The 57671-nt window shown below is 68.0% G+C and carries 39 protein-coding genes (1 of these 39 running past the window's edge); 25 read left to right on the top strand and 14 right to left on the bottom strand.

Annotated elements, in window-relative coordinates; all coding sequences use genetic code 11:
- Both VF584_14100 and VF584_14095 read left to right on the top strand, forming a co-directional pair.
- Positions 1–646: the end of a hypothetical protein gene (locus VF584_14100; GenBank protein HEX8211302.1), read on the top strand. It extends 2015 nt beyond the left edge of the window; the window shows 646 of its 2661 coding nt (coding positions 2016–2661); the start codon falls outside the window, past its left edge; it ends in the stop codon at positions 644–646.
- Positions 643–2355, top strand: a complete 1713-nt coding sequence (locus VF584_14095; GenBank protein ID HEX8211301.1) for a hypothetical protein — start codon at positions 643–645, stop codon at positions 2353–2355. Before VF584_14100 ends, VF584_14095 begins: the two co-directional genes overlap by 4 nt.
- A gap of 100 nt (positions 2356–2455) precedes the next feature.
- Here VF584_14095 and VF584_14090 read toward each other — a convergent pair whose 3' ends face one another.
- Positions 2456–4858 carry a hypothetical protein gene (locus VF584_14090; GenBank protein ID HEX8211300.1) on the bottom strand — a complete coding sequence of 801 codons (2403 nt, stop codon included), beginning with the start codon at positions 4856–4858 and terminating at the stop codon, positions 2456–2458.
- Positions 4859–6011: 1153 nt separating this feature from the next.
- Between VF584_14090 and VF584_14085 the strand changes: the two genes are divergently transcribed.
- The 4 genes from VF584_14085 to VF584_14070 all read left to right on the top strand — a co-directional run bounded on the left by VF584_14085 (position 6012) and on the right by VF584_14070 (position 17374).
- Positions 6012–9671, top strand: a complete 3660-nt coding sequence (locus VF584_14085; protein HEX8211299.1) for a Druantia anti-phage system protein DruA — start codon at positions 6012–6014, stop codon at positions 9669–9671.
- Positions 9668–11158: a hypothetical protein gene (locus VF584_14080; protein ID HEX8211298.1), complete on the top strand. Its 1491-nt coding sequence runs from the start codon at positions 9668–9670 to the stop codon at positions 11156–11158. The genes VF584_14085 and VF584_14080 overlap by 4 nt, the downstream gene beginning before the upstream one ends.
- Positions 11155–15795, top strand: coding sequence for a type IV secretion system DNA-binding domain-containing protein (locus VF584_14075; GenBank protein HEX8211297.1), 4641 nt, complete (start codon positions 11155–11157; stop codon positions 15793–15795). Before VF584_14080 ends, VF584_14075 begins: the two co-directional genes overlap by 4 nt.
- 391 nt (positions 15796–16186) lie before the next feature.
- Positions 16187–17374, top strand: a complete 1188-nt coding sequence (locus VF584_14070; protein ID HEX8211296.1) for a hypothetical protein — start codon at positions 16187–16189, stop codon at positions 17372–17374.
- A 118-nt stretch (positions 17375–17492) separates the two neighbouring features.
- Here VF584_14070 and VF584_14065 read toward each other — a convergent pair whose 3' ends face one another.
- A complete protein-coding gene (locus VF584_14065) occupies positions 17493–17864 on the bottom strand; it encodes a hypothetical protein (protein ID HEX8211295.1) in 372 nt (123 codons plus the stop codon).
- Positions 17865–19431: 1567 nt separating this feature from the next.
- Between VF584_14065 and VF584_14060 the strand changes: the two genes are divergently transcribed.
- A complete protein-coding gene (locus tag VF584_14060) occupies positions 19432–20052 on the top strand; it encodes a hypothetical protein (protein HEX8211294.1) in 621 nt (206 codons plus the stop codon).
- 450 nt (positions 20053–20502) lie between these two features.
- Here VF584_14060 and VF584_14055 read toward each other — a convergent pair whose 3' ends face one another.
- The 3 genes from VF584_14055 to VF584_14045 all read right to left on the bottom strand — a co-directional run bounded on the left by VF584_14055 (position 20503) and on the right by VF584_14045 (position 24819).
- Entirely contained in the window at positions 20503–21633 is a 1131-nt protein-coding gene (locus VF584_14055; GenBank protein HEX8211293.1) for a type II secretion system F family protein, read from the bottom strand.
- Positions 21634–21954: 321 nt separating this feature from the next.
- Positions 21955–23757 (bottom strand): ATPase, T2SS/T4P/T4SS family, encoded by a 1803-nt coding sequence (locus VF584_14050; protein HEX8211292.1) that lies wholly within the window; start codon positions 23755–23757, stop codon positions 21955–21957.
- A gap of 24 nt (positions 23758–23781) precedes the next feature.
- Positions 23782–24819, bottom strand: a complete 1038-nt coding sequence (locus VF584_14045; protein ID HEX8211291.1) for a lytic transglycosylase domain-containing protein — start codon at positions 24817–24819, stop codon at positions 23782–23784.
- A gap of 443 nt (positions 24820–25262) precedes the next feature.
- On the opposite strand from VF584_14045, the gene VF584_14040 reads away from it, so the two are divergent.
- Positions 25263–26831, top strand: a complete 1569-nt coding sequence (locus VF584_14040; protein ID HEX8211290.1) for an Ig-like domain-containing protein — start codon at positions 25263–25265, stop codon at positions 26829–26831.
- 1 nt (position 26832) lies between these two features.
- A complete protein-coding gene (locus VF584_14035; protein ID HEX8211289.1) occupies positions 26833–27255 on the top strand; it encodes a PQQ-binding-like beta-propeller repeat protein in 423 nt (140 codons plus the stop codon).
- 163 nt (positions 27256–27418) lie between these two features.
- On the opposite strand, the gene VF584_14030 is transcribed toward VF584_14035, so the two are convergent.
- The 3 genes from VF584_14030 to VF584_14020 form a co-directional block, all read right to left on the bottom strand.
- Positions 27419–30091, bottom strand: coding sequence for an ABC transporter permease (locus VF584_14030; protein ID HEX8211288.1), 2673 nt, complete (start codon positions 30089–30091; stop codon positions 27419–27421).
- Between the two features lie 15 nt (positions 30092–30106).
- Entirely contained in the window at positions 30107–30442 is a 336-nt protein-coding gene (locus tag VF584_14025; protein ID HEX8211287.1) for a PadR family transcriptional regulator, read from the bottom strand.
- Positions 30443–30638: 196 nt separating this feature from the next.
- Complete coding sequence (locus VF584_14020; protein ID HEX8211286.1) at positions 30639–31349, bottom strand: HD domain-containing phosphohydrolase; 711 nt, start codon at positions 31347–31349, stop codon at positions 30639–30641.
- Positions 31350–31446: 97 nt separating this feature from the next.
- Between VF584_14020 and VF584_14015 the strand changes: the two genes are divergently transcribed.
- The 11 genes from VF584_14015 to VF584_13965 all read left to right on the top strand — a co-directional run bounded on the left by VF584_14015 (position 31447) and on the right by VF584_13965 (position 42215).
- Positions 31447–33216, top strand: coding sequence for a DUF4388 domain-containing protein (locus VF584_14015; protein HEX8211285.1), 1770 nt, complete (start codon positions 31447–31449; stop codon positions 33214–33216).
- A gap of 273 nt (positions 33217–33489) precedes the next feature.
- Positions 33490–34635 carry a hypothetical protein gene (locus tag VF584_14010; protein ID HEX8211284.1) on the top strand — a complete coding sequence of 382 codons (1146 nt, stop codon included), beginning with the start codon at positions 33490–33492 and terminating at the stop codon, positions 34633–34635.
- 4 nt (positions 34636–34639) lie between these two features.
- The gene (locus tag VF584_14005; protein ID HEX8211283.1) at positions 34640–35344 is read left to right on the top strand and encodes a hypothetical protein; all 705 of its coding nucleotides are present in this window, start codon (positions 34640–34642) and stop codon (positions 35342–35344) included.
- Positions 35341–36051: a prepilin peptidase gene (locus VF584_14000; protein ID HEX8211282.1), complete on the top strand. Its 711-nt coding sequence runs from the start codon at positions 35341–35343 to the stop codon at positions 36049–36051. Before VF584_14005 ends, VF584_14000 begins: the two co-directional genes overlap by 4 nt.
- Positions 36048–37301, top strand: coding sequence for a hypothetical protein (locus VF584_13995; protein HEX8211281.1), 1254 nt, complete (start codon positions 36048–36050; stop codon positions 37299–37301). Before VF584_14000 ends, VF584_13995 begins: the two co-directional genes overlap by 4 nt.
- 89 nt (positions 37302–37390) lie before the next feature.
- On the top strand, positions 37391–38941 hold the full coding sequence (locus VF584_13990; GenBank protein ID HEX8211280.1) for a hypothetical protein: 1551 nt from the start codon (positions 37391–37393) through the stop codon (positions 38939–38941).
- Position 38942: 1 nt separating this feature from the next.
- Positions 38943–39863 carry a hypothetical protein gene (locus VF584_13985; protein ID HEX8211279.1) on the top strand — a complete coding sequence of 307 codons (921 nt, stop codon included), beginning with the start codon at positions 38943–38945 and terminating at the stop codon, positions 39861–39863.
- A 97-nt stretch (positions 39864–39960) separates the two neighbouring features.
- A complete protein-coding gene (locus VF584_13980) occupies positions 39961–40182 on the top strand; it encodes a DUF4160 domain-containing protein (GenBank protein HEX8211278.1) in 222 nt (73 codons plus the stop codon).
- Positions 40175–40600, top strand: coding sequence for a DUF2442 domain-containing protein (locus VF584_13975; GenBank protein ID HEX8211277.1), 426 nt, complete (start codon positions 40175–40177; stop codon positions 40598–40600). Before VF584_13980 ends, VF584_13975 begins: the two co-directional genes overlap by 8 nt.
- 161 nt (positions 40601–40761) lie before the next feature.
- Positions 40762–41625 (top strand): hypothetical protein, encoded by an 864-nt coding sequence (locus tag VF584_13970; GenBank protein ID HEX8211276.1) that lies wholly within the window; start codon positions 40762–40764, stop codon positions 41623–41625.
- The gene (locus tag VF584_13965) at positions 41604–42215 is read left to right on the top strand and encodes a Fic family protein (GenBank protein HEX8211275.1); all 612 of its coding nucleotides are present in this window, start codon (positions 41604–41606) and stop codon (positions 42213–42215) included. The genes VF584_13970 and VF584_13965 overlap by 22 nt, the downstream gene beginning before the upstream one ends.
- A gap of 83 nt (positions 42216–42298) precedes the next feature.
- On the opposite strand, the gene ppk1 is transcribed toward VF584_13965, so the two are convergent.
- The 5 genes from ppk1 to VF584_13940 all read right to left on the bottom strand — a co-directional run bounded on the left by ppk1 (position 42299) and on the right by VF584_13940 (position 49176).
- Positions 42299–44542: a polyphosphate kinase 1 gene (gene ppk1, locus VF584_13960; GenBank protein HEX8211274.1), complete on the bottom strand. Its 2244-nt coding sequence runs from the start codon at positions 44540–44542 to the stop codon at positions 42299–42301.
- Between the two features lie 365 nt (positions 44543–44907).
- On the bottom strand, positions 44908–45531 hold the full coding sequence (locus tag VF584_13955) for a hypothetical protein (protein HEX8211273.1): 624 nt from the start codon (positions 45529–45531) through the stop codon (positions 44908–44910).
- A 177-nt stretch (positions 45532–45708) separates the two neighbouring features.
- Entirely contained in the window at positions 45709–46191 is a 483-nt protein-coding gene (locus VF584_13950) for a DoxX family protein (GenBank protein ID HEX8211272.1), read from the bottom strand.
- A gap of 82 nt (positions 46192–46273) precedes the next feature.
- The gene (locus tag VF584_13945) at positions 46274–46747 is read right to left on the bottom strand and encodes a MarR family transcriptional regulator (GenBank protein HEX8211271.1); all 474 of its coding nucleotides are present in this window, start codon (positions 46745–46747) and stop codon (positions 46274–46276) included.
- Positions 46748–46890: 143 nt separating this feature from the next.
- Positions 46891–49176, bottom strand: a complete 2286-nt coding sequence (locus tag VF584_13940) for a VIT domain-containing protein (protein HEX8211270.1) — start codon at positions 49174–49176, stop codon at positions 46891–46893.
- A 589-nt stretch (positions 49177–49765) separates the two neighbouring features.
- Here VF584_13940 and VF584_13935 point away from each other — a divergent pair.
- A complete protein-coding gene (locus VF584_13935) occupies positions 49766–51382 on the top strand; it encodes a DUF1800 domain-containing protein (protein HEX8211269.1) in 1617 nt (538 codons plus the stop codon).
- Between the two features lie 492 nt (positions 51383–51874).
- On the top strand, positions 51875–52708 hold the full coding sequence (locus VF584_13930) for a DUF1501 domain-containing protein (protein ID HEX8211268.1): 834 nt from the start codon (positions 51875–51877) through the stop codon (positions 52706–52708).
- A 62-nt stretch (positions 52709–52770) separates the two neighbouring features.
- Here VF584_13930 and VF584_13925 read toward each other — a convergent pair whose 3' ends face one another.
- Positions 52771–53565, bottom strand: coding sequence for a zinc ribbon domain-containing protein (locus VF584_13925; protein ID HEX8211267.1), 795 nt, complete (start codon positions 53563–53565; stop codon positions 52771–52773).
- 176 nt (positions 53566–53741) lie between these two features.
- Here VF584_13925 and VF584_13920 point away from each other — a divergent pair, with 176 nt between their 5' ends.
- The 3 genes from VF584_13920 to VF584_13910 all read left to right on the top strand — a co-directional run.
- Complete coding sequence (locus VF584_13920; protein ID HEX8211266.1) at positions 53742–55241, top strand: CoA-acylating methylmalonate-semialdehyde dehydrogenase; 1500 nt, start codon at positions 53742–53744, stop codon at positions 55239–55241.
- 138 nt (positions 55242–55379) lie between these two features.
- The gene (locus VF584_13915; protein ID HEX8211265.1) at positions 55380–56741 is read left to right on the top strand and encodes an aspartate aminotransferase family protein; all 1362 of its coding nucleotides are present in this window, start codon (positions 55380–55382) and stop codon (positions 56739–56741) included.
- 280 nt (positions 56742–57021) lie between these two features.
- Positions 57022–57671: P1 family peptidase (locus VF584_13910; GenBank protein ID HEX8211264.1), on the top strand; the 650-nt coding region annotated here is incomplete at its 3' end.

Below are 57671 nucleotides of genomic sequence, written 5' to 3'. Positions count from 1 at the left end.
GGAGATGGTGCGGGTCTGGTCGTCGCGTGCGACCTCGGTGCCCATGGCGGCGCTGTTAGGCGCCACCCTGGCGCTTCCGTGTAGTGATCCGGAGTGGACCGCTGGGGCGGAGGCATCCCTGCTCGCAGGCTTTCAGTTCGTTTCCGGAGTTCGGACCGAGCAGCACACCGAAGGATGGATGGGCGCGCTCCGCGAGTACGCACGGGCAATCGCGACGTCGCCGGGCGCTCCGCACGCGGACGCCATCCTAGAGGAACTACTCACCCCGGCTCATGGTCCCGCTGCGCTGCTCCGGCTGGCCGCAGCCTGGGCCCCGTTGATTGCCCGCCAGGAGGGGAAGCTCCACTACACGGTCACTGGTGATATCACCCCGCCTCCCCAGCCCGTCCAGCGGACCTTCGAGCGACTGCTCGCCCGGCGGCCACCGGCGGTCGCCCCCCTTTTCATCGGCGCGAGCGGACAGCTGTGTTGCGGTGGCTGCAGCATGGCGCTCCCTACTGCGGACGCGGAAACCGCGCTGCGCACGGCGGAGGTGCAGCAGTGCCAGCAGTGCAGCCGCTTTCTGCTTCCATTCGACTTTCGGAGTCCCCTCGTCGGCGCCGTGATCGACATGCTTCTCGCCACCACGGAGGTGGACCGCGCATGAGCTTCCCCTGCTGGACCCAGCGCGGCAGTGGCCTGGAGGAGCACCGCGGGCTCGCGCCGCTCGGTCTCGAGCCCGTGGGCCGGCGCTTCATCGATGAGCTGATGCCAGGGCTCACCGGCGCCACGGTCAACGTACGGTACTACTCCTTCTTCGCCTGGGCGCTGTGGACCTTCCACCAGCAGACAGAAGCGGGGGCCTTTCCGCGCACCGAGGAGCGTCAGGCCTGGTGGCTGGGTCGGATGGAGAACCTGTTCCGGTTCGCCACTCTGTACGCCGAACCTGGGAAGAACGGGATCGTTGGCGTGGACGAGGCCCGCACCATCCCGCTCCGCTCGGACAATCCCTCCGCCCCCGTTCCCGTGGGCCGTGCGCTCCGCGCCAGCGCCTTCGTGCCGGCTTACTACCGCGCGAGCTTCCTGGCGCTGGGCTGTGCCGAGCCGGACGGCCGCGCGTTCAGCCTGACCCTTTCCACGGGTGTGCCGCTGGGGGAGGCGTTCCACCGGGTAGTCGAGTCGGTCCCCGGCGCGGACGAGGAGCGCCGGCTGCTCCTGGCACCGACCGACACGGTCCCCATGCGAGTGATTCAGGTGTTCGCGGACGTGCTCTGTCTGCGCCCCGTTCCGGTGGATGATCCGGAGAATGCACTGCTCGCGGACCTGCTCCTGCGCGTGCGCAGCCGGCGAGAGCGCCCGGACCTGTTTGCCTCCGACCGCGCCCGAGCGCGTTCGCTCACCCTCCTCTTGGAATTGCTTCGGCAGGCTGGAGCACCTCTGGAGCCCGAGGATTTCCACGCACTCTTTACCTCCGGACGCTTCGCGGACGGGCGCGTACCTGAAGTCTCCCCCCACTTGGTGGAGACGTGGACCCGCTGGCAGCGCTACCAGGAGCGGGAGCATGAGCGTGTCGCGCTCTATGCGCTGCTCCATGCGGCGGTTCCGGTCATCCAGGGATTGCACGCCGAAGGAAGGGCTGCGGCGACGCGCACCATCACGCAGCGCCTGTGGGAGAACGCGCGAGATTCCGGGATCGTCTTGGACTGGCTGGGGGAATCGCTCTCCGGTGTGTCCGTGAGCGACGCCCAGCGCCGGCTTCTCGATCGGTATGACCCGACTGGAGTCGATGAGGAGCGGGGCCTCGAATCGCTCTCCCACGCGGTACAACACGCTGGTGAGGGCGGTGAGGTCGTGGGGGGCGCCATCCTGCTTCTCCTGCTCATCACCGCCCACTGGCGGACGGTCCGGCCTGGCGTACCAGAATGGGCCCGCCAGACGCATCTTCGTGGCGGGGCAGGCCGGATCTCCCTGGAGGTACTCTCCGGCGCGTTTGACGCACAGGCGGATCGCCCCGTCGAGGAGGCGTTCGGCTGGGTGATGGAGAGCTGCGTTCTGGGGCAGGCGATCCGCGTCGCGGTGGAGAAACTCGCGAGCCGCGCCTACCGCTTCTTTCTCGCCATGGGCGATGACGGCTTTGAGATTGTGCGAAGGCCGCCCGACAGCCGGTTCTACTACCCACCTCGAATCCGACCCGCGTTCAGCCTGATGACGGAGCTCGGATTGCTGGAGTCTGTGGAAGGGCGTGCCGTTCAGCTTACTCCCCACGGAGAGCGCTGGCTCGGGGACGCTCAGCGGGTGTTGGATGAGGAACATCGGACGCGGAAGGCGTCCACGTTGTTCCCGGAAGGCTTCAAGGCGCCGCTACGAGGCGCGTGAGTTCTCCGGACAGTTTGCTCGATCCTATCTGAAGCGTCTGACACAGGGCATGAGGGGGAGATCGACCGATCACCCCCTAACCTAGTGGAGACCACAATCCTCAATCATCAGAAGCTGAATCTGCGTCACCGCGTTGTTCGAAGAGGTCCAGGCATTCAGGACTCTTGTAGACCGGCGGTGTAGCGCTCTTGTTCGATCGTCGCGAACGCCGCCGCGGGACGCGCTCCATGCGAGCCAAGTACCGCCGGGCGTCGCTTAGACGCCGCTCGCTCCAAGCTACTGCGAACTGGTACGCGGCTTCGGATTTTTGCCATTCCGAGTGATTCACTGTCTCATCCTCCCAGCAGGAGAGGTTAGTGTGCGCGAGCGCGCGAGCGATGAGGTCACTCCCACCAATGTCGTGCGCACTGAGTTCGTGTGTGAGGAGTACAAGAGCCTCCTCCCAAGCAGACCAGTATCCCCTTCTGAGCAGGACACCGACCGCTTTGTAGACGAGCGGCCCGAGCTTCGGGAAGTAGTTCTTGGATGCTGATGCGATCTGTCGCGCGGCACCGAGGATCAGCGCCTCATCCCACCCCAACGGCGCCTGCTCGGCCTCGTCCAAAACGAACGCTGCATTGATAGCGCGGCGCAAATCTTCCAAGCCATTCCAACTGGCGCTCTCTGTAGACGTCTCACGTATGATATGCGCGAGCGTCGACACATCTGGCGAGGCATCGAGCAGTCGCCGTACGAGCGGTTCTGGATCCTTACTAGAAGCGAGTAGGTACGGGAAGATGCCGACGTCAATACTTAGTGCGTCGCCCACAGGGTTCAAGCTGAGCCCTATGTGCCGGGCAGCATAGAATTCCTGATAGGAACGATGGGCGAAGGATAGCACGCCGGCTTCAAGACGGAGCAACCCTATCGATGCTGCCACTCGAAGGGCATCCTCCGCCTCAACACGGTCACGTGTGGAGGCATGGTCGCCGGCCGCGAGTGCGGCCCAGGCGGGGAGCGCGAGTTGGGCCGGCGAGATCTTCATAAGTTCGTACGCTCCCGCCTCGAGGACGGCTGTTGTACGACTCGCCGAAGGAGTTCTTCCATTCCGCTCTTCCCAGTCGAGGAGTCCGGCGAACGTCTGGTCGTAGAGGTCGAAGAGGTTACGCGATGCCGCGCGCTGCTTTGTAAGCCCGTAGAGCACGAGCGCCAAGGTGAGCGGTCGGGTGCAGACCGAAAGAAACTGGGGCCGAATCTGTTGTCGAACTTCAAAATCGCCGCGCTTGGGATTGGCCGGGCTGCCCATAGTCATCTGAATCGTCGCTGCAGCGCGTGCGACATCATCCCATACCAGCGGACCGATCGTGACCTCCGCGAAGCCGGGTGGTGGACGGGGTATGAATCGGCTGGTCAGGACTAGCCGCATGTTTGGGTGAGTCGCCACGAGTTGGTCGATCTCTGCGAGGCACGCGCGGCGGCGCTCCGGCTGGGTGATCTCGTCAACTCCGTCAAGGAGGACGATGAAGTAGCCGAGTTCGAGTGCCGTGCGTGCCTCCGCCGGGGTAATCCCGGATTCCGCCAGCCCATGGGCGTGGGTGATCAACTGTACGAGCCCGACCTCATCAGAAAACCTCCAAAGTTCGGCGATCACAGGTGTATGACGCCGGCCGTGTCCGGGGCCGATCTGACGAAGCCTGCGAGCTTGTGCCGCCGCGAAGCGGTGGAGCAGCGTGGACTTCCCACTCCCAGAGTCACCGGTCACGAGTGTGCGCCTGCTGGTACGAAAGAAGTGGTACAGCCGAAGGTGGGAGTCGGTTAGTCGGCCGGGCGGCGCCCCTGGCCCTGGTACCTCCCAGATCTCGCCCACCGCGACCTTTTTGTACAGTGCTTCAGATGATAGATTGCCCCACCGGTCGAGTTCGGGGGGGGATGCAAGCCGGAGCGGAAGGTCCGCACGCTGGAGCAGGACAAGGTGAGGTGCTGTCGGCGGTTCCTCGGCCTGTACTTCTAGCCAGACCCAGTAGCGCTCGAGTGCGTCCTGCGCCGGACGCGGACCGCGTGTATCAGCTCTGGTGGACGAAAGCAGAAGGAGTTCCTCGTAGCCGCAGTGTCCGACCTTCACCGCTGGATGCTGTAACTGCAGGAACTCTAGTTTCTCCACGGCGAATGAGGGCAGACCATTCGCGTTAAACACGAATGTCCAGCGGCGCATCCGCGCTCCCCAATGGGCGAGGGCGCCGATGAAATCGGCTTCAATCTTGGCCAAGAGGCGCGCCCGGTTGCGAAGGTTCTCGGGTGCGTAGACCTGGAATACCTCCTGTTTGGATCGCAGGTACCCATCGCACTTCCAGTCCCCCTCTCTGCCGTGTGGTTGAACAGGGACGAAGTCGTTGGGAAACGCCTGGCTCATCACTTCGCTGAAGAAGTCTTGGAACCCTTCGCGACGGCTTTCGAGGAAGCGTAGGCGGAAGTCGCGTTCGGCTTCATCCCGAGGGGGTTGGGAAAGAACATTCGAGCGTGCCATCAGATCACCAGCGGCGTTTCGGACCGGTGTGAAGCCTGCACACCGTGCGCGCAAGCGCCATTCAGTTCGCGTGTTGCAGCTTCGTGGATGGGACAAGCATCGCAGCGAGGTCTTCCGTTCGAGACGAATTCGCTACTTGCTGCGAGTAAACCCATAGAGTTCATCTCGGCCGGATTTGGGTTGTACTGCACAGCGCTACCTGCGGCCGTAGGTCTCCCCGCCCCTGCGATCATCATATGCTAGCCATCATCATAGGCGCAGTCGGCACGAATGATCAACACGTACTCACCACCCCTGCGCCACGTTCACCATGATACGGGACTGAATACGTGAGTTCCGGTGGAGGCTAGCAATCGGTTGCGTCTGCTCGACCCCGGTGCGTACGGGAAAGGTGACGCTCATATAAGGTAATCTGCGGGTCCACCTGCAACTCACAGCGCTTCGCACTGGCGGAGCCGGGTTCCACTCGCGCATGCACTGCTTCGAGGCAACCCGGACCTACGGCACTCCCTCTGGCGGTTTGCCGACGCAAACATCCGCGCCGCGGACCTCATGCTGCTCCGTCGGATAGTGACGAATCGAAAATTGTGCTCGCCGGCGCAGCATTCGGAAGTTAAGCGCGCCCTCAACGCCACTGAACGGGGGCCTATCCTGCTCCGTCTCAAAGCCGGCAGTTCGTTAAATCCACGCTGGGCTCAGGACCAACCCGAGGCGCACCCCCGGTGAGGACTCAGTGGCGAGTCAGGCTGTTCGCGTACAGGTGTAGCCATCTGATCACGCGCCAGCATTGGGCGAACACCGAGTAGGTGCGGCTGGTATTCACATCGCCCTGGCTGTGCGCCGGGTATGCTCCCGTGGAGTGCACGGTGCGACTACGAAAGATTACCGCCGATGGGTCCGTGATTCGGGTATCGGCCAGGCGGAGCACCATGCGTAATTCATGCACAATCGTCTTGAAGCAGCCCGTTCGGACCAGCACTGCGTATCCTTGTGGATCGCTTCCTACGGCGGCAGAACGGGAGGCGGGTCACGGCCTCACCGCCTCACTCAATCACCCGTTCTCGCCTAATCTGGGTTCACGAGTTATCCTGTCATCTTCTCGGCGCACACAGGTTTCGGTCTGCGCACGAACAGTTCTCCTGATCAATCGCGAATGCCCACGGCTCCCGACCGGCTGAGCGTCGAAGTTCGGCGCTTCCGTCCTTCCTTGAATGTTGGTCACCAACAAAGCATCATCGAAGTCGTCTCAGCGCTCTCCGGCGTGGCTGCGGGCGATCCGCTAGAGCCGATCGAACGTGCAATCGAGGACGCGAACCGGCGCCAGAAACTGCTGTATGGAGAAGGAATTCCATCGGAGGCCTTGCTTCCCACAGTCGCCTATGGGACCGCCCTCCGCCTGCTCCGTGACCTGATCCTGCAGGGATGGCACGCCGACGTGGACGAGGAAGGCGTGTACTTGCTTCCCCCTGAAGTTGCTGTGCCTGGGATCGATCCCTCCCGGGCAAAGACAGCGGTTCGCCACTCTTTCAACTTCGCCAGGCAGGCACAACTTGCAGACCCTGCCACGGCACGTTTCATCCGCGATATGGAGCGGCGTGGGATCAGCACCCTGTTCGAAACGGGAGCGGACCTCGCTGAGCGGCTAGAACTCGCACATCAAACGGGCAACCTCGACGACACGATCAACCCCCTCCTTCAGGAGGTGACGCCGACTGCGGTCGACGAGAACACTGGGATCCGTCTCCAAGACGTCTGGCGCTACGCGCGACACCTCTGGTCAATCCCGTATCAGAGTACGCCCGGGCGTAACATGTACTATCTGGTGCGCGACGCCGCGTCCGAAAACCAGCCTATCATCGGGATAGCGGCGCTCGGAAACGCCGTGCTCGGTCTCGCTCAGCGCGACGAGGCTCTCGGGTGGAGTGTGGCGTCTCTCCGGCGGCGGTTGGCCAAGGCGGATGCGCGTGAACGTACGGTCCTCGCACACCGGATCGTGGATACCCTTCACAGCGCCATCAATGACGTCTACCACGCGGATCTGGTGCCGGAACTCCGTCACACCGCGGAAGTGGTAGAACGGCTGCGGGAGATCGAACAGGAAGCCGCTGCTCGGCAACAACGCGCTCAGGAACGTGCGCGTGATGAACGGACTGCGGAGTACCACTTCATCCGGGACGCGCACACTGCCCTTGAAGCGGGGAAGATTGACGCAGTGGATTGGGTAGCCCTTGCCAAGACCGACCTTTACACGAAGAAGCGCGCTGGGATTCTGGCGACGCTCATCCGTGCGCTGATCGTCCTGCAGAAGTATGACGTCACTCGCAACAGTGACGCTCTGCTCCAGCTTTTGGCCCGCGACGAGGGGAAACAGGCTGCCGATGTGGCGATCCGGCAGATCAAGGTCAGGGCGATCGCAGAGAACGTGATGGAGGTGATCACCTGCGGGGCAGTAGCGCCTTACGGGGTTGTGCTTGGGGGCAAACTCGTCGCCATGTTGCTCGCCAGCCCGAAGGTTGTCTCAGATTTTCGAGCTCGGTACTCCGGGCGGGCGAGCCTTATCGCGTCCGCGATGAAAGCCGCACCCGTGTACCGGGACCCGGATCTGGTGCTGCTCACGACCTCGAGCCTGTACTCGGTTGGGAGTAGTCAATACAACCGGATCAAGATCCCAACGGACGATCCCCGAGGCGGCTGGGTTGAATACGAACAGATCGGGATGACGGACAGCTTCGGCACTGTCCATATCGCACCCGATACCGCTGAGAGCCTCCGCCAAGTGGCGACTTTGAGCACGGCGCGCCGATCGGTGAACCACCTGTTCGGTGAGGGGATCAGCCCGAAGCTGCGCACGATCCGTAACGGGATGGAGGTTTTGGGGCTCCCGTCTGACGTGTTCCTCCGGCACCATTCTCCGCGACTGCTGTTCGCCGTCAAGCTCGCTCGCAATACGGATGACGTGCTACTCGGCCTCGATGACTCGCCGGAGTATTTTCTCGAAGACGATCCATCCCGCGTAGCACCGAAAGTCGCACGTGCATGGCGCGACCGTTGGTTCAGGCCGCGTGCAACGCGCCCTGAAACCATGCAGCGGCTGCGAGAACTCGGACGTGATCCAATCCGCATCAGCCATGACGTTGAGGCGGCTGAGAACGAGGCACGGCGCAACGCCCACGTTCCTCTCCTTCTAGGGCCTCTCGCGGCCACAGGCCAGTTCGTCAACCGTGATACGCCGCTCGTCTTCATCGAAAAACTATACCGAAGTGCAAACAGCTACGCAGATCGCCTCACGCCAGAAGAACTCGACTGGATCAACGTAGACCTCGGCCTTGAGGACTACTTGGTGCACCAGGTCGGACGTGGGAAGCAGGTCATCGTCACGGGAAATCCGGGGGATGGGAAGACCCACCTGATCGAACGAGTTCGCACACGCCTTGAGCAACTCGGGGCCGTCGTGCTCACGGATGCCAACGCGCTCTCCGATTCGGAGGTTCTTCACGCTTGGCGTACATGCGCGAATGAGGGGCGGCCCTTCGTGCTCGCGATCAATGAATGGCCCCTGTTCGTACTTCGCCGGCAGGCACTCGAGATCGGCTTCCTGGCCGTGGATGAAGCGGTACGCCAAGTTCAGGAGGCGGTGCGTTACACCGGGCCTGAACCGCGCGGACCGGAGCAGGATGTGGTCGTGGTAGACCTAAATCTTCGTAATCTGCTCTCCCCTGCCGTCATCCGGCAGGCGTTGGAAAGACTCACGCAGGAGCGGTTCTACTCCGATCTTCCGGCTGACGACCCAGCACTCCGAAACCGCGCCGCGCTGCGGGAGCCGCGGGTCCAGGAGCGTCTGATCCATATGCTCGATCTCGTTGCGAAACGGACGCCGCACGTCTCGATGCGGCACCTGATGGGCTTTCTGGCCTATCTGATTACCGGAGGGCAGTCGGTGGTGGAACGTCTTGCCAGCCAGGGGTCGGGGCGATTCCACTACACAAGTCTTGCGTTTGAGGGGGGCGAGGGGCGGCTGTTCGAGCAGATCAAGGCAACCTTCGACCCTGCCCGTCTCACGCACCCCGAACATGATTTCGACCTCTGGCGTGGGACGTCAGATCCGTCAGGATGGCTTGATCCATCGAGTCCACCGGCAGCGCCGCAGCAGTTCCATCCAGATGAGCGTGAGGCAGCATACACCGCGCTGAAGCGCCGCTTCTTCTTCGAGCACGAGCGTGGGATAGACCTCCTCCTCCTGGTCCCCGCCGATGAGGTTGAGTTCGACCAGCTGGTGGAAAAGGGGGAGAGCAACAACCAGGCGATCGTCCGTGACCTGATCCTCGGACTCAACCATTTCTTTGATCCAGAGGGTGCAGAAACGGACCGCGACGATCTGGTGCTTTGGCAAAGCCACCGATTCGATGTGCGGCCACCGGATACTTTCGTCGCGCTCCATCGGATTGGGCACCGATACTTCAGGATTGAGTCAGTTCGTTACGCTGAGTGGGTTGGGGAGTGGTTGCCCGCGGACCAGCGGATGGTTCGTTCCTTTGCGCTCGTCGCGGTCGCCGACGACCCAGTGAACCGGCGCGAAGTCGCGCACCTCGTCGTCGACCGTACTCTGTACCTCACGCTCCGAGATGCGGAGCGCGGACTCAGTCGAGCGTCCTGGTCAGGGAGCGCCACGCGGAAGGTTACGCGCTTCATCGACCGCCTACACCAACTCGCGACTGATGCTTCTGCAGTTGAGGATCTCCGCGTACGGAATGTCGCCGCGGGTCTTGAACGCCGATTCGAAATCCAGCACGAGCCTCCCCGGTATCGCCTGTGACCGTCCTCTCTCCCAAGGATCTGGTCGTCCAGATCTACAATGCCGACGTTGGTTGCCAGCCGACGAATAAATCGGTGAAGCCGGTGCACATCGCGAATGGATTCGCGCGCACCCTGACCGAGCGATCGTACGAGACATCTGCACTCGCCCGGATGCTGCGGCGATGGGTCAAAAACCAGCGACTGAATGTGCTGGAAGAACGCAATCCGCACTCGGACATCATCGCTGCGTACGGTGAGGCGTTCGAGACAGCCACCGGGGCGGCGCCTGATCTCGCGGCACTGGCTGACCTCCGAACGCTGGCCCTTGGATCTTACGGTGCGGATGACGCAGCGTTCGAAGATCCTGATAAATCGTCGTATACGCTCTCGAATGAGCGATTCGTCAGCAAAGACCCCTCCGACGCGCGGGCAGGCCTGTTTCTCACCCGTCTGCTGAAGGCTGGAAATCCGGGCCAAGCAGCGACTCAGATCGTATCACTTCTACAGTCTTCGACGGATCCGTGGACCGTGCTTGCGGAGCCAATGCTCGCACTCGCGCGTCCGCGGCAGGAGCAACCGTCCCCGGAGGTCGCCCGGGCAGTGTCGCTGTCCGATTCTTTGTTCTCGACTGATGCCGGCGGTGAGCTGGAGTCTGCGGTTCGTCTGCGTCTGCGACGTGCGTTCGACCGATTGGCACACTTCGAAGAGGCCGAGCACTCGAAGCTGAGTTCTCTGCGCCGCCTCGTCCTCTTCGGCTGTTTCACCATTCATGTCCACCTGCTCTCCCGATGGTCGGAGGTGAGTCCCGGGGCACCACGCCCACCCATTCTACTCGACCTGTTCAATGGTACCCACCCGGCGATTCGGGATGCCTCCCGCGCGACGGTGCGTGCTGCTGGCGATGCAGTCGAAGGTCTGCTTCATCACCGCATCTCCGAGTACGTGCGGGAAGTATCAAAGAGACCCCAGGGTCCCCAAGCCCTCCTTGCGGACGACGTAGTACGGACACGATACGAAGCGTACCGTAGCGGCCGACCCTTCGATCTGGAGGCTATGGTCGAGACTTACCTCGACCTTGGGCTAGAAGCCGTCAAATGCCATCCCATCGAGTATCTGACCGAGTTGGGACGCCGCGCCGGCTTCATGACGCCCTGGGCCGTACAGGGGCGAGGCGGGAAGCTTCAGAAGCGCTACGGACTGAATCTAGAGTTCCTTGAGGTGCTCGTTGCCGCAACCGTGGTCCCAGATCAGCCGCTCGAGTTCAATGAGTTTCTGGACCGGCTACGCGATGACTTCGGGATTGTGGCTGGACGCCCCTCTGATGATGAGCTGATCCGCCGGAACAACCTGAATGAGGCACAGTTCGGCACCCCTATTTCGATCCGAGAAGAAGAACTCCGAATGAACGTCGCAGCATTCAGACGCGCAGTGGAAGAGATCGGCTACGCGAAGACATACGCGGATGGCCGCACCCTCGTGACGACCCGGTTGGAGGTTGCGGCGTGAGCACAGAGCGCGAGCAACTTGTCGCTGAACTGCTGACGGAGGCAATACGCGGCCATCGTGGAGGGATTGGCGTTCTGGTTCGTGACATCCCACACCTCGCCCCTGCCCCCATCGCGACAACCCTCCGTGAACTTGCGGAGGAGGGGATCTCACTCCGCCTCGCGTACCTCCTCCCCGAGGCGGAAGGAGTACTCCACGCGGCGGGGTTTGAGCGAGCCCATGTGAGCACCGAGGTCGAGCAGGCGGAGCGTTGGAGAAACGAACGCGCGCTCGATGCCCTGATCGTTGTTGTCGCGACAGGAACCGAAGACAAGATCAGTTCGCTTGAGGATTTCCGAGCCGTCGTCTCCAGTGACTTGAAGTCGCTCCTCGCACGGCGCGCGCAGGGTGGCTTCGCATCGGAAAACGAGGTCCAGGGGCGATGGTGGGCGCTGCTCGAAGAGGATCCCAGCATCTCATTTGGTCAACTCGCCGACTACTACCTCGCCTTGGTTGGATTAGACCGCTCTGAGGCCGTTACCCAGGCAAGCCGCCAGATCCACAGACTCGGACTGCTCCCCGATCCCGCATTGTTCGATTCTCCGTCGGAATCGGCGCTCAGGAAGCGGCTTCAGTTAAACAGAGAGCTAGTTCAGCGCCTGCAGTCGTTCACCGATAAGGATCGCAAGACCGCTACGAGGAATCTCACCTCTGTTCAAGACCCCACCGAGCGCGAACACCTGCATCAAGCGCTGCACCAGCTGAAGCAACTTCGCCGAGGAGGAGCGGACCTTGCCGCCCTCTCTGTCCGTGGCGCACAGTCGCTGATCGACGTGCGTAAGCCCGCGAAAAAGAAGGAGTCGAAGGACGGAGGTCCGGGCGGGGGTGAAGAGAAGGAACGTGAGGATCTGAGTACGTTTGTCGCCTCCGCCCTGCTCGACGAACCGGAAGCGCGAGAGGGGCTCGACGAAGTGGTTCAGGGTGTTACGGACCGGCTGAACCAGATCCCAGACGCTCATCTCCGCCCGGAGCCGGTGAGTGTTTCGTCGACTGCCGGAAGTGATGTCACCGCGGAAGCGCGTGGAGATGTGATCAACCTCATGGCGAAGTTGATTGGCCCTGACGCGTATGGTGCGCTGCTGGAAGGTGGCGAGGGTGACATCGATGCGATGATTCGGCAGTTCCATGCTAAGCCGCGGTTCCTCAAGCATTGGACTCGGACCGAGATCGAACCGCTACTCGCCGCCGTCGAGGAGATCGGTGAGGCGTTGGTGGTGGAACTCTTCCGGGAGTACGACAGGAAGCGAACCGAAGCACTATCGCTGAGCCGACTCCTGTGCGTCGACCCGCTCGCCGCGGCGATTGCGCCGAGCACGCGATTGAAGCTCGAGGGAGTGGTCGACAGCTACCAGGCGCTCCTGAAGGGACTGAGCAGTGCGTACCCGAAGCTCTCGGAGGAACTCGGCCCAGACGCACAGGATCTTATCTCACAGATCCTCCTGTTGGACACGGTGGTATTCCGCCGGCCGAATGACGAGTTGACGGCTGTCGTGGCTCCAACGCACCCGCTCTATCTTTGGCATTACGCTGAATACGCACGCGTGGTGGAGGAACAGAGGAACCAGCTTTCCGCTCGTGACCGGGAACTAGTGGTCGACGCAGCAAAGCGGCTCCCCTACTTCCTTACTTCGCTCTGCGTGCCGCCGATCGCGACCGGCGTCACACGTTCGCTCACGTACGTTGGACGCCTAGGCCCCTTACCGGTTTACGGACAAACGGTCCGAGATTCAACCGGCATGGACGGCGAGCAGTTGATCCGGCGGGTCCTGAGAAACTTCGTGGATGTGCACCCGACCTCACGTCAGGGCTTGCGCCTCGCGGTAATCAACGCGCCCGATCCTGGCGCGGTGCTATCCCTCTGCTGTGACCTGCAAGCGGAAGGGGTGCTCAAAGGGGCCCACATTGTGTCCGTACACCAGGCGCGCGATGGAGCACGTGCGAAGCAGGTGCACCTGAGGAGCGACGAGGAGGATCGAGTTGCGCAGCTCTTTCGCGCTGCGGCACCCTGGCGGCCGTTTACCTACCAGACCGTGTCCATCTCGCCGGACACGCTCCAACTACCAGCACACGTACAGCCGCACGTGGTGGTTGCCTTCGATCAGAGCGAGGGCACGCCAAGTCGCGTCACGCCAGCGACCCATCCGATCCAACCGCTCGCGGTGACCCACAGGCTGAACTATCGGCATCGGGTGAAGATGCTGGAGTTGACACCCGCCCCGGGAGGAATCTTCGCCGCATACAACCACGTCGTTGGGATCGTGGATACGGGGGCACAGGTTTCCTACTTCTCGATGCATCAAGAGGCGAAGCTACGCGAGAGGCTGGAAGGTGCCGCAGCGCAGGCCACCTGGTACGTGGTGGCAGACCGCAACGTAGACCGCGACCTGTCCATCGGATCGCTCCGTGTCTTCACCGGGCGTGAAGGGGGAAGGGACATCGCAGTCTTCTCGCAACGCACGGACGCATTCCGTCGAGTCCTCCGCGAGGTGGCGCGCCAGTACAATACCGTAATCTCCGACGCGGAACTGGACGATCTCCTGCACGAGTTGGCCGACCTCCTAGACGAAGGAATACTGGCGCTTCGTCCAGATGCGAGCGGACGGGTCAATCTTCAGCGCGTGAAGGGGCTGATCGGGATGCTGATCGCGGTACGTGCGTACCGGGCTCAGACCCCGGAAGGGCACGACCGCCTCGTCGTCAGCTTGGACGGAACGGAAGCACGGCGCTGGCTCCACCTCAGCGATGATCCCCATCGTGCAGATCTCGTAGGGTTCGATTTCTCCGACGACCGGTTCGCGATCAGCATCATCGAAGCCAAGGCGGTACAGGATCCAAAAGCTGAATACAAGATCCACGACAAGATCATCTCTGGACCCGCCGTAGATCAGGTGCTCAGCACACGTAGACTCCTCGCGGAAGTCTTCTCCGGGGACAGGGCGGCGGAACTGATCACGACCCCAGCTCGGCGAGAGATCCTGCGGGAGCACGCATTCCGGGAACTCACCAAGGCGATCTATACGCCTGAGCAACGGAAGACGTGGGCGGAGCGTCTCGAGCGGCTCTTCGAAGGACTTGCCGCGGCACACCTCCACTGTGAGATCATGGAGGTGTATCTCGGGCGGGATGCCGCATCACTCGGTCAGCGGAGTCTACATGCGGAGGAGGACGGTCTCGAGTTCCCTGTCCCGGTCCTGCTCACCCAACTGAATGAGAGTGGGGTTGACGCTCTCCGGCAGAGAGCCGCCCCCGTCAAACTTGAAGATGTCATTGAAGGGGAACCGCTGACATCTGCGGGGAATCCAACGGAGACAGGGCCACTCCATTCAGACGAGGAGGACCGCGCAGTCGTTTCGGTGTCGCCTGAAAACGTGACGTCCACTCCGACAGCCGCTCACCCGCCGCAGGTGGGCGCCGTGTCCCCTGCTGTGCCGTTGGCTGATCCGGTGATGTCCGCCGCTTCCACCTCACCTGAGGCTTTCCGAGCACGCGCATACCTCGGCGACACACCGGGCACATACGGGAAGCCACGCGAGGTGTGGTTCGATCCCCAGTTACCGGGTCGGAACCTGCCCAACCCTCACCTGCTGATCACCGGTGAAACGGGGAGCGGGAAGACACAGGCGACGAAAGCCATACTGCGGGACCTGATGACACAGGGACTCCCCGCGCTGATACTCGACTTCAAGGATGATTATTCGCAACCAGGGTATGCGGCCGCCGAGGGGCTGACGGTCTACGACGCAACACTCGGCGGGCTCGCCTTCGACCCAATGGTCCCACAGGTGGACCAGCAGAGCGGCCGAGTGATGCTCCTCAATCACGTGCACCAGTTCGGCGAAATCATCAAGCGCATCTACAAACTCGGTGACCAGCAAACCCACCGGTTCAGAGACGCGCTGAAGGAGCTGTACACCGGCGCCGGCCTGAGTATTCAACCTTTTGTGCCGAGCAAGGACGTAGAGTACCCAGCGTTCGACGAGTTGAAGGTCATCCTTGAACGGAGAAAAGACAATGAGCCGCTCCTCGGTAGGCTCTCACCGATCTTCGATCTGGGCCTGTTCGCGTCCAATACGGGAGGCGGCGGGTTTGCGGAGATCGCGACGCAATCAGCCGCGATCCGGTTGAGCCAGCTCCCAGGGGACGAGACGAAGAACGCGGTTGCGGAGTTCTTCCTGATGGCGTTGTACAACTACCTCGTCCGGCAACCACACCCTCATGCACTTCGGCGCGTGTTGGTGCTCGATGAAGCGTGGCGTCTGGTTCAGTCGCCGTTCCTCGAGCCGTTGATGCGTGAGGGGCGCGCGTTTGGACTAGGTGTGGTCATCGCTACGCAGTTTCCCACTGACTTGCCCAACCACGTGTCGGGCTCTACGGCGACCAAACTGTACTTTTCGCAAACGAAATCTGAGAACATCAGGGAAGTTCAGCGGTCGATTGTAGGCAAGACATCTGGGGCGGAGGCAGATCACATTTCTGCGGGAATTCGTGAACTCCCACCGCTCACCTGTTTTGTCCAGAACGGCCAGTACCAGCCGTACGCGCGCACATCGGTGAAGCCGTACTTTGAACGCGTTGCGGCGGAGGGCGCGCAGCACTGACCTGCGGCTCGCGGGCATCCGCGGGTCAGAGGCAGTTGTGATCTCGTTCAGCCCTCAGGAGTGGCACTCCAGCCATTTCTGAGGGCGACGATGCTTCTGCGACGGAGCGAAATGAAAAGGCTCTGGATACTGCTTTCGAGCATGCTGGGGCCGTTCTCTGGTTTCCGCGAGATCACCCCATAAGCAAGGGTGCTTACCAGGCAGTCTGAGAGCACCTGCAGCAGCATCCGGAGCACGGCTGCGACATCAGTAGTGCCCTTGCGAGGGTACGGAACTATCAGAACTCCACCAACTGAGCAGCGCACGTACACCGATACGCTCCACCTCGTCCTCTTGGTCCACTTCGTGCGCATCACGTACGCCCTCTGATCGCCCTGAACACGACGAGACGATGAGCGACGCACAACCAGAGCCGCTCCCTCCACCTGCCGAGCAGACGGAGGGAGTTCCCGCTCAAGAAGACGAGCCTCTCTACCGCCTTGCCTTTCTGTGTGAAGAAGATGGCAACGGAGATGGGGCGGAAGCCCTCATTCGGCAGGAGTTCGGGAAGGTCGCCAACCGTGTGGAACTGACGTTCCAGCCTCGGTACGAACGTGTACTGTTGCTGGAGATCGTGGGTACTCGGAAGCTCGTTGATTCCTGTCAACAGAAGATTGGAAAGCTGTCGGATGGACCTCGCCTTACACGCGTCGAGGACGAACTGGGTGAGACGCTTCGCGCTGAAGCGTACCCGATCCTCGGCAGGATCGAGCAGCAGTTCCGACGGTTCATCAACGAGGCGATGGTCCAAGTTCTCGGGTTTGATTGGTGGGATCGTATCGGACTGGGTAATGTCCAGGCACGGGTGAACGAGATTGCGCAGAAGAATAAAGCAAGTGTGGTGCGCCACCACCCGATCGAGTACACGGATTTTGAGCACCTCCTGCTGATCGTTACCGGGCATCTTGCGCACTGGCAAGAAGATCGTCCGGTCACAGCCGGCGAACTGCTCGATCTGCTCACCGGGAGCGCCAACCTGGACGAGGTCAAACGAACCCTCCAGGACCGGACTGAGAAGAGAAGCTTATGGGACTCCGTTTTCGCGTACTACTTCGCAGATCAAGAGCACTGGACCAATGTCAAGAAGGAACTTCTCGGTCCGGTGATCAAGTTGCGGAATGCCGTGATGCACCACCGCCCGGTTCTCTGCCATGAAGTCGAGCAGTTAGCCCGTTTCGAGGACGAGATTCTGGAGGTGCTCGCTACCAGGAAGCGCGAGGTTGCGCTGGCCGAACGCGAGGAAGTTCAGGCCGCGGCCGAATCCGTCGTTGGGTCCGTTCGCGACCGGCTCAGCAAGTGGGACGATTGGTTCGCGGCGAGCCAAGCGCAGATGAACCCAATCGACTGGGCGATCGCACGGAAGGAGATGTACCCTTCGATGATCGAGGGAGTGCGGAGGGCAGAGCACGCGGCTGCGGAGGCCGAAAAAGTATTCCCTAGCACAGGGCACGAGGCTCGCATGCAACGCTTGGATTTCGTGATTTCCAAGCTCGAACACCGGAGTTCGCCTCCGGGCGTACCAGATGACGAGGCGGAGTAGGCCGGAAGAGATCACCGTAGGATCAGCGCGTACGAATTAGGGGGGCTGTGCCACGTGGCACAGCCCCCCTGGTTCGCTGTCACATTGTCCGATTGGATATCTCAGTTGCTCAACTTCCTCACACGTCCTCGTCACTGTAGCCGGTAGCACCGTCTTCAGTCCATCCGTGCTCGATCACCACGTAGAACATCGGTTCGTCTCCGGATTCAGCGAGTTCTTTCGCCTCTTCCGGCAAATGAGTGATTAAATATTCCAACTCCCAACCTCTCCATGGGGCGGTGGCGAATACCTGTCGTATCTGTTCAAGATCCTCCTCGGTGACTCGGTCGAACGTATACGCCGGCAGGTACTCGATGGCCGCGTCGAAGGCCGCTTTCGCATTCGGTCCTGAGGCAACGACCACACCGTGGAAGTCCCCGGTCAGCACCTCCTCTGCGCCCATGCCGTAATCTGGGCCAGCAATCCAGGGTTCCACATCAAAAATGAACATTCTTCCATCCTCCAAGCGGGAGCGAGTGGAGCGATTCTGCGGGCTCCGATGGAGGCGCTAATGGGGGGCGCCAATGGGGGCGCCTGTTGCAGGAACCCGGCGCCCCATTTCCCATTTGATACGGAATCCGAGTGAATCGACCAGTTCTGTCAGTCTGGGCAGAGCGCTTCGCCGGTACTCCGCCGTAGGCCGATGTCGGGCGCGGAGCGAAGGATCTACTCTCCATGCCGAGGGGCTCGCGGCGCGCCACGGAGCCCGGCCCGGCATCGGCTCGATTCTTCAGTCGCCGCCCGGCGCGGGGGTAGGGCAGGGGGCGGTGCGGCGGCTCCTTCAGAATGACAGCGGGTGGCGATTCACCCGGATTCCGTATGAGTCTTCCACCGGCTACGCCGACCCTGGCGCATGAAACAAGTACCCCTCTGCTTCGCTCCAGCGGCTTTGTTTCTTATCAGAAGTGTGGTTGGTTTCTAACACAGACGATGGAACAAGAATCATCTTACGATCCGCCTCGGAGTAGCAGGCCAGCGCCGGAACTCGTCCGGGGTGATCGATGGATCAGGTCGAGTTCTATTGTGAGAGGATTGGAAGAGCGAGCCGCTCGGCCCACGTTCTAGCGTGCTGCTCCGATCCAGAGAACCGCTGCAGTGTTCGGCAACCTCGATCTAACAACTCCTAGCCCAACGGTTTCAGTACGAATAGCACGAGGTGTTCCCCCTCGTCGATCAACACATCGACATGGGTGCAACGCGTGGATGTGGAAACGACGAACAACCCTGCCCAATGAGCGCTACGCAAGCCGGTGCCGTAGCGCAGGGGCGGCTTCGGCAGCGGGCGGGACCTACGCTTCGTCGAGCGGATCCTCACCATCAGCTAGACGTGCCGCCAGCAGAAGGTCGGCACGCTCGACTATCTCACGCGAGCCGTCGAGACTCACCGCGCGGCTCCCCTGCGCCCCCTCTCCTGCCACCCTTCTGAGCGTTTACATGCCGGACAAAATTTTGCGCCAGTCCTCTACGAGACGCTGTTCACTCCTCAGTACCTCGTTGCACAAACGGCCGCAGCCATTCCGGGCAGTGGCTTCCTTGCACCGCATGGATCTCAACTAACTTACTCGCGAGTTCTCGTACCGCGTTATCCAAGCGAGCAGGGGGAACGGAATAGAGCAGAATGTCGATCGCTGCGCGGACTGTGTTGGGGTCTGGGAGGTCCTTAGCAGCGGCGATCTCACGCACATACCACGCGGTCAGCTTCTGGCGCGTGGAATCCCGCGGTTCAGCGCCATCAATGAAGCTGACTACCGACGAGGGGTGCAGGCCAATCGCCCTAGCGACCGGGCGTAGTCCCTCACTTCCCACTCGCCGCGACACCAGTGCGCGGAGTTGCGCGACAGGAATAGCTTCAGCAGCGGGTGACATCGCCCCCGCTGCTCCACGGGAGCGATGTCCCGTCCTGTCGGTTTCGTCGGTTTTGCTCTAGTTTACACTTGGAAGCTTAGGCGTCGCACGCGACTCCGGCAAGACGAAGGAATTAGCCTAGCACCTCCAACTACCCGCACAGAGCTTCGATTGTGAGCCTTTCCGAGGCGTTGGCCAAGACTGTGACGGACCGGGTACGTCGTGCCGATCTCTCCGCTTGGCAGAAGGCGGTCGATGTGGCTGAGTTCCAGCACTACTTGCGGACGAGCAATCAGCCGCACAGTACGCGCGATCTCGCTCGACTCCTGCAGATCCCGCAGTCTCGGGTGGCGGAGCAGCTCACGATCGCGTCCGAGCTCGGCGCGCCCGCACTCGCTCGCTACGGAGTGTCGGTAGAGGCCGTAGGCAATGCGGATCACCGAGCACTGTTACGAATCGCGAAGCTACCCCATTACCTTCGTGAGAAGCCGATCCGCGACTGCGCGAGGGGTGCAGATGCAGGTAAGGCGCGCGAGCTGACCGGCGCGGGGGCAGTCACGCGTGAGCGGCGGCGGGCAAGTGTTTTTGAGAAGCTGCGAGATGAGGGGCAGTTGCTCATCGACATCCCACGCCCGATCGTTACTCTGACCCCCTCCGAGGCGCGCTCCTATCTGGACGAGTTCCTTCCTGCTCTCGCCCACCTAGCCGAGATGGTCAAAGGATCGACGAAGTCTCACTACATAGGGTTGGCAGGGAACGGAGGAATCGTGATCTACCTCAGTCCAAGTTCGTAAGAGCCGACGGAGGTCACCTATCCCGCCGCGCTGGCACCCTGGAGACGCACTGATCACGAACAAAACAAAAACCGCCTCTTGTACTCGCAGCGGACAAAATTCCGCCGTGCCCGAAAACGTGAGCCTTACGGACAAAGCTCAATGTCGCGTGGGGTTCGCTGTTGGCAATACACCAGATATCTCCAGCACAATGCTACATCTGGATCGCACGCGACGGTAAACTCTGTCCGGCCTTGGCAACCCCCCTCTAGAGCGTAGCGCCACACTGGCGCCACTAGGTAGGAGCGGAAGACACGCCTCCGACACGACCCGAATCTCACAAGCCATTGCGAGGAGGGAATTTAAGCGAATAGTCCTGAGAACCTCGCCGGGTCGGACAGAATTCATTGTCGCCGGACAGAATTCCCGATGGCAATTTGGACAAAATCGATGTCGCACAACACAACTTCGTCACCCCCCCAGCCGCGCCACTTTGAACAGCGGCAGGTAGATCCCGAACACCAGCGTCGCGACGAGGCCGAAGACGAGGAGGATCAGGACGGGCTCGACGAGCTTGGCGGCGGTGTCTACTTCTTCGAGGACGAACTCCTCGTAGTACTGGGCGAGGAGGTCCATCTGCTCGGGGAGGGTGCCGCCCGTCTCGCCGACGTTGGTGCTGGAGAGGACCTCGGCGGGGATGGTGCGGGTGCGCTCGAGGGCCTCCTCCACGCGCATGCCGGCGCCGACGTGCGTGGCGGCGGCGCGGATGGCATCGGCCAGGTAGTGGTTGCCCAGGGTGTCCGCGGACATGCGCATGGCGGAGGAGACGCCCACGCCGCTGAAGAGCATGGTGCTGAACATCCGGCAGTACTGCGCCATCGCGCCGCCCTCGGCGAGGGGGCCGATGACGGGGAGCTTTACCAGGAAACGGTCGGTGGCGCGCTTGATCCCCTCCTGCGCGTAGAGCTGCCGCAGCCCCATCGCCACGCCCGCGAGCACCAGCAGGATGCCGGGGCCGAGCCGCGTGGCGCTGGCCGAGGCCCACAGCAGGGAGCGCGTGACGGCCGGGAGCTCGACCCCCGCGTCGTCAAAGATCTCGGCGAACTGCGGCATGATCCTGGTGAGCATGTACCACCCCACGATCCCCAGCGCGCCCAGCACGAAGAGCGGGTAGATGGCCGCCGACTTGATCTTGGCCCGCACCTGCTGCGTGCGGTGCAGCGCCGTCGCCATGCGCTTCAGCACGATGTCCAGCGATCCGGTGCGCTCGCCCACCGACACGCTCGCGATGTACGTCGGCGGGAAGACCCTGGGATGCTCCTCCATTGCATCGGCCAGGGTGCTGCCGGATTGCACACGCACGGTCACCTGGTCGACCACCCGCCGCAGCGCCTTCTGCGCGAGCCGCCGGCGCAGCACGGTGAGCGCATGCGACGGCGTCAGCCCGCTGTGCAGGAGCGAGGAGAGGCGCCGGGTGAAGAGCATCATCTGCTTCTTCGGTACCCGCGAGCTGCCGAGCTCCAGCGCGAGGAACTTTTGGAGCGCGTTCGGCGGGGCGGCGGGGGTGGCGAGGCGCGGCGAGGTCGTCGTGGGGTGGGGCATGAACCGGGACCGGTTGTAGTGAAGGACAGGGGCGGTAGTGCGGCAATGCGGTCTGACCTCGCGCCACCCGCCGATTATGTCATCCTGAGCGACGCGCCTATCCGTCCTCGCCCGTGCTCCAGACTATGGCGCGGAGCGAAGGATCTACTGCGCGTTCCGAGGGACTTGCGTGACGTGCGGACCTCTTGCCTCGCCGGCTAGATCCTTCGGTCGCCGCAGGATGCTGGGCGGGTGCCGCGAGGCCCGGGTGGGCGGCTCTCTCAGGATGACAAAGCGCACTCACGCACTAACGCACTTACGCACTTACGCACTTTTTTCCCCTCACCCCATCGTCTCCCGCGTAACCTCTTCCAGCGTCGTCTCGCCGGCGCGCATGCGGTCGATGCCGGCCTGGCGGAGCGTCGTCATGCCTTCGGCGACGGCGAGGGCGCGGAGCTCGGCGCCGGGGCGGCGCGCGACGATCGCCTCGCGCAGGGCGGGGGTCAGCGGCATCATCTCAAAGAGGCCCTGCCGCCCGAAGTAGCCGCTGCGGTTGCAGTACGAGCACCCCGTTCCCTTGCAGAACGGGATGGTGGCGACCTCGTCCGGAGTGAGGCCGGCGCGGGCGGTCTCGCGCTCGGTGGGGTGGTGCGCGTCGCGGCAGCGGGGGCAGATCTGGCGCACCAGGCGCTGCGCAACGATCAGTGAGAGCGCGTCCACCAGGTTGTACGGCTCGATGCCGATGTCCAGCAGGCGCGCCACCGTGGAGGGCGCGTCGTTGGTGTGCAGGGTCGAGAGCAGGAGGTGGCCCGTCATCGACGCCTTGACCGCCGTGCCCGCCGTCTCCGCGTCGCGGATCTCGCCGACCATGATGACGTTGGGGTCCTGGCGAAGGATCGAGCGCAGCGCCGTGGCGAAGGTCATCCCCGTGTTCGCGCCCACCGAGGTCTGGCGCACGCCGCGGATCTTCCGCTCCACCGGGTCCTCGATGGTGATGATGCTGCGCGATGGGTCGTTGAGGTGGTCCAGCGCGGCGTAGAGCGTGGTGGACTTGCCGGAGCCGGTGGGGCCGGTCACCAGGATCATCCCCTGCGGGCGGTCGATGGCCTCGGTGAAGGCGGCGTACTCGCGCGGCGGCATCCCCACGCGCGTCAGGTCCACCGGCGTCTCGGCGCGCGCCAGCACGCGGAGGACGGCGTGCTCGCACCCCCAGTCGGTCGGGAGGGTGCTGACGCGGAACTCCACGTCGGCGCCGTCCATGGTGTGCTTCATCCGGCCGTCCTCGGGGGTGCGGTCCTGCGCGGAGTTGAGGCCGGCGAGCACCTTGATGCGGTTGACGATCTCGCGCCCCCAGGTGGGGTCCAGCTCCTTCACAACCACGAGCTGCCCGTCGATGCGGTAGCGGATGCGTCCGGAGTCGTCAAAGAACTCGAAGTGCACGTCGGACGCGCGCTTCTTGACGGCGTCTTCGATGAACGCCTCCACCATCTGCGGCACCTGCGCGTCCTTGACCGCGTTCTCGATCTCTTCGCTGATGGAGGCGCGGGCGCGCACCCGTGCGCCGCTCCGCTGCGCCTCGCCCATCACGCGGTGAAGCTTGTCCGCCACGGCGTAGGCGGTGCGCACCAGCGTGTCGAGCGAGTGGTCGTCGGCCAGCAGCGGGACGGGCGAGAGCCCCGTGATGTCGCGGATGCGGCTCAGCGATGAGAGGTCGTACGGGTCGCCGTTGGCAACCAGCAGGTCGCGTCCCTGGATGCGCAGCGGGATCACGCGGATCTGCCGCGCCGTCTCGCCGTCGATCAGGTCCAGGACGCTGCGGAGGGGACGTTCGGCGGCGAGGCTCACCGTCTCCACGCCGAAGACGCGCCCCAGCGTGTGGAGCGCGCGCTCGGCCGTGATTCGGCCCATCTCCACCAGGTGGAAGACGGCGCTGCGCCGCTCGCGGTCCGCAGCGGCCGCCTGGTACGCCGCCTCCACGTCGTGCGCCGCCAGCTCGCCCGCCTCCAGCAGGGGGCGGATGATGCGGTCCTGGATCGTCCCCTCGCGCTCGCGGTGCGCGGGGACGACCGGCGGCACGGGCGCGGCGCGTGGCACGTCGCGGAACGGCTCCGCGGGGGCGGAAGGGAAGGCGTCTTCGCTGTACATCGGGCTCTTCCGAGGGCTGCGGGTTCAGCGGACGGGGACGCGCACGGCCCAGGGGCGGCCGGGCGGCGTCTGGCCGCGCACCAGGTGCGGGTTGAGGGCGGCGACGGCGGATTCGGGGGCGCCGGCCCAGCGCGCGACGCGCTCCAGCGAGGTCCCGCCGGGGGCCACCACCTCGCGGTAGGCGAGCGGCGCATCGCCATCCACCCCGCCGAAGCCGAATGCCTCGGGATCTCGCGCGATGCGCGCGGCGGCGAGGAGCTTGGGCACGTAGTCGCGCGTCTCGCGCGGCAGGTAGGGGCGGATGCGCCAGTAGCGCAGCTCGCCGCCGCCAGGCTCGCCGCCGTGCATGCGCAGCGCGCGGCGCACGCACCCCGAGCCGCAATTGTACGCGGCGGCGGCCAGGTGCCATCCGCCGAGCTGCTCGTGCAGGTCGCGCAGGTGGCGGGCGGCGGCGTACGAGGCGCGCACGGGGTCGCGCCGCTCGTCCACCCAGGTGCCCACCTCCAGCCCGTAGCCGCGCGCGGTGCCGGGCATGAACTGCCACACCCCCGCCGCGCCCACCCGGCTCGTCGCCGCCGGGCGGAAGCTTGACTCCACCAGCGCCAGGTACAGCAGGTCGCGCGGAATCCTCTCCCGCGCCAGCGCCGCGCGGATGATGGGCTCCAGGTGCCGCATCCGCTCCAGCGCGCGCCGCGTCTCCTCCCGGCGCCCCGGCGCGGCCGCCAGCCGCAGCGTCCACGCGTCCACCTCGCCGGCCGGCGTGCGTCCGCCGCTCGCCGCGAGCCGCGCCCTTACCGCCGCCAGCGACTCACCGCTCCTCGCCGGCGCCCTCTCCACGACGGTCCGGCGCATCGTGCGCGTCCCTTCGGCGGGCGCGGAAGCGAACGCCTCCGGCAGCGGCGCGGGCTCGGCCGTCGGCGTGGGGCGCGCCTCCATCGACCTCACGCGCCAGGTGGCGAACGCGGTTGAGAGCGCCAGCGCGGCGAGCAGCAGCGTCCACGCGGTCTGCGACACGCCCGGCGGCGGCGCGGCGAGCCCACGCGATGTGCGTTGTGGGTGCATCGGCAAGGGATGTGGGTTCGTGCCGCGGTGTGCGGTGGGGGCACAACCAGATACCCCGGGTCCGCGGGTGCGGATCGGACCATGCGCCCCACGCGGCCCGCGGGTCCCCCCACTTGCATCCCAGCCGAAAACATGTGAGATTTTGCGCACTTCATCGTCAAGTGCTTGTGGAATATGTAGCTTGCGGGGTCTCGCTCCTGACTTCCAGCGAGCTTCCGCATACGCGCATCCGCAGACGATGCGGTTCCCCTGTCGTACTCTCGTTATCCGCTCTCATGAAACTGATGACTCTGCTACGTGCCTCTGTGCCCACCCCTGCGTCGTTCGCGAGATCGCGCCGGCTGGGTGTGATCGCCCTGCTCGGCCTGCTCACCGCGTGCGGAGGCGACTCGGGCGGAAACCCGGTCGTGACTCCGCCACCTGCGCAAACGAGCTTGGTTCAGGTGACCGGCCCGTCGAGCGGAATGCGGGTGGGGCAGACGATGCAGCTTGCCGCGACGGCGAGGGACGCCGCCGGCAACGCACTCTCCGGCCGCAGCTTCGCCTGGTCCAGCACGAGCGAGGCAATTGCTTCGGTCAGCTCGGGCGGGATGGTGACCTCGACCGCGCCCGGCACGGTGACGATCCGGGCGACGGCGGATGGGAAGACGGGCGAGGTGACGCTCACCATAACTCCCAGGCCCATCGGTTCGGTGACGGTGTCTCCGCAGGCGGCGAGCATCATCGCGGGCACCACGCAGCAGCTCACCGCGGCCGTATTCGACACCGCGGGCGGGCCGCTGGCCGACCGGCCGGTCACCTGGACCTCGTCGGACCCGGCGGTCGCCACCGTCGCGGCGAACGGGATGGTGAGCGCGATTCGCGCGGGCGGCCCGGTCACGATCACCGCGACCGCCGAAGGGAAGAGCGGTACCGCCGCCATCACCGTGACGCCGGAGCCGGTCGCCACCGTGGCGCTCGAGCCCGGCTCCGCCACCATCCAGGTGGGCGCGGCCGTCCAGTTCCGCGTGGTCGCGCGCGATGCCGCCGGAAACGTCCTCGTGGGGCGGAGCGCGACGCTCATCAGCTCCAACGCCGCCGTCGCCACGGTCGACGAGTCCGGAATGGTCAGAGGCGTATCGGTGGGCACGTCGATCCTGACGGCGACGAGCGAGGGGAAGTCCACAACGGCCACCATCACCGTCATCCCGGTCCCGATCGCGACGCTGGCGATCGACCCCGCATCCGCGTCCGTCGCGGTGGGGGCGACGCTGCAACTGCGGATCATCGCGCGCGACGCCGCCGGCAACGAGCTGGTCGGAAGGCCGGTCACCCTCGCCAGCTCCAATCCTCAGGTGGCGACCCTGAGCTTGGGCACCGTGGTGAACGGAGTGTCGATCGGCACCGCGCAGATCAGGGCCACGGCCGAGGGCAAGGAAGCGACCGCCACGATATCGGTGGTCGCGCCGCCTCCGCTGACGCGCGTATGGGAGAGCGCACCGGGCGGCGTCGCCGGTCCCGCCGCCGTGCACGGCGGCAGAATGTACGCGGTGGACATGAACCCGGGGCTGCTCGAGGCGATCGATTCGCGCACGGGTAGCGTCCTCTGGCGAGTGTCGCTGGGCGGCTCGGCGTACTACACGTACCCGGCGGTCGACCGGCTGGGCAACGTCTACGTCGGTGGCCCGGACTACGTTCTCCGCTCCCACACCCCCACCGGAACGGTACGCTGGCAGGTGAACGTGGGGGCCGAGTCCAGAGTGGCCGTATCCGGCGACACGCTCTACGCGGGGACGTCCACCGGAGTCACCGCCTACACGCTGGGCGGCACCCAGCTCTGGAAGACACCAAACCGGCGGGCACCTGCTCGTTCAGGGCGGGCGGATCTACACGCTTGGCGGCGGAGCGATTGTCGCGCTCGACCGTGCCACGGGTGCAATGCTCTGGAGGATCAACCCCGCGACCGAACCGATCATCGCGTCGGGTGCCGTGGGCAGCGATGGGACGTTGTACGTCGGTTCGCTGGACCGTAAGGTGTACGCGATCTCAGCGGCCGGAACCCTCAAGTGGAGTGTGGAGACCGGTGAGATACGCGGGGCACCCGTTGAGTCCAACGGCGTCGTCTACGTGGGCAGCGTGGGCCGCCGCCTCTACGCCCTGGACGCGGCATCGGGAGCCGTCCGCTGGAATGTGGCTGTTCCGTTCGACATCAACGCGGCGCCCGCGGTAGCCGGCGATGGCTCGGTGTACGTGGTTTCCGACCGGGTGTACCGCGTCTCCAGCACCGGAACGATCATCTCCTCGGCCACCGGAGATGCTCGTTCGCACCTGACGATCGACGCGGAAGGGTTCCTCTATCTCTCCGGAACCACCTACACCAAGCTATACGGCAGCGGTGCGGCTGCGGCCGGGTGGTCGCAATTCCAGGGAGATGAGCGGCATTCCGGCACGCGGTGACGCCGTGTGACGGGGGGGAGCTGCTTCCCTTTCGTGATCGCATACAGAGTTCCAGCGACGAAAGCGGCCCGGGCGAGTAGCCTGGGCCGCTTTCGCGACGGTGCGGAAAAAGGGGGATGCCTGGGGCTGCGGCGCGGGCAAGAAGATCACCCGGCGCAAGCGATCACTCCTGTCGAAGCGCCTCCATCGGGCGGACCCGGAGCACCTGGCTCGCCGGGCCGCCCGTAGCCAGCAGCCCGACGGCGATCACGAGTGCCGCGACCATGGGCACGAGCACGTGGCGCTGGCCGCCCATCATTTCACCGCCGCCGAGTCGGTCTACCAGCGTGACGAGGACGGCCCCCACGGCCAGCCCCAGCGCGAGCTGAAGCGCGGCGCGCGAGAAGATCGTCTGCAACACCTGGCGGCGCGATGCACCGAGGGCGAGCCGGATCCCGATCTCCCGATACCGGCGTGTGACGGCGAACGACATCATCGCCGAGATCCCTGCCGCGGAGAGAAGGAGCACGCTCAGCGTCACAAAGCCTACCGCGAAGACGGAGAATCGGGCTCCACGACTTTTGTCGCCGCCGCGAAGCTCGTCCGGGCCGGCGACGGTCATCGGGCGCCCCGGTGCCACCTCTCCGGCGATTTCCCACAGCCCCGGGACGAGGACGTTGGGGTCGATCCCCCGCGTGCGGATGGCGACGGTCACCGGCGCTGCCCCCAGCGCCGTCGGGAGATAGATGGCCGGCTTCTGAAGCTCCGGCTCGCCGCTCGCGTCGTAGAGATCGTCCACCACCCCCACGATCTCGAGCCAGGGGCCTGGCCTGGCGGAGTCGCCCGCTGCGATCGCCGTGCTGCGCACCCGGCGGCCGAGGGCGACTCCGTCCCCGAGGAAGCGACGGACGAAGGAGCGGCTGACGACAGCGGCCGCGCCTTCGGGCGCGTCGCCGGACCCGAACGGCCGCCCCGCCAGCACCTGAGCGCCAAACACATCGAAATAGTTGGGTGCGACACCGGAGGAGAACGCGACGGCAGGTGCCGCGTCCGCCGTCGTCACCCCGCCCTCGACCTCGATGCGCACGGGCTTGCCGGAGCTCGGGGGCGCCGAGGCATACGTCACGCCGAGCACGCCCGGCTCCACGGCGATCCGGCGGATCAGCTCAGCCTGGGTTTCGGCAAAGGACTCGCCCGCCTGCTCCGTGGACGGAGCGGCCAGCGCCTTCCGGGCCGGAGCTACATCCGGCTTGAGCTGGAGCACGAGCATCTCCTCGACCGGGAAGGTGGGCTCGGCGGGCGGCTTCCAATTCCAGGCGATCGCGCTCACGGGCGGGAGCACAGCCACCGCGACCGCGACCTGCACCACGATGAGCGCCGTCCAGGTGCGCCCAAGCTGCAACCCGGTGGCGCCGCCCATCTGGCGGAGTGTGGACTGCAGCCGCTGCCCGGTGGCCGCCAGCGCAGGGACGATGCTGACGATGAAGGCCGCGAGCACGGCGAGACCCATGGCGTACGCGACCGTGGACGCCGGGAGGCCGGACTCGATCCAGTACGGAAGGCCCCCCGTAACGGCAATGGGGGCGATTTGCCGGAACCCGACGTTCGCGATCAGCAGCCCGGCCACCGCCGCGAGCGAGGAGAGCGCGAGCGCCTCCACGAAGAGTTGCGTGACGATGCGCCGGCGGCTCGCGCCCAGCGCCGTGCGGACCGCGATCTCGGCCTGGCGAGATGCCGTCCGGGCGTAGACCAGTGCCGCCACGGTGACCGCGATCGCGGCCAGAACCAGAGCCCCGAAGAGCTGCATCGTCCAGACGATCCAGGCCGGGTACTGGTGCACGTCGAGCACGACCTGGGCGTACGGTCTGACGATCGGGCGGAAGGTGGCGTATGCCGCCGGGAACTCGCGCGCGAGCCGCGCGCTCACGATTCTCAACTCGGCTTCGGCCGCCGCCCTGGAAACCCCTGGGGCGAGCCGGCCGAAGATGGTCACGCGGGGGCCCTCGCCCGGGCCCTGGAGCCCGGCGTCGCTCCGGAGCGCGGTCCAGTAGCCGTGGTTGTACGGGAAGCGGAAGCCCACGGGCATCACACCCACGACTGTGTACGGGGTGCCGTCGAGGCGCACCTCGCGTCCGACGATGCCACGGTCCGCGCCGAAATCCCGCCGCCACTCATCGTGCCCGATCACCATCACGGCCGGAGCTCCTTTGGCCTCATCCGACGCAAGGAGCGGACGGCCGAGGAGCGGCGGCACCCGCGCCACGTCGAATCCCGACGCGGTCATCTCCGCCACTGGTACTCCACCCGCCGTGCCGCCCGGAACGCGCAGGTAGCGATCGGAGTCGCGGAAGGCGGACAGCTGCCGGACGGACCGCTGGCTCCCCCTCCAGGTGACCAGGTCAAAGAGGTTCGTGCACCAGCAGTCGTCGTTCCCCATATCGAGGTAGTCGAGCCCGACGATCCGGTCACCCTCGTCGAGCGGCGGGGCCGAGTAGTAGAACGCCATGAAGCTGAAGAAGACCGTTGCGATGGCAACGCCGACGGCCATCCCGAGCGCGCCGGTCACGGAGAGCGCCGGGTGCTTCGCCAGCATGCGCAGGGCGAGCTTTACGTCGGTCGTCAGCCCGATCGCCGGTGCAAACCAGCGCGCGTCGCGCACCTCTTCCCGGAACCGCTCGCGTCCGCCGAAGGTCAGCACCGCCTGGCGCCTCGCGGCTTCCGGGGTCATTCCGGCGCGGAGGTTCGTCCGCGTCTCCATCTCGAGGTGGAAGGCGAACTCCTCCTCCAGCTCGCGCTCCACCTCTTCCCGGCGGAGGAGCACCCGCAGCCGATTCCGCCATCGCGTGATCCACTCCATGTGGCCCTCTCCCGATCAGGTGGTGCGCAGGATGGTGTCCATCATTCGCACGTACTCCTGCCAGCTCCGCGACTCCTCCCCGAGTGCGCCGCGGCCAGCCGCTGTCAGCTTGTAGTACTTGGCCCGGCGGTTCTCCTCGGTAACGCCCCATTCACTCACCAGCAGCCCACGCTCTTCCAGGCGCTGGAGCGCGGGGTAGAGTGATCCCGCTCCCACGCGCAGCGCGTCGCCAGAGAGCTGCTCCAGCCGGTGTGCGATCGACCACCCGTGCATGGGCTCCAGCGAAAGCGCCTTCAGGATCAGGAGGTCGAGCGTACCACGAAGGATGTCGCTGGATGCGTGCGGTGACATTTGGCTTTCGGAGACTGGTATCGAGTTCCGATACAAATAATCTTCGTTGTATCGAAAGTCAATACCAGCGTGAGCTGGGGCGTGCGTGCCGGGGAATCGGCGGCCGGCGGGCCTGCGACTCAGGCCCACGGCCTCGATGCTCTACTGCCCAGGTGATGCGTTGGGGGATGGCCATCGTACTGCGGCGGGACGATCTCTACCCCGCCAGCGCCACGCCCGGCGGCGCCTGGTCGCGGACGCGGAGGAACTGCGTCCAGATCTCCGGATCGAAGGCGCGCGCGCGCATGCGGTCCATGCGGTCCAGGGCCTCGGGGGCGGGGATGGGGTCGCGGTAGGGGCGCGGGCGGACCATGGTGTCGTACGTGTCCGCCACCGCCACGATGCGCGCCGCCTCGGGGATGCGGAAGTCGCGCAGCGCGCGCGGGTAGCCGGAGCCGTCCCACCGCTCGTGATGGCCGAGGGCGACCACGCGGGCCATCTTCAGCACCGGGTACTCCGCGCGGCCAAAGAGGCGGTACCCCAGCCAGGTGTGCATCCTCAGCACCCGCCGCTCGTCGTCGTTCAGCGGCGTGGGCATCCGGAGGATGGCGCCCGGCACGCCCACCTTCCCCACGTCGTGCAGCGCGGCGGCCACCCGCAGCGTTTCCGCGTGCTCCGGCTGCCACCCCAGCCCTTCGGCGATGCGGAACGACAGGTCGCCCACGCGGCGTGCGTGCGCCTCCCCGGCGTCGTCGGCGATGCCGGCGTAGCGCACCAGCCCCATGACTGCGGCGCTGCGCAGCGCGGGCGGAAGCTCGCCCCCGGGGGAGCGACGGCTCGCCAGCTCGATCTTGCGCGCCAGGGCATAGATCCCGAGCTGCCGGGCCGACTCCGCGCTCGCGTTGGGGGGGAACTCCAGCAACGACATCCGCGTGGATCCGGGGTATCCAGAGGGAGGAACGGAAGGTGGACGCTCGTGCAGAGTGTACGCTTTCCAAGATACTAGATACCCCGCACCCCGGCCCATGGTTTTGCCGCCCCGCTTCACCGCCCGCAGCGGCCCCGCCACCCTCATCTCGCTGGCCGACGCCGAGGCGCGCGCCCCGCTGGCAGCCCTCTTTCGCGCCCTGGCCGCCGACCCGGGCTCCCTGTACCCGCTGGTGTACGTGGGCCCCCTCCCGCGCGGCGAGCTGGTGCGGCGCGAGCTGGAGTCCGCCTGCCGCGAGCGCGGGCTGCGCCTGGGAGGTCCCCGCGAGGAGACGGACGTGGCACTCGCCTCGCTGGCCGACGCGGTGGGGGGCGGATTCGCGGCGCGCCAGACGGTGGTGTGGGGCGCCCTCCCCTTCCACGCCCTCCCGGCGCCGGCCGCGCGGGCGCTGACGGGAGCGCTCCCTTTCGACCCGGCCGACTACGCCGACCTCGCGGCCACCGGGTGGTCGCTGGCCCCGGTGCTGGCGCGCGCCGCCTCCGCGCCGGGGAGGGCGGTGAACCCCGTGATCGTGGAGGGGCATCCTGACACGCTGGGCGTTCTCGCGGCCGAGGCGCGCATGCGGCTGGGCGTGCGCGGCGTGTACCCGGTGGAGGTCGTCTCCGCGACCGACCTGGTGCGCGGCGACCCCGCGGCCGGCGTGGGCGAGGGCGGCGCGGTCGTGGTGCGTGCCGGGCTTCTTGCTGATCCCGCGCAGCGCGCCGCCCTGGTGGAAGCGCTCGCGGCCTGGAGCGCGCGCGGGGTGCAGGCGGTGGTGGTGGGCGAGCGGGCTACGCGCGAAAGCCTCCTGGCCGAGCGCGGGTGGAACCGGATCGCCGCCCGCGCCGCCTTCGTGATGGCGGCCGACGAGCTGGGCTTGGACGACGAGGACGATGCCGCCTGGCCCGCCCTGGCCGACCTCCTCCCTGGCCACCCGCCACTCTCGCCGGAGGTGGAGGCGCCCGCGTTCCCCCTTCGCGCCTTCAACCTGCGCGACGTGCTGGAGATCGCCGACGCGCGGCGCGAGAGCGGCACCATCCTCGTCTACGCCGCCGACCGGCTGGGGTGGATCGAGGTGGCGGAGGGGACGGCCGTGGATGCGGCGCGGCTGGGTGATCCGGAGGGCGCCGCGCCCGCCGGCCTCCTCAGCGCGCGCGTGCAGGAGATGGGGACGTGGGACGACGGCACCGTCGTCGTGGTCTCCGGCCCGATGCTGCCGCGCGCCGGCATCGGACTCTCCACGCTGGCGTACGATCTGACGCGCCTGGCGGACGAGCGGGCCGCGGGCCGGACCCCCACGCTCGACCCGCGGGTCACCGGGCGCGCTCCGCTCCCGCCACACCACGTCGCGAACGCCCTCATCGCGCGCGGCCTGGTGCGCCCCGCCCTGGTCCTCCTGCGCGCCGCGGAGGAGGGGCCGGGGTGGGGCGCCGAGGACGACGTCCTCCTCGCGATGCTCCTGGCCACCGACGAGCCGCAGGGCGCCAGCCTGCGGCTGCGGCGAGCCATCTTCCGCCTCGCCGCGGCCCCCAACGACCCCGCCACCGGCGCCCTCCAGCGCGACGCGACCCTCGCCGCGCTCATCCTGGAGGTGCGCGGACGCCAGATGAGGCCCGCCGCCGCCTGGGAAACGGTGGAGCGCTGGCTGGACGGCGCCGGCGCCGGCTGGGTGGACAGCGAGCGCCGCGCCGCCGCCGTCGCCGAACTCGCCCTGCGCGCCGGCCGCGCGGACAGCGCCGCGTACTTCCTCCAGGGCGTCGCCCACTACGCCGGCGCCGACCACCCCCTGGTCCGCACCCTCGCCAAACATATACCCGTTGGGGCGTGATTCATCACGCCCACCCTCTCCCTTCCTCGACCCGCGCCTTCCGCACCGATCCCGCCACCTGTGCGGATTCCGGGTGCCAATGCCGGCGCGCACGAGCCGGCTTCAGCCGCCTTCCCGTGGTTCCAGCCGGGGGCTTCAGCCCCCGGTGGTTTCATTTCATCCCCCGGTGATTTCGGCGCCGGACCCCGGCGAGCCCGATCCACGATCCGGGGTATCTACAAGGGAGGACCCATCCACGGTTCCGCCCTCGCTCCTTCCCACCCCCCTCGCGCCGTGTACGACACCGAGGAGCTCCTTCCCCCCCGCCGCCCCGCGCCGCCGCCGCACGTGACCCCCCTGTGGGTGGTCGCGGCGCTGACCGTCGCGGCGCTGGGCGTCGCGCTGGGCGCCGCCGTGCCGCGCAACGAAGCCGCCGCGGTGCCGCCGGTCCGTAAGGTCGCCGCGCGCCCGCAGCCGCCGCGCGCAGCCGCACCCGCCGCCGCACCCCCGAAGCCGGCGGCTGCGCCGCCCGCCGTGCAGACGCCGCCGGGCTGGATGGATCTCGGTCCGGTGGAGCCGGGGCGCAGCTACGCACCCGTCGGCGGTCCGACGACGCTGGACGAGCCGGCGCTCGCTCCGGCTCCGAGCCTCCCCGTCGTGCCCGAGCCCCCGGCCACCGGCGTCAGCTCCGGGGCCGCGCCGCTTGCCATGCCGTCGGCCCCTATGCCGCCCGCGCCCGCCGCCGCCGCGCCCGAAGAGGAGGAAGTCGCGCCCGCGCCGAGGGTGCGCCGCTCGCCCGCCGGATTGATCCGCGCGACCAGGGCGGCGGAGCTTCCGCTGCTGGCGGTGAGGCGGGGGAGCGGGAGGATCGTCTTCCACGAGATCGCGCCCGGCGGCACCGCTGGCGCGGAGCTGGAAGGCGAGTGGGCGGTGGTGGGAAGATGCGGACAGCGGCTGCGGCTGGACCTGGCGCAGCCCGCGCGCAACGCGGGCGCTCCCCGCGGTGTGGGCGTGGATGTGTCCTCGTCTGGCGAGTGGGAGTCCGCCGTCGCCGTGCCCGCACAGGGCTGCTCCGCCGGGCGCATCCTCACCCCCCGCCGCGCGTCCGGCGTGGAGCGGAGCCGCTTCGCCACTGCCGCCGGGGGATTCGCACCCGACGAGCTGCAGCAGGTAGCCTCCACCGAGGGCGCGGCGTGGCTCGTGTTCGCGGGCCGCGGAAAGGGCCGCGCGGTGGTGATGCTCTTCCAGGACGGCGCCTGGCGCGAGGTGTGGTCGCGCGAGGCGGACGGCACGCAGGAAATCGCCGCCGTGCTGCGGCGCGGCGGCGCCTGGGAAGGACTGTTCGTAACCCTGCGCGGCGGAAGCCCGCACACCCTCCAGCGCGTCCGCGTCTCCGACGGCGGCGCCCTCCCCGACGCACCCGCGCCGCTCGGCGGCTGAAGCCATGCGCACGTCGATCTGGATCGCCACGCTGGCCCTGCTAGGTGCGTGCGTCCCGCCCCCGGCTCTCCCGCGCACCACGCGCGTGGCCCCGCCCCCGCGCACCTGGACGGAGCGCGACCTGAACGCGCCGCGCGGACCCGCTGTCCTCCCGCCCCGCGACAGCGTCGCCAGCCGCCGGCCGGTGCAGGGCGGCTACCCCGACGATCCTGCGACGCAGGTGTTCGCCAGCGCCGTCGCGCGTCCGCCGGAGTCGTACCGCCCCACCACCGAGGCCGGGCGGACGCTGCGCATCACGGAGATCCCCGCGGCGCGCATCCTCGCCGTCCTTGCCGTGCTAGACGCGGTCCCGCTGCGCACTGGCGTCTGGCCGTCGGCGGCGCGGGTGGTGGAGCACGACACGCTGGGCGCGCTGATCGCCACCAACACTGTTTCCCTCGCCTCTCTGGGCTCGGAGGTCGTATGCGCCGGCACCTGGCCGCGTGAGGTACCGGTGCGGATGGAGGCGTATGTGGCGGTGGAGCGCGGAGCGATGACGGTGACCCCGCGCATCTCGGTGAGCCGCTCCGCGGCGGCTTCCGCGGAGCCGGTGTGCCAGGTCGGCGTGGTCGGGCAGGACCGCATCACCGCCTTTGCCTTCGACGTGGCCGCCGCGCTCCGGCAGGCCGCGCGCATGGGGATGGCGGTGCCGATCCGGCCCCGCCCGTGACCTCCGTACTGCGGTTCGCGGCTGCCGTCGCGATCGTCGGGGGCGCGCTGTGGGCGTACGGCCCCGGCGCAGATGGAGCGGCCGCGGCGGTGTGCGGGCTCCTCCTCCTCGTGCTCTCGCTGCACGACGCAGAGACGCGCGAGCTGCCGCTGCGCTACACGCTGGGCGGGATCGCGGCGGCGCTCCTCTGGGCCGCGCTTCGCATGGGCCCCGCCGATGCCGCGACCCGCGCGCTCGCGGCGGCCGGCGTAGCGGTCGGGCTGTGGGCGCTCGCGAAGAGCGTCGGCGCGCTCGCCGGGCGCGAGGTGATGGGCGAGGGCGACGCGCTCCTCCTCGCGTTCCTCGCGATCGTGGTCGGGTTCGGCCGGATCGACACGCTGCTGGCCGCGGCGGTGACGCTGGCGCTGGCCGTCTTCGCCGCGCGCCTGCTGCCGGCGGCGTGGCGTGGGCCGGCGGTGGGGGTGGCGGCATGCCTGGCGGCGGCGGCGTTCCTGGCCGGCGGATGGGCACGGCTCGCTGCCCTGGCGCTCCCGCTCGCCGCCGTCTGGCCGCGCCGGCACCAGGTTGCCGAGCCCCTCCCTTTCGGGCCGATGCTGGCCGCGGGTGCCGTCCTCGCCCTTTTTGCGCCGGCCGCGGCGCCGTTATTCCCCTGGCCGCATCACGCGGCGGCCCTTCACGCACCCCTCTTCCCGAATCCCTCGCGATGAAGCTCCTTCTCTGCATCCCAGCCGCGCTGCTGATGGCCTCCGCGGCCCTGGCGCAGCGCCCGGTGGCGTCCGGCACGACGGCGGCGCTCGGCGGCACCGGCGCCACCGAAGCCCGGCGCGCCGACGCCCTCCTCTTCAATCCCGCGCTCCTGGGGATCTGGGACGGCGGCCCCGGCGCGTCGCAGTCGTGCCTCTCGTTCGACCTGGCGCGGCTCCCGTCGGAGGGTACCTTCGACGGGTCGGTGCGCCTGGGGCTGATCGGCGGCGAGATCGGCAAGGGGAGCCGCTACCGCCAGTACTCGGGCCCGCTGGCGAACGGGAGCTCGTACCCCGGCGCGCTGGGCGGCGTCACCTGGGGCGCCTTCCAGAACCGCGACTTTGCCCTTTCCGTTTCCACCCATTTCGCCTCGTACGCGGACATCCCCCCGGCCATCCGCGAGGCGCTCGGCGCGGGTGAGGCGGAGAGTCCGGCAACGGGTGAGAGCGGACGTAGCGTGGCCACCGTGCTCGCTATCGGGCGCGCGCTGCCGCTGGGTACGCTTCCCGGCGTCGGGCCCATGTGGATCGGAGCCACGGGGAAGGGGTGGTACCTTCACACGCACGCCCGCGGCGCCTTCGTCTCCGATGCGCCGGGCACCGAAGTGTACCGCGAGACCATCTTCCGCGGCGTCCCCGGCTACGGAGTGGACGTGGGAATCGCCGCCGCGCCCGGTCCGGTGCGCCTGGCCGTTTCGCTGAGCAACGCTTTCGCGGGGACGGTGCGCCCCGGATCCGGCCCGCGCGAGCGCACCGTCTCCATCGTGCAGGACCCCGACGGCGGGGCGACGGTCACCGAGGCCCTGGGTCCGGAGATCGGCTTCGACGACCTGGGGACGCCCCCGTTCGCCGCCGCCAACGAGGCATGGGAGGGCGCGTACTTCCCCTCCGTCCTGCGCGCGGGCGCCGCGTGGGACGCGGATTTCGGCACCGTGGCGGTGGCGGCGAGCGAGGTACTCCGCCAGGGCGGGCTGGAGGCGGAGGGGAGCACGGACCGCTTCACCGCCTCCTTTCGCGGCACACCGCGGCTGCCGCTCCGTGCGTCGTACGGTTGGGGCGAGGGGGCGCGGAGCTACGCAGTGGGCTTCGATGCCGGCTCGTGCGCGCGCCGCTGGACGCTGGGCGTAGCTCGGCGTGAGGGGCCGGAAGGCACGTCGATGGGCGTCTCCGCCTCGCTCCGGCTGATGGACCACGCCTGCACGCAGGGGCGCTGATCCGCGCACCCCCACTTTGCGCGCCGTACCGGGGGTATACGTGCGTGCCGGCGGCTCCGTGACCCGGCGCCCGGCAATCGACCCAACACATGCTGAACTTCATGTCGCACGATCCCACGGACGGAGCGGGAGGCGGAGCGTTTGCTCCCGACAACGCCCGGCAGATGATCGAGACCGCGTCGGCCTTCGCCCAGCGCGAGATGCTCCCCGAGGCCCGCCAGGCGCTGCAGCGTGCGCGGAGCGCCCTTTCGCAGCGCAGCGACGTGGGCCCGGCGCACTGGTGCAACGCCTGTTTGGTGGCGCTGGAGATCGCGGCGCGCGGCGGCGACGTTCAGGGGATGGAGGCTGAGGCCGCGCAGCTCCGCTCCCTCTCCGGTGGCGGCCAGTACTGGTCCGAGCAGGCCCGCGCGCGCATCGGCAAGAGCTCGGGCCGCGTGGACCCCGCGCGCCTGGACCGCGTCTTCGCCGTCCTCGCCGGCGATGCCGTTCCGTGCTTCGCCCCCCCGCCCGCCGCCGAGCCGCCCGCGCTCCGCGTCCCGGACGCCCGACCGCCCGCACCGGAAGGCACCGGCCGCGGCCTGATCGCCCCCACGCCACGCACTGCCGCTCCGGTTGAAGATCATCCCGTATCGGCTCCACCGGTCGAAGCTCCGTCCTCAGAAGTACTCGCGGCGCCCACATCGGCCGCCCCCGGGCTCCCACCACGGGAGGATGCTCCGGCGAGCATCGCCGGTGCCACCGCTCCAGTTCCGCCCGAACCCACAGCGACGGCTGCCATCCCGGATGCACAGGAAGCAGCCGCGTCGACAACCGCTGCGAGCATCCCCGCCGCTTCTCCGGTTTTACCCCCCGCAGCCAGTCCGGCCGCCGCGCCTGCCGAACGGTACGCACCGGTGCCATCCGCGCCGTCCCTCATCGAGCCGCGCGCGAACGAGCCCGCGCCGGGGCGGGTGTATCCGGGCGCGGCGTGGAGCGGTGCCGCCTGGATGGGCTCCGCGGAGCAAGACCCGCCCGCGGACCGGCTGCCGGCGGAGAGCATCTCCACCTCGGCGCACCGGGACGACGCCTGCTTCCAGGCAGCGTGCCACGACGAGTGGATGGAGCGGCTGGCCGAGATGGCGGACGTGGCCGACGACGACCTGCCGCTGATCTTCGTGCACGATGGCACGGGCCCGATCGACGCGCGGCTGCGCGTGACACCGGACCGCACCGACGCCAAGGAGCTGCTGCGCTCCTTTGTGGACCACATGACCCGCTGGCGCGACGACGTGAGCGACGAGGAAGCGGAGAACTTCTACGATCTCGGCACGAGCTTCCTGGAAATGGAGCAGTGGGAGAGCGCGGTGAAAGTGTTCGACCAGGCCATGCGCAACCCCGGCACGCGCGTCGCCGCTGCGGAGGGGTACCTCAAGGCGCTGATGGGGATGGGCGACCATCACGCGGCGTTCGGCGCGGCGGGGATGGCGCTCAGCAACCTCGCGGACGCCGGCGAGCCGCTTTCCGGCATCCTATTCCTCCGCGGCCAGGCCGCCGAGGAGATCGGCGACCCGCGCGAGGCGCGCCGCTGCTACGGCGAGGCGCTGCGCATCGACCGCTTTTACGCCGACGCCCGCGGCCGCCTGGCCGCACTGGGGGAGTGACGTGGGCACCGCGCACACCCCGCTCCCCGCCTCCTTCTCGCGCTTTCTCTCCGACGCGGAGCGATGGGCCGCCGAGGGAGACCGCGACCGCTCGCAGCGGGTCCTCGCGCTCGCCGCGGACCTGGCGACGCCGGCGCGCGTTCCCGCCGTCCTCCTCGCCTGGCACGCCACGGGCGACTTTCCGCCTCCACGCGCGGCGGCGTCCGCAACCGCACTGCCCGCCGCGCCGGTGGTGATCGCGGAGCTGGACCCCGCCGGCCTCCCCATCCCCGACTTCCCCACCGCGCCGCCAACGGTGGACCTCGGCGCGCCGCGCGGGATGGCGCCCACACCCCTGCCGCTCCCGGCCGAACTCCCGCCGCAGCACGCCGCGCCCGGGCCACTGCCGCTCCTGGAGCACCGCTCCGGCGGGGTGCTCAAGGGGATCGTGGCCATGGCGCTCGTCGCGGGCGCGGTGTGGATGTACCTCCCGGCCGGGATGAAGGCATCCTTTCCCGCCCCCATCCCCGGCGTCGCCCTCCCCGCGCGCGGCGGCTCGGTGGCGGACGCCGAGGACGTGCTGCGCGGCGGCGATGCGGAACGCGCGCTGGAGATCGCCCGCACCCTCCCCGCCGTGGGCGAGGACGCGCCGCGCGGCCACCTGGTGCGCGGTCAGGCCCTGCTCGCCACCGGCGACACGGCGGGCGCCGTCGATGCGCTCGCCGCCGCCGCCCGTGGCGACAACCGCGGCACCGTCGCCTGGGCCGCCGCCAAAGCGCTCGCCCGCATTCCCGGCCGCGAAGCCCCCGCCGCCGAAGCCTACCTCCTGGCCTTCGCCGCCGGCCACACCGAAGCGCGCGCCGAGACGGTCGCCCGCGCCCAGGAGCTCGCCGGCCGCCCCGACCGCGCCCGCCGCGTCCGCGAACAGGCCGTGGCGAAATAGCCAACTCCAGCCGCACCCTCCGGCGCCACGCAACCCGCACGGCGCCTCGGAGTGCATCCTTGTCCAAAACCCAACGCTAGGTTATTCTCGTGCCAACGTGCTTCGCGTCGGCAGCTTCTCGTTCCGCATCTACACGCAGGATCACGCGCCCCCGCACGTCCACGCGTACAATGCCGATGGGCGCTGCAAGGTCGACATCGGCACAGGTCAGGTTTCCAAGGTATTGGGGATGAAGAGCCCCGATGCGAAAGAGGCCTCCAGTATCGTGCAGGCGCACAGAGCACTACTCACCCTGAAGTGGGAGCAGATCCATGGCTAGGCGGCCGAACGGGTACCACGAACCCACAGATGAGGAAATCGAGGAAGCTCGGGAGCGAGCGACACGGGAAGCGCTCATCGAGCCCCGCGCGGCGTCCGCCCGCTACGATGCGGAGACGGGTCGCATCCTCGTCGAGCTCACGAACGGATGCCTGTTCGGTTTCGTCCCTACCGAACGGGATCTGCTGACGACCGCCACGCCGGAGCAGCTCGCGGCCGTCGAGGTGGACCTCGGAGGTGAGGGGCTTCACTGGGAGGAGATCGATGCCGACGTTTCGCTACCCGGCCTCATCGCCCATCGCCTGAACCTGGCCGCGTGGGCGCCGAAGTTCATGGGCCAGCGCACCAGCGAAGCCAAGTCCGCCGCCGCCCGCGCGAACGGCGCAAAGGGCGGCCGGCCGAAGCGTGACGCGGCGTAGACTCGCCCGATTTTCTCGGTCTATGAAGAGGGGGAACACTCCCTGCATCCCGTGTAAGTATGGTTGTGGTTTCGTGAAAGCGAACGTACAATGCCGGTGTGCGCCGGACCGTGTTCTCCGATGCGCACCTATCCGCACTTCCCCAGATTGAGAGACGCCGTATGGCTACAGTTCTGGGACGCGAAGAGATAGTGCAGTTAGGGCTCCCCGCGTTCGACTCTGTCGAGAGGCTGGATCGCCGGGCTCGTGAGACATTTTCCAAGGTTCCGCTGGATCTGCCCCTGGATACGGACCCATTCCAGATTCTACAGGGATCGGTTCGGGCTCTTGATCAATGGCGAGCTCTTGCCGGCATAGCGGAGGCTGTAAGCGCCTCTGGAGCCCGGACCTTCGGGGAAGTCTTCGAGCAATTTGATGACATCATCAACAGAGCACAGCTGCTCACGCGGATCGATCCGCTCGCTGTCTTCCTCTCCGATGATAAAATCGTGGCGGCAGCGAAACGGGCACAACACCAGCCGAAGCCGGATGAAAACTTTCCGCTGGCAGTGACGCCAGTGTTCGTACGAGCCGTAAGCTCTTTGCTCGAGTTCTGCCCGATCGAAGAGCTCGTTGTACTCGGCGAGCAACTGGGACACCCGGATCTTGGCCATCGGTGTCGCCTGTCTTTTGACTGGCTTCGTGCGTTCGTGCGTCGCCAAACCCCAGGTGAACAGGAGACGCTGCACATTCTGGGACGAGCTTACGCGGAACGACGCCTGACGCTGGATGATGCGGCGCACCTCCTATCTATGCCGCGCACTGATGCGGTCGCCTGGCTGGAGGAATACGGTTATGCCAGAGATCTCGACGCGGGAGCTCTGACGCCGGACGAAAGATCCGCGCGGTATGCACGCATGCGACAGGACCGCGTAGCGCGCAAGGGCGAACCGGCTTTCGATCAGCAGTTGGTGACCCGGGATGTCATCGCTAGCCAGCGGATCGAAGGGGTTGACGCACGGTTATGGCTGCAACCGGGCGTGTAGGGGTTCCGCAGGGCGATCCTGAACGAACGTACACACCGGACGAGGAGGCTCGCCTCACGAGAAACCTTCATGCGCTGCTTACCGGCGTGCATGGAGGGTTATTCTCGTCGTATCCGGTGAACCTCACGCTGCTTGAAGCTCTGCACCGGAACATATTTCGTGAGGTGCGATCACATGCTGGGCGTTCACGCTCCTCTGATTTCGGAAGTGAGTACCTGATCTTCGGCCCACACCGATCAGAGCACCGGGACACCGTATGGCAGAGTGTTGGGAAGCTGTTCGACGCCTTTGAGAGGGAACTCGCGAGCATCGAATCTGCTCCCGATGATGAAAGGTATGAGCGCCACGCCCTCCGGTTGGCGCTGAAGATCCATGCGGATCTGATCCAGATCCACCCGTTCGAAGATGGCAACGGTCGTTCCGGGCGGGCGATGATGAATGTCGTTTTGGTACGATTGGGCCTCCGACCACTGGCTATCGAACTGCCGAAGCAGGAATATCTTGCCGCGCTAAACCATTACTACAGGATGGGGAACCTGGATCCACTTGAGGATCTCGCCCTCAGAGTATACGACCTTCCTGATGGTTGATCCGGCGACGGGAAGAACATTGAGGCCCCTCCCTGGTGTTGGGATGGGCCTCAATTGCTTGCGAAGATCGATTCAGCCTCCTCTTACAGCGACAGCTCCCACGGCCGCGTGCCCGGCTGGCGGCCGCGGTCCAGGGCGTCGCGCATCAGGATCTCGTGGCAGTTGACCTCGGGCTCGCCGGGGGCGGGGCGGCGCTGCACGTACTCGCCGTCCGGCCGCAGCTCCCACGCTAGGCGGTTGTCGTTGAGCGAGAAGTGGAGGATCTCGACGATGCGGTCGCGCAGCGCGGGGTCGAGCACCGGCACCAGCACCTCCACCCGCTCGTTCAGGTTGCGCTCCCGCCAGTCCGCGCTCCCGATGAAGATCTCCGGATCGCCGTCGTTGTTGAAGAAGAAGACGCGGTCGTGCTCCAGGAAGCGCCCCACGATGCTCACCATGCGGATGTTCTCGCTGTACCCCGGGAGCCCGGGACGGAGCCGGGTGTGTCCGCGTACGATCAGGTCGATGCGCACGCCGGCCTGAGAGGCGCGGTACAGCTCCTGGATGATCCCCGCGTCGTCCAGCGCATTCATCTTGGCGATGATGCGCCCGGAGCCGCGCGCCCGCTGGAAGTGGATCTCGCGCTCGATGCGCTCCACGAACGTGCGCCGCATGTCGCGCGGGGCCACCACCAGGCGGTCGTACTGCTGGTCCGGCGCGTACCCGGTGAGGAAGTGGAAGAGGTTCACCAGGTCGTTGCCGATCTCGGGGTTGCAGGTCAGCACCCCCAGGTCGCTGTACAACCGCGAGGTGCGGGCGTGGTAATTCCCCGTCCCCACGTGGCAGTAGGTGCGCGGCCGGCCGCCCTCGTCGCGCACCACCAGCAGCACCTTGCTGTGCGTCTTGAGCCCCACCAGCCCGTAGGTGACGTGCACCCCCGCGTCCTCCAGGATCTCGGCGAGCTGGATGTTGTTCTGCTCGTCGAAGCGGGCCGTCACCTCGATCAGCACCGCCACCTGCTTCCCCCGTTCGGCCGCGTGCAGCAGCGCCCTCACCACCGGCGAGTCCACGCCGGTGCGGTAGAGCGTCTGCTTGATGGCCACCACGTGCGGGTCGTCGGCCGATTCGTCGAGGAGGCGCAGGACGCTGGAGGTGAACGACTCGTACGGGTGGTGCACCAGCACGTCCCCGCGCCGGATCACGGCGAAGATGTTCTTCTCCTCCTCCGTCTCCCCCTCGTGGCGAAAGGGCTCGGGAACCACCGGCTCCCACGCCTCGTACCGGAGCGCCGGCAGATCGAGATCGGCCAGCTGCGCGCAGTCCGCCAGGTCGATCAGCCCGTCACTCTCGTACACCTCCTCCGGCTGCACCTCAAGCTCGCGCACCAGCAGCCCGCGCACCTCCAGCGGCATGTGCCGGTCCACCTCCAGCCGCACCGCCGGGGCGAAGCGCCGCTCGCGCAGCTCCTCGGAGATCATCGAGAGGAGGTCTTCCGCCTCGTCGTCGTCGCGCGCCACGTCGGCGTTGCGGGTGACGCGGAAGGCATCCACCGACACCACCTCCATCCCGCGGAAGAGCGTGGCCGCGTTGGCCTGGATCACGTCCTCCACGGGGACGAAGTGGAAGCGGTGCTCGGAGTGCGGAACGGGGATCCAGCGCCCCGTGCTCGTGGGGACCTTGATGCGCGCGAAGTGCATGGTGCTGCGCGCCCGGTGGCGTAGCAGGACCGCCAGCGACAGGCTGAGATTGGAGATGAAGGGGAACGGGTGCCCCGGGTCCACGGCGAGCGGGGTGAGCACGGGGTAGAACTGCTCGCGGAAGAAGAGGTCCAGCCCCGCGCGCTGCCGCTCGTCCAGCTCGGTGTAGCGCGACACCATCACCCCCGCCTCGCTGCGCAGGAGGGGGACCAGCTCGCGCTCCCAGATGGCGCTCATGGCCGCGTACATCACCAGCCCCGCGTCGGCGATCAGCTGGAGCTGCTCGCCGGGGGTGCGCCCGTCCAGCGACAGCGTCTGCACCCCGGCCGCGATCTGGCGCCGGAGCCCGCCGACGCGCTTCTGGAAGAACTCGTCGAGGTTGCTGGAGGTGATCGCCAGGAAACGCACGCGCTCCAGGAGCGGAACGCGCGGGTCGGTGGCCTGGTGGAGCACGCGCCAGTTGAAGTCCAGCAGCCCCAGCTCGCGGTTGAAGTAGAGCGAGGGGTGGTCCAGCTCCGCCCCGTCCGGCACGTCGCGCGGCGACACGGCGCGCGGCACCCGCCGCAGCGGCTGGCGCGGCGGCACGGGTGGCGGCGGCGCCTCCGGGATGGGCGCGTCGGCGATGAAGGCGGTGCTTTCCTCTGCGTGCATGATCGGGGTGGGGCGGGGATGACGCGGATCGGACTCAACCCAATCGACGCGGAGATGCGTGTTTGCGCAATCTTTGATCCGCCTTCCAAACCCATCCTTTCCTGTCATCCTGAGGGAGCCGCGTTGACCGGGCTCGGCGGCACCCGCCGAGCTACTGCGGCGACCAAAGGATTTACCCAGAGCGGCGCCGGGGCTCGCGCGTCACGCGGCCCCCTCAGAACGCGCAGTAGATCCTTTGCTCCGCGCCACACCATGGAGACGGGACAAGGACCGAGAAGCGCGTCGCTCAGGATGACAGGGGGTTGAGGGATGTCGCGTTTCGCGAGCCGGCTTCAGCCGCCTTCCCGTGGTTCCAGCCGGGGGCTTCAGCCCCCGGTGCTTCCGGCGATCTCGCCCCCGGCGCCGCCGGTGCCCGCCGCTGGCGGCGGCGCGAGGGTGCCGCGGAGGACGCGGGCCCAGAGCTCGTCGTGGTCCAGGGGGCCGGTGGGGCGGGATTCGGAGGGGAGGGAGGTGGAGCGGGCGTCGTCGTTCAGCGCGCGCAGGGCGCGGGCGATGTCGTGGCGCAGGAAGCCGTCGTCCGCGGCCTCGAACATCCAGGTGAGCTGCTGGGCGGCCATCGCGTCCTGCCCGGCGGCGCGGGCGGCGGCGGCGTACTCGCCCACGAGCTGGCGCGCCTCCATCGTCCGCCCGCCGGACATGGCGAGCCACGCCAGCGTGCACCGCGCCCGCACCGCCTCCGGCTGGATGCTGAGGATGGTGTGGCAGAGCGCCGCCGCGCGGGAAGCCTCGCCCAGCTCCAGGTGCAGGTTCACGGCGCGCCCGTACCAGCCGAGTGCCCGCCGCCGCTCGCCCATGCTGGCGCACAGGTCGCCCGCGTGCTTCAGCAGCACCGACTGGTTGCGCGGCGAGGTCCCCGCCAGCCGCCGCTCGATGGCGTCCAGCTCCCGCTGAAGCTCTTCCGGAGCACCCGGAGCGTCGACCTGTCGCAAGCTTCCCGCTCCTGGAAGGGGGGTCCGTTCACCACCGAGAGCCGTGCAAGGCGCATTGGGGCGAGCCGCGCCGCAAGCACCATCCGTAATATGACCGATTTCGTCTTCGCTGCCAATGCACGACGCGCCGCCCGGTCCGCGGGCGGCGCGTTGAGGTGCCGCATCCAGCCGTGGTGCTTACCGCGTGGCGTACTCCGGCTCGGCAGTCTTCGCGGCCGGCGCGGGACGCCCGGAGCTCACGGCGGCGGTGCGCTCGCGGCCAAAGAGGTTGTCCAGCGCCAGCGCGCCGGAGCCGGTCAAAAAGAGCGCGGCGTTCGCCACCAGCAGCGTGAGCGCGAACTCGTACCCCTCGGGGAGGAAGAAGCCCTTGGACCCGTGCACCGTCGCGATCGCGCCGACCATCGTCGCGGCGATCAGCGGCGTCACGAACCGGGTGAAGAGCCCCGCGACGAGCAGCGCGCCGCCCAGCAACTCGACCGCCGTCACCAGCAGCGCGCTGGCGTACGCGAACGGGATCCCCATCGAGCCGAAGAAGCCGGCCACGCCGTCGATCCCCATCACGAACAGCTTCTGCCCGCCGTGCATCACGAAGACGAGCCCCACGATCACCCGCAGAAGGGTGATGCCGTACTGCGCCTGCGTGTTCGCCTGAGTGTTCATCGGAGCCTCTCGATTTGATGTTCCCGCGGACGCAAGTTGTTCGTCCTGCGGCATGTCGTTGTAACGGGTACTATTCCGCGAATCAGGCGGGCGATGCGTCACGCGCCTCCTCCAGCAGCTCGATCAGCGTGCGGAGCCGGTCGTCGCCCATGTGGCGGAGGAGCTTCGTGTGCAGCTCGTCCACCGGCGCGTCGAGCGGGGCGATGGTGCCCGCACCGTCCGCGGTGATCCGCGTCCACACCACGCGGCGGTCTTCGGTGCAGCGCCACCGCTCCACCAGCCCGCGCCGCTCCAGCCGGTCCAGCAGGCGGGTGACGTCCGGGTCGCGGGTGATCATCCGCTCGCCGATCTCCCCCGCGGTGAGCCCGGCCTTCCCGGCCCCGCGCAGGATGCGGAGAACGTTGTACTGCGTCTGCGTGAGGTCGTGCTCCTTGAGGAGCTCGGCCATCGACTGCGACAGCACGTTGGCGGTGCGCTGCACGTTCAGGAACGCCTCTTCCTCCAGGCTCCCGATCGGCTTCGTCTGCTGGATCTCCGACTGGATGCGCCCCGCCATCGTCCCTCCCGCGTCGCTGTTCCCGCTCTCCCTACACAACAATAGTCGTTGTCACGGATACTGTCAACGGCCGGGTTTGCTTCATACAAAAACAGCGGAGGCGCGGATCTCTCCGCGCCCCCCTTGGCGTGAGCCCCCCGTTCCTACCGCGACGGCTCGCCCGTGGTGCGGTACACGCGCCCGTCCAACACGACCGCCACCCGCTCGCCGAGCGAGAAGAAGCGCGCCAGCGCTGGAGTGCGGCGGAGCAGGTCGAAGTACTCGTCGCTCCCGAAGCGCAGCGTGGTCTCGGGGAGGCGCGTCTCCGGCTTCAGCTCGGAATCGGTCCACACGCCCGCGCGCAGGTAGAAGGTCTTGCCGCCCACGTGCCGCACCGCGCCGCCATCCGCGCTGTTGACGGCCACTCCTTCCAGGCTGAGCACCTCCTGCTGCGCCCGCGCCCTCTTGCTCTGCTGCACCGCACCGGCACCCGTCACCACGATGGCCGGCGGAGCCTCCATCACGGCGGGCGGGGGCGGGGGAGGCGGGGGAGGGGACATCGGCACCGAGGCCTCGACGCCCCGCGCGACCCCGCCGGCCTGCCCCTGTCCCGAGAAGTCACCCGGGCGGGGAGGGTTCGGCGGGGGCACCAGCTCCTGCATGCCGCGCACGACTGGAGGCCGCTCGCCCGCGCCGGGCTCCAGCGCCAGGAAGGAGGTGTACGGCGTCACGATGCCGTGCCGCGTTCCCAGCTCCACCACCTCGTCGCGCAGCTCGCGGCTCTCGCCGTTGGTGCGGATCTGCTCCATCAGCCACCCCACGCGCCGCGTAGCCCACAGCCGCGGGAGGAAGTCGTGCTCCTCCGCGCGCAGCGGGAAGCGGAGCCCCGGGTACGCGAACGTGTGCGTGGGCGATGCGTTTCCGCTGAGCCGCAGCGTCACGTCCCGCAGCTCGCGCTCGTTGCGGTAGCGGCCCACCAGCGCCAGTTGCGTCCCGCGAAAGAGGTCCGGGAGGGCGCGCGGATACACCAGGTCCGTCCGCACCCCGCCCATGTCCAGCGCCACGTTGCTGAGGACGGGGTGGTTCACCTTGTCAAAGAACGACGACACCTTTGCCTCCAGATCCTCGCGCGGCTCCACGTACTCCGCGGTCCCGCCGTTCTCCGCCGCCACGCGGTCCAGCAGGCGCGTGTTGACGTCGTATCCCACGCCAAAGGTGAAGACGCGCACCCCGTCCACACGCGTGCGGCGGGCGTTCTCCACGATCCGGTCCGCGTCCGTCTCGCCCACCGTCGGGATGCCGTCCGTGAGGAAGACGAGCAGCCGCGTCCTGCCGCCGCGCTCCCGCGGGAACTGGGCGAGGGCCTCGGTCAGGGCATCGTTGATGTTGGTGCCGCCCACCGCGCGCAGGCCTTCCACGAAAGCGATCCCGCGCTCCCGCCCCGCGCGGTCCGCCGCGATCAAACCCGTCTCCATCCGGCGCGTCTCGCCCGCGAAGGAGATCACGTTGAACCGATCCTGCGGCCGCAGCCCGCGCACGCCGAAGAGGAGGGCGCGGCGGGCCTTCTCCATCTTGTCCTCGTCCTGCATGGAGCCGGACGTGTCCAGCACGTACACCACGTCCTTGGCCGCGTACTCCCGCTGCGTCGCGTCGTCGCGCGGGGAGAGGAGGAGGAGGAAGTAGCCGTCCTTTCCCGGTTCGCGGTAGGTGAAGAGCGAGAGCCCCACGTCGCGGTCCGCCAGCCCGTAGAAGAGCTGGAAGTCGCGCCGCTCGGCCCCGCGCCCCGATTCCCAGGTGGCCACCGCGCGCCGGCCGCCGGCCTCGCGGCGCACGTCGACCGCGTGGCTGGGCGAGTACACGGTGCGCAGCGACGACGGCGCGCGCACCTCCACCCGCCCCGAAAGCCGCTCCACCGGCGCCGCGTTGCGCCCGATGCCGAGCGGGTAGCGGTAGCCGACGCTCCCGTTCTCCGCCCTTAGCACCTGCGTGTACGTCAGCTCCAGCTTCTTGGTGGAGCGGGGGTTGATGGGGAAGATGCTGGCCTGGAAGAGGTTCTCGCCCGCATACTCCAGCAGCCCCGGATCGCGGCGGCGGCGCACGATGGAGTCGTAGATGCGCCTCGCCTCCTCGCGCGGCCGCACCTCGCCGGCCAGGCGCCGGTCGCCGTCCCAGATGGCGAACTCCGTAACCGAGGCGGAGGTGGGGATCGGAAAGAAGTACGTCCCCTCCAGTGTCGCGCCCGTCTCGTTGCGGAAGACCTGCGTGACGTGCGTGGTCGCCACCTGCCCCTCGATCTTCACGTCCAGCGTCACCGATTCGATGGGGAGCGCGTTGGGGAGCGGGATCCCGCACTCCACGCGGCACCGGTCGGGCACGATGATCCCCTGCGCCGGCAGCGTGGCGGCCGACGCGAGGATGGAGAGCAGTGCCAGGACGAGGCGGGTTTGCATAAAGATCCGGGGCGGGAGGGGAGGGAAAGTGCGTTAGTGCGTGAGTGCGTTAGTGCGTTCCTGATGTGTGAGACGAAACAGGGGCGAGGACTTGCACACCTCCATCCGCCAACACTCCCCCCTCTTTGTCATCCTGAGTGACGCGCTGCACCGTACTTGCCCGTGCGGCGCGGAGCGAAGGATCTACTGCGCGTTCCGAGGGATTGGCCGCGACGCGTGATGCCCGGCCCAGCGCCGGCTAGATTCTTCGGTCGCCGCAGTAGCGCGGAGTGACCCGCAAATGCCGTGGTGGGCGGGCTCCCTCAGAGTGACAGGGGAAGGGGGGCTGCGTGTCGCGCGAGGAGCAAGCACGGGCAGCCACGTGGGGCGGCCCCTACCTGGATCCGGCGTTGGGCAGACACCCGCGGCCCTCTTCAAGCCCCAAGTCCCCTCTCCCACGGCTGTTTGTGGGAGAGGGTGGCAGCTGTAAGCTGCCGGGTGAGGGCCCGCTGAAACGAGCGGGACGGACATTTTTTGACGCGCCGACCCAACGCACGGTCACGGCGCGGTGTACAGCAGAACGCGTCCCCGAACCCGTCCCGGAGCACATATGCGCAGCATCGTACTCATTGCCCTCGTTCCCGCTCTCTTCGCCGCGAGCGGCGCGGATGCGCAGGCGCGCCCCACGCGCGAGGACACGGCGCGCGCGGTGCACCTGCTGGAGCGGGCCACTTGGGGCGTGCGCCGCGCCGAGCTCGCCGAGGTGCTGCGGACGGGAACGGACGCATGGCTGGAGCGGCAGCTTCACCCGGAGCGCATCGAAGACGCGTCCATGCCGCGGCGCCTCGCCCGCTTTCCCGCCGCCAACGCGACCCCAGCACAGCTCCTGCGCGACTACCCGCGGCGGCAGGCCACGCCCCGCGATTCCATGGCACGCCCCGCGGCAGGCGACCGAACGACCATGCGGCGTGACTCCATGGCGCGTCCGGCCGCCCGCGACACGGCGGCCGCGCGCCGGCGGCAGGGGACGATGGCGCCGGCGCGCATCCTGGCAGACCTCGCGGGAGCCCGCCTGCAGCGCGCAGTCTACACGGAGCGGCAGCTGGAAGACGTGATGGCCGACTTCTGGTTCAACCACTTCAACGTCTTCTTTGGCAAGGGCGCCGACCGCTACCTGGTGGGCGACTACGAGCGCGCGGCGATCCGCCCGCACGTCTTCGGGCGCTTCCGCGACCTGCTGGGCGCCACCGCGGCGCACCCGGCCATGCTGGTGTACCTGGACAACGCCCGCAGCACCGTCGCCGATTCCGCGACGGCGTTGATGACCGGCCGCCGCCCACGCGGCATCAACGAGAACTACGCGCGCGAGCTGCTGGAGCTCCACACGCTGGGCGTGAACGGCGGCTACACGCAGCGCGACGTGGGCGAGGTGGCGCGCGCCTTCACCGGCTGGACGGTGGCCAACGCGGGGTACGGCGCGCGGCGCCAGCGGGGCGAGCCGCGCTTCATCTTCCGCCGCGCCCTGCACGACGCGGAGGCCAAGACGGTGCTCGGCCGCCCGCTCGCCCCCGGCCGCGGGATCGAGGACGGCACCGAGGTTCTCGACCTGCTCGCCCGCCACCCGGCCACGGCGCGCCACATCGCGCGCAAGCTGGCCGGGCGCTTCGTGGCCGACGACCCGCCGCAGCGCCTGGTGGACGAGCTGGCGGCGGTCTTTACCCGCACCGATGGCGACCTGCGCGCGGTGACGAGGGCGCTCTTCCGGTCGCCGGAGTTCGCGCGGGCGCGGGGCACCAAGACGCGCACCCCGTTCGAGTTCGTCGCCGGCACCCTGCGCGCCACCGAGGCCGAAGTCCGCCCCTCGCGCGAGCTGCTCCAGACGCTGCGCCAGCTCGGCCACCTTCCGTACGCGGCCACGCCGCCCACCGGCTACATCCACGACTCCGCCGAGTGGACCAGCGGCGGCGCCATGCTCGCGCGGATGAACTTCGCGCTGGCCCTGTCGCGCGGCGAGGTGCAGGGGGTGCGGATCGACCCCGCGCGCCTCCTCGCGAACGCACCGACCGACCCCGCCACGGAACTCGCCCGTGTCCTCCTTCCCGCGCGCGAGACGGGAACCCTCGTCCGCGCCGTGGCCGAGGACGCCGCACGCCTGCCGGACGCGGAAGCGCGCACGGCCCGCGCGCTGGCGCTGATCCTGGGCTCACCCGCCTTCCAGCGGCACTGACCGGAGCGAAAACGATGCACGGCAAACCGATCGGACGGCGCGCCTTCGTCAAGGGCGGCGCGCTGGCGCTCCTGGCGCTGGGGCTCCCGCCGGAGTTCATCACCCGCTCGCTCCTGGCGCAGACGCGCGCCCGGCGCAAGACGCTCATCTGCATCTTCCAGCGCGGCGCGGCGGACGGGCTGAGCATGGTGGTGCCCTTTGGAGATCCGGCGTACGGGCGCTCGCGGCGCTCCATCGCCATCGCCGCGCCCACGCGCGGGGCGGGCGGCGCGCTGGAGCTGGACGGCTTCTTTGGGCTGCACCCGGCGCTGGCGCCGCTCCACGAGCTGTGGGGGCGGCGGGAGATGGCGGTGGTGCACGCGGCCGGCTCGCCCAGCACGACGCGCTCGCACTTCCAGGCGCAGGACATCATGGAGACCGCCGACCCCCGCGGCCGCGCGCGCGACGGGTGGCTGAACCGCGCCCTGGGCACCGACGGGCGCACCCTGCGCGATGCCGGCGCCCACGCCGCGCACCACGCCGCGGGCCAGGTTACGATGGAGCCCGGGGCCGCCGCCCTGCGCGCGATCGCAATGGGCGCCGAGCTCCCCCTCTCGCTGCGCGGCTCCAACCCCTCCCTCGCGGTCGGCGACCTGGACCGCTTCGGACTGGCGGGCGGGCGCGACCCGGCGCTCGCGGAAGCCTATGCGCGCGTCTACCGCACCGAGGGCGGCGATGCCGTGGCGGGCGCGGCGGACGAGGGCCTGGAGGCCGCGAAGCTCCTGCGCCGCATCAACCCGTCGCAGTACCAGCCGCGCAACGGCGCCGCCTACCCCGCGGGAGAGTTCGGGCGCTCGCTGCGCCAGATCGCTCAGCTCATCAAGGCCGATGCGGGTGTGGAAGTCGCCTTCGCGGACCTGGGCGGGTGGGGACACCCACGTGGCGCAGGGCGGCGCGGACGGCCAGCTCGCCCGCCGCCTCGGCGAGCTGGGGCGCGGCATCAAGGCGCTCTACGACGACCTGGGCGACCGCATGGACGACGTGGTGATCCTCACCATGAGCGAGTTCGGGCGCACCGTGGCCGAGAACGGCACCGGCGGCACCGACCACGGCCACGCCAACTGCATGCTCCTGATGGGCGGGAGCGTCGCGGGCGGCCAGGTGCGCGGCGAGTGGCCCGGGCTGCAGCCGGAGCAGCTCCACGAGGGGCGCGACCTGCGCGTAACCACCGACTTCCGCGACGTCTTCGCGGAGGTGGCGGGGAAGCACCTGGGGGCCACGCAGCTCGAGCGCGTCTTCCCCGGCCACACGGTCGACCCGCGGCGGTTCCGCGGGGTGCTGCGCTGAACGACGAAGGCCCCCGCGAGGTTCGCGGGGGCCTTCGCTCTATTGGACCGGGCCGGATGAACCTACGGTGCGCCCTGCGTGGCCCGCTCCGCCTCCGCCTTCATGGCGGGGAGCGCCTGCGCGTGGTCCGCGTACTCGATCACGTCCTTGCGCGCCTTCTCGGCCTCGAAGGCGGCCAGGAAGCGGCGGAAGAGCGAGACCGACGCCGCCGTGTCGCCGCGCCCCTGCGCCGCCTGCGCTCCGGTAAAGAGCCCAAAGAGGTGCTTCGGGTTGGTGCTCAGTATGGTGTCCGACTGCGCGCGCGCCGCGTCGAGATTCCCGCCCACCAGGTGCAGCACGGCCAGATGATAGCGCCCGTCGCTGTCCAGCGGGCGGGCCCGGTCGTACGCGGCCACCGCCATGGGGAGGAACTGCCTCGCCGTCGCGCTGTCGCCGCTGGACACGTTCTGCATCACGCGGTTGAAGAGCCGGTCCGCTGCCTCGCGCGGGGTCATGCTCGCCAGGTCCACCGTGCCGGGATTTCCGGCGGCGGGCGCGCCGGACGGAACCGGTCCGGGCGCCTGGGGCGCAGCCGCGACGGCCTGCACGGGAGCGGCGGGCGCCTCGCTGTCGTTGTTGATGATCAGCGTGGCCACCAGCGCCAGCATCGCCGCGCCGGTCAACGCCCAGGGAAGGATGGGTGCTCGCCGCGCGGCCCCGGCGGGTGCCACCGCGGGGGTGCCGCACTCGTTGCAGAAGCGGGCCCCGGCCGGAAGCGGGTTGCCGCACTCGCGGCAGGCGGCGTTGACGGCCGCGCCGCACGCATTGCAGAAACGTCCCGACGCCGCGGCGCCACAGGACGGACAGGTCTCGGTCATCAGTCAGAGCAGCCGGTACGAGGGAAGGGCGTAAACCGCAAATCTACCCTGCGCACCAACTTCCCTCAAGCGCCGCCTTTGTGTGGCCCATCGGCAGGATCTGCTTGCGGGGGGCCGCGCGAACCGTATACTGCACATCATCCCGCCACAAACGCTCCCCACTCGCAGGCCGCACGATGGAAGCGACGCTCTCTCCCGCTCCGCCCGCCGATGCGCCCCTGCGCTATCCGACGGTCCGCAACTACATCGGCGGCGAGTTCGTGGAGGGCCACGGCGAGCTGCTGGGCGTCTTCAACCCAGCGGACGGAAGCGTCATCTCGCGCGTCCCTCTTTCGAGCGCCGGGGCGGTGAACGATGCGGTGCGGGCGGCCCGCGCGGCGTTCCCCGGCTGGGCCGCGACGCCCATCAAGGAGCGGGTGCAGATCTTCTTCCGCTACCGCGCCCTGCTGGAGCGCGATCTGGACGAGCTGAGCCGCCTCATCGTGGAGGAGCACGGCAAGGTCTACGAGGAGGCCAAGGCGGAGGTGCTCAAGGCCATCGAGCTGACGGAGTTCGCCTGCTCGCTTCCGCAGATCACGGCCGGGGAGATCATGGAGGTGAGCCGCGGGGTGGAGTGCCGGGTGGACCGGTATCCGCTGGGCGTGGTGGCCTCCATCGTCCCGTTCAACTTCCCCAGCATGGTGCCGCACTGGTCGATCCCCAACGCCATCGCGCTGGGCAACTGCATGGTGCTGAAGCCATCGGAGATGGTGCCGCTCTCCGCGGGGCGCATCGCGGAGCTGCTGGCGGAGGCGGGGCTCCCGGCAGGCGTGTTCAACGTGGTGAACGGCGGGCGCGAGGTGGTGGAAGCCCTCTGCGACCATCCCGAGATCGAGGCGGTCTCCTTCGTGGGGTCCACGCGGGTGGCTCAGGCGGTGTACCGGCGCGGCACCGCCAACCTGAAGCGCGTGCTGGCGCTGGGCGGGGCCAAGAACCACATCATCCTCATGCCCGACGCCGACCCCGAGATGGCCTCCAGCAACATCGCCGCGTCGATGGCGGGGTGCACGGGGCAGCGGTGCATGGCCGCGTCGGTGCTCGTCGCGGTGTCGCACACCGACGCCATCCTGGACCGCATGGTGGAGCACGCCCGGCAGGCGGTGGCGGGGGAGACCCTGGGCCCCGTCATCTCCGCCGAGGCCAAGGCGCGGATCGAGCGCTACATCACCGAAGCGGAGGAGGCGGGCGCGCGCGTGCTGCTGGACGGCCGCGACCCGGCTGTCCCCGCCGGGCACGAGGGCGGCTTCTACGTGGGCGCAACCGTCATCGACCACGTGACGCCGGAGATGGGCATCGCGCGCGAGGAGGTGTTCGGCCCGGTGCTCGCCATCATCCGCGCCCCCGATGTGGACCGTGCGCTGGAGATCGAGAACCAGTCCCCGTACGGCAACGCCGCCTCCGTCTTCACCGAGAGCGGCGGCCTGGCCCGCTACGTCGCCGAACGGGCCAGCGCGGGGATGGTGGGCGTGAACGTGGGCGTCCCGGTGCCGCGCGAGCCCTTTGGCTTCGGTGGCTGGAACGACTCGCGCTTCGGCGTCGGCGACCTGACCGGCCGCAGCTCCATTGAGTTCTGGACGCGCTCCAAGAAGACGACGACCAAGTGGAACCGCGAGGCGGGCACCAACTGGATGTCCTGACATCGCAACAGATTGCCTCACACAGAGCCACAGAGGAAACGGCAAGAAGGGGAAGGGTCTCCGTGACCCTCCGTGCCCTTTTCTTTCCCCTCTGCGTCTCTGTGTGAAATTGCTGTTCTTCCCGAACCCCGACCCGCAATGTCCGATCTGCTGACCGCCGCGCTGGAGATGCCCGCGTTCGATTACACGCCACGGCCGTACACCGGGCCCCCGCGGGAGGAGGTGCTGGCGATGCGGCGGGAGTACGCGAACCCGGCGCTGTTCACGCTGTACCGCGATCCGCTGATGATCGTAGAGGGAAAGATGCAGTACCTCTTTGACGAGACGGGGCGCCGCTACCTGGACATGTTCGCCGGCATCGTCACCGTGTCGTGCGGGCACTGCCATCCGCGCATCGTCCAGCGGATGCGGGAGCAGATGGAGACGCTCCAGCACGCCACCACCATCTACCTGCACCCGGGGATGCCGGCGCTGGCGAAGAAGCTGGCCAGCAAGATGCCGCCGGGGCTCGACGTCACCTACTTCGTCAACAGCGGGAGCGACGCGAACGACCTGGCCATCACCATGGCCCGGCTGTACACGGGGAACACGGACGTCATCGCCGTGCGCAACGCCTACCACGGCGGCTCGCCCTCGGCGATGGGGCTGACCTCGCACCACACCTGGAAGTTCCCGATCCCGCAGAACACCGGCGTGCACCACGCCATGTGCCCCGACCCCTACCGCGCCGGCGACCCGCAAAATCCGGAAGAGGTCGCGCGCCGCGCCGCCGAGGACGTCCGGGAGACGATCCGCTACTCCACCCCCGGCCGCATCGCCGCCTTCATCTCCGAGCCGATCCAGGGCGTCGGCGGCGCCACCACCGGCGCCAGCAACTACCTGCGCGAGGCGTACGCGGTTGTGCGCGAGCACGGCGGACTGTGCATCGCCGACGAGGTGCAGACCGGGTTCGGGCGCACGGGCGACCACTACTGGGGATTCCAGAACTTCGGCGTCGTCCCTGACATCGTGACGATGGCCAAGGGGATCGGCAACGGCGCCCCGCTCGCCGCCGTCACCACCACGCGCGAGATCGCGGCGACGCTGGCTCAGCGCACCCACTTCAACACCTTTGGCGGCAACCCGGTGTCGATGGCGGCCGGGCTGGCGGTGCTGGACACGATCGACGAGGAGGGGCTCCAGGAAAACTGCCGCGTCGTGGGCGGCCGCCTGCTGGCCGGCCTTCGCGAGCTCCAGGCCCGCCATCCGCTCGTCGGCGACGTGCGCGGGATGGGGCTGATGCTGGGCGTCGAGCTGGTAACCGACCGCGCCACCCGCGCTCCCGCCAGGGAGGCGACCCTCCGCGTCCTGGAAGAAGCGCGCGAGATGGGCGTCCTCCTCGGCAAGGGTGGCCTCGACGGCAACGTCCTGCGCATCAAGCCCCCCATGTGCATCACGGCAGACGATGCGGACTTCGCGCTGGACGTGCTGGATCGGGCATTGAAGTGCGTGAGTGCGTAAGTGCGCTCAGGACTTGTCATCCTGAGGGAGCCGCCCACCACGAGCCCCGCCGTGCACCCCATAGCCGTGCGGCGACCAAAGGATCTAGTTGGCGAGGCAAGAGGACGGCGCGCCACGGCGGTCCCCTCGGCACGCGCAGTAGATCCTTCGCTCCGCGCCATGGTTCGCAGGAACGCACAGGACGGCGAAGCGCGTCGCTCAGGATGACAAACGAAATGGGGGATGTCCCCCGGTCCAAACGCACTCACGCACTGCCTTTCCCCTTCAACCACCTCCATCCATGACCCGCACCCTCCTTACGATCATCGCCATCCTCGCCGCGGCGCCGCTCGGCGGGCAGACACGGGCGCGCGACCTGGGGGTGCCGTTCGACGGCACGCCGGGGCCGCTGAACGCCATCACCGACGTCGCGGGGCTGGAGGTCGGGCACACGACGCTGATCTCGGGGGCGGGGCGGCTGCGGGTGGGGACGGGGCCGGTGCGCACGGGCGTGACGGCCATTCTGCCGCGCGGCAAGCGCAGCTCGGACCCCGTCTTCGCCGCCTGGTTCTCGCTCAACGGCAACGGCGAGATGACCGGCACGACGTGGCTCCAGGAGAGCGGCCTCCTCGAAGGGCCGATCGCGATCACCAACACGCACAGCGTGGGCGTGGTGCGCGACGCGATCCTCCAGTGGCAGGTGCGCCGCCCCGGGCTCCAGCCCTGGGGGCTCCCGGTCGTCGCCGAGACGTACGGCGGGGGCCTCAACGACATCAACGGCTTCCACGTGAAGCCCGAGCACGTGCTGCGGGCGCTCACCGGCGCGGCGCCCGGCCGGGTGGCCGAGGGGAACGTCGGCGGCGGGACGGGGATGCGGTGCCACGGCTTCAAGGGCGGCATCGGCTCGTCGTCGCGGCGGCTGACGGCGGAGCAGGGCGGCTACACGGTGGG

This window comes from Longimicrobium sp. (genome assembly GCA_036389135.1).
In the GTDB taxonomy this organism is placed as follows: domain Bacteria; phylum Gemmatimonadota; class Gemmatimonadetes; order Longimicrobiales; family Longimicrobiaceae; genus Longimicrobium.
Note: the sequence above shows the minus strand (reverse complement) of the source record. Positions and strands in the feature narration are given on the sequence as shown.

Excerpts from the sequence above, each read along its gene's own strand:
- VF584_14095 (HEX8211301.1), top strand. The coding sequence starts at position 643 with ATGAGCTTCCCCTGCTGGACCCAGCGCGGCAGTGGCCTGGAGGAGCAC.
- VF584_14090 (HEX8211300.1), bottom strand. The coding sequence starts at position 4,858 with ATGGCACGCTCGAATGTTCTTTCCCAACCCCCTCGGGATGAAGCCGAA.
- VF584_14085 (HEX8211299.1), top strand. The coding sequence starts at position 6,012 with ATGCCCACGGCTCCCGACCGGCTGAGCGTCGAAGTTCGGCGCTTCCGT.
- VF584_14070 (HEX8211296.1), top strand. The coding sequence starts at position 16,187 with ATGAGCGACGCACAACCAGAGCCGCTCCCTCCACCTGCCGAGCAGACG.
- VF584_14065 (HEX8211295.1), bottom strand. The coding sequence starts at position 17,864 with ATGTTCATTTTTGATGTGGAACCCTGGATTGCTGGCCCAGATTACGGC.
- VF584_14055 (HEX8211293.1), bottom strand. The coding sequence starts at position 21,633 with ATGCCCCACCCCACGACGACCTCGCCGCGCCTCGCCACCCCCGCCGCC.
- VF584_14050 (HEX8211292.1), bottom strand. The coding sequence starts at position 23,757 with ATGTACAGCGAAGACGCCTTCCCTTCCGCCCCCGCGGAGCCGTTCCGC.
- VF584_14045 (HEX8211291.1), bottom strand. The coding sequence starts at position 24,819 with ATGCACCCACAACGCACATCGCGTGGGCTCGCCGCGCCGCCGCCGGGC.
- VF584_14030 (HEX8211288.1), bottom strand. The coding sequence starts at position 30,091 with ATGGAGTGGATCACGCGATGGCGGAATCGGCTGCGGGTGCTCCTCCGC.
- VF584_14025 (HEX8211287.1), bottom strand. The coding sequence starts at position 30,442 with ATGTCACCGCACGCATCCAGCGACATCCTTCGTGGTACGCTCGACCTC.
- VF584_14020 (HEX8211286.1), bottom strand. The coding sequence starts at position 31,349 with ATGTCGTTGCTGGAGTTCCCCCCCAACGCGAGCGCGGAGTCGGCCCGG.
- VF584_14015 (HEX8211285.1), top strand. The coding sequence starts at position 31,447 with ATGGTTTTGCCGCCCCGCTTCACCGCCCGCAGCGGCCCCGCCACCCTC.
- VF584_14005 (HEX8211283.1), top strand. The coding sequence starts at position 34,640 with ATGCGCACGTCGATCTGGATCGCCACGCTGGCCCTGCTAGGTGCGTGC.
- VF584_13995 (HEX8211281.1), top strand. The coding sequence starts at position 36,048 with ATGAAGCTCCTTCTCTGCATCCCAGCCGCGCTGCTGATGGCCTCCGCG.
- VF584_13990 (HEX8211280.1), top strand. The coding sequence starts at position 37,391 with ATGCTGAACTTCATGTCGCACGATCCCACGGACGGAGCGGGAGGCGGA.
- VF584_13975 (HEX8211277.1), top strand. The coding sequence starts at position 40,175 with ATGGCTAGGCGGCCGAACGGGTACCACGAACCCACAGATGAGGAAATC.
- VF584_13970 (HEX8211276.1), top strand. The coding sequence starts at position 40,762 with ATGGCTACAGTTCTGGGACGCGAAGAGATAGTGCAGTTAGGGCTCCCC.
- VF584_13965 (HEX8211275.1), top strand. The coding sequence starts at position 41,604 with ATGGCTGCAACCGGGCGTGTAGGGGTTCCGCAGGGCGATCCTGAACGA.
- ppk1 (HEX8211274.1), bottom strand. The coding sequence starts at position 44,542 with ATGCACGCAGAGGAAAGCACCGCCTTCATCGCCGACGCGCCCATCCCG.
- VF584_13950 (HEX8211272.1), bottom strand. The coding sequence starts at position 46,191 with ATGAACACTCAGGCGAACACGCAGGCGCAGTACGGCATCACCCTTCTG.
- VF584_13945 (HEX8211271.1), bottom strand. The coding sequence starts at position 46,747 with ATGGCGGGGCGCATCCAGTCGGAGATCCAGCAGACGAAGCCGATCGGG.
- VF584_13940 (HEX8211270.1), bottom strand. The coding sequence starts at position 49,176 with ATGCAAACCCGCCTCGTCCTGGCACTGCTCTCCATCCTCGCGTCGGCC.
- VF584_13935 (HEX8211269.1), top strand. The coding sequence starts at position 49,766 with ATGCGCAGCATCGTACTCATTGCCCTCGTTCCCGCTCTCTTCGCCGCG.
- VF584_13930 (HEX8211268.1), top strand. The coding sequence starts at position 51,875 with ATGCCGGCGCCCACGCCGCGCACCACGCCGCGGGCCAGGTTACGATGG.
- VF584_13925 (HEX8211267.1), bottom strand. The coding sequence starts at position 53,565 with ATGACCGAGACCTGTCCGTCCTGTGGCGCCGCGGCGTCGGGACGTTTC.
- VF584_13920 (HEX8211266.1), top strand. The coding sequence starts at position 53,742 with ATGGAAGCGACGCTCTCTCCCGCTCCGCCCGCCGATGCGCCCCTGCGC.
- VF584_13915 (HEX8211265.1), top strand. The coding sequence starts at position 55,380 with ATGTCCGATCTGCTGACCGCCGCGCTGGAGATGCCCGCGTTCGATTAC.